The organism is Vibrio sp. THAF64 (assembly GCF_009363455.1).
In the GTDB taxonomy this organism is placed as follows: Bacteria; Pseudomonadota; Gammaproteobacteria; order Enterobacterales; family Vibrionaceae; genus Vibrio; species Vibrio coralliilyticus.
The window spans coordinates 1,786,940-1,844,610 of the sequence record NZ_CP045356.1 but is presented as its reverse complement, the minus strand read 5'-3'; the positions used below and the strand labels follow the sequence as shown (position 1 = coordinate 1,844,610).

General features: G+C 45.0%; 46 protein-coding genes (2 of these 46 running past the window's edge). 23 read left to right on the top strand and 23 right to left on the bottom strand.

The window, feature by feature from the left end; translation table 11 throughout:
• Together FIU99_RS24750 and FIU99_RS24745 are read right to left on the bottom strand one after the other, a co-directional pair.
• Positions 1 to 915, bottom strand: the 5' end (the start) of a protein-coding gene (locus tag FIU99_RS24750; RefSeq protein ID WP_006961161.1) for a methyl-accepting chemotaxis protein. 1,086 nt of this gene lie to the left of the window's left edge; the window shows 915 of its 2,001 coding nt (coding positions 1-915); the start codon lies at positions 913 to 915; its stop codon lies beyond the left edge, outside the window.
• A 152-nt stretch (positions 916 to 1,067) separates the two neighbouring features.
• Positions 1,068 to 1,607 carry a DUF3332 domain-containing protein gene (locus FIU99_RS24745; protein ID WP_006961162.1) on the bottom strand — a complete coding sequence of 180 codons (540 nt, stop codon included), beginning with the start codon at positions 1,605 to 1,607 and terminating at the stop codon, positions 1,068 to 1,070.
• Between the two features lie 422 nt (positions 1,608 to 2,029).
• Here FIU99_RS24745 and FIU99_RS24740 point away from each other — a divergent pair, with 422 nt between their 5' ends.
• From FIU99_RS24740 to FIU99_RS24715, 6 genes are all read left to right on the top strand, one after another.
• Positions 2,030 to 3,262, top strand: coding sequence for an OFA family MFS transporter (locus tag FIU99_RS24740; RefSeq protein WP_006961163.1), 1,233 nt, complete (start codon positions 2,030 to 2,032; stop codon positions 3,260 to 3,262).
• 63 nt (positions 3,263 to 3,325) lie between these two features.
• Positions 3,326 to 4,939 carry a VRR-NUC domain-containing protein gene (locus tag FIU99_RS24735; RefSeq protein WP_039952117.1) on the top strand — a complete coding sequence of 538 codons (1,614 nt, stop codon included), beginning with the start codon at positions 3,326 to 3,328 and terminating at the stop codon, positions 4,937 to 4,939.
• A gap of 112 nt (positions 4,940 to 5,051) precedes the next feature.
• Positions 5,052 to 5,804 carry a response regulator transcription factor gene (locus FIU99_RS24730; protein WP_006961165.1) on the top strand — a complete coding sequence of 251 codons (753 nt, stop codon included), beginning with the start codon at positions 5,052 to 5,054 and terminating at the stop codon, positions 5,802 to 5,804.
• On the top strand, positions 5,801 to 7,135 hold the full coding sequence (locus FIU99_RS24725; RefSeq protein ID WP_006961166.1) for a sensor histidine kinase: 1,335 nt from the start codon (positions 5,801 to 5,803) through the stop codon (positions 7,133 to 7,135). Before FIU99_RS24730 ends, FIU99_RS24725 begins: the two co-directional genes overlap by 4 nt.
• Before the next feature lie 157 nt (positions 7,136 to 7,292).
• Positions 7,293 to 9,209 (top strand): TonB-dependent receptor, encoded by a 1,917-nt coding sequence (locus tag FIU99_RS24720; RefSeq protein ID WP_006961167.1) that lies wholly within the window; start codon positions 7,293 to 7,295, stop codon positions 9,207 to 9,209.
• 13 nt (positions 9,210 to 9,222) lie between these two features.
• Entirely contained in the window at positions 9,223 to 10,122 is a 900-nt protein-coding gene (locus FIU99_RS24715; RefSeq protein WP_006961168.1) for a siderophore ABC transporter substrate-binding protein, read from the top strand.
• Between the two features lie 58 nt (positions 10,123 to 10,180).
• Here FIU99_RS24715 and amt read toward each other — a convergent pair whose 3' ends face one another.
• Positions 10,181 to 12,088: an ammonium transporter gene (gene amt / locus FIU99_RS24710; RefSeq protein WP_006961169.1), complete on the bottom strand. Its 1,908-nt coding sequence runs from the start codon at positions 12,086 to 12,088 to the stop codon at positions 10,181 to 10,183.
• 161 nt (positions 12,089 to 12,249) lie between these two features.
• Here amt and FIU99_RS24705 point away from each other — a divergent pair, with 161 nt between their 5' ends.
• From FIU99_RS24705 to FIU99_RS24695, 3 genes are all read left to right on the top strand, one after another.
• Complete coding sequence (locus FIU99_RS24705) at positions 12,250 to 14,607, top strand: fatty acid cis/trans isomerase (RefSeq protein ID WP_006961170.1); 2,358 nt, start codon at positions 12,250 to 12,252, stop codon at positions 14,605 to 14,607.
• 39 nt (positions 14,608 to 14,646) lie between these two features.
• Positions 14,647 to 14,835 (top strand): hypothetical protein, encoded by a 189-nt coding sequence (locus FIU99_RS24700; protein WP_006961171.1) that lies wholly within the window; start codon positions 14,647 to 14,649, stop codon positions 14,833 to 14,835.
• Between the two features lie 159 nt (positions 14,836 to 14,994).
• The gene (locus FIU99_RS24695) at positions 14,995 to 16,743 is read left to right on the top strand and encodes a formate--tetrahydrofolate ligase (protein WP_006961172.1); all 1,749 of its coding nucleotides are present in this window, start codon (positions 14,995 to 14,997) and stop codon (positions 16,741 to 16,743) included.
• A 52-nt stretch (positions 16,744 to 16,795) separates the two neighbouring features.
• Here FIU99_RS24695 and vctC read toward each other — a convergent pair whose 3' ends face one another.
• The 5 genes from vctC to FIU99_RS24670 all read right to left on the bottom strand — a co-directional run bounded on the left by vctC (position 16,796) and on the right by FIU99_RS24670 (position 21,006).
• Positions 16,796 to 17,551, bottom strand: a complete 756-nt coding sequence (gene vctC / locus FIU99_RS24690; RefSeq protein ID WP_006961173.1) for an iron chelate ABC transporter ATP-binding protein VctC — start codon at positions 17,549 to 17,551, stop codon at positions 16,796 to 16,798.
• Between the two features lie 7 nt (positions 17,552 to 17,558).
• A complete protein-coding gene (gene vctG / locus FIU99_RS24685; protein ID WP_039952118.1) occupies positions 17,559 to 18,509 on the bottom strand; it encodes an iron chelate uptake ABC transporter permease subunit VctG in 951 nt (316 codons plus the stop codon).
• Positions 18,499 to 19,437 carry an iron chelate uptake ABC transporter permease subunit VctD gene (vctD, locus tag FIU99_RS24680; protein WP_006961175.1) on the bottom strand — a complete coding sequence of 313 codons (939 nt, stop codon included), beginning with the start codon at positions 19,435 to 19,437 and terminating at the stop codon, positions 18,499 to 18,501. The genes vctG and vctD overlap by 11 nt, the downstream gene beginning before the upstream one ends.
• Positions 19,438 to 19,507: 70 nt before the next feature.
• Positions 19,508 to 20,419 (bottom strand): siderophore ABC transporter substrate-binding protein, encoded by a 912-nt coding sequence (locus FIU99_RS24675; RefSeq protein ID WP_006961176.1) that lies wholly within the window; start codon positions 20,417 to 20,419, stop codon positions 19,508 to 19,510.
• A gap of 170 nt (positions 20,420 to 20,589) precedes the next feature.
• Positions 20,590 to 21,006, bottom strand: a complete 417-nt coding sequence (locus tag FIU99_RS24670) for an RNA-binding S4 domain-containing protein (protein WP_039952234.1) — start codon at positions 21,004 to 21,006, stop codon at positions 20,590 to 20,592.
• Positions 21,007 to 21,084: 78 nt separating this feature from the next.
• On the opposite strand from FIU99_RS24670, the gene FIU99_RS24665 reads away from it, so the two are divergent.
• Complete coding sequence (locus FIU99_RS24665; RefSeq protein ID WP_006961178.1) at positions 21,085 to 21,906, top strand: ABC transporter substrate-binding protein; 822 nt, start codon at positions 21,085 to 21,087, stop codon at positions 21,904 to 21,906.
• A gap of 147 nt (positions 21,907 to 22,053) precedes the next feature.
• Entirely contained in the window at positions 22,054 to 22,668 is a 615-nt protein-coding gene (locus tag FIU99_RS24660; RefSeq protein ID WP_039952120.1) for a response regulator transcription factor, read from the top strand.
• On the opposite strand, the gene FIU99_RS24655 is transcribed toward FIU99_RS24660, so the two are convergent.
• Positions 22,646 to 23,536 (bottom strand): LysR family transcriptional regulator, encoded by an 891-nt coding sequence (locus FIU99_RS24655; protein ID WP_021456509.1) that lies wholly within the window; start codon positions 23,534 to 23,536, stop codon positions 22,646 to 22,648. The two genes, FIU99_RS24660 and FIU99_RS24655, sit on opposite strands and share 23 nt — an antisense overlap.
• Positions 23,537 to 23,545: 9 nt before the next feature.
• A complete protein-coding gene (locus tag FIU99_RS24650; protein WP_006961182.1) occupies positions 23,546 to 25,189 on the bottom strand; it encodes a response regulator in 1,644 nt (547 codons plus the stop codon).
• A gap of 501 nt (positions 25,190 to 25,690) precedes the next feature.
• On the opposite strand from FIU99_RS24650, the gene FIU99_RS24645 reads away from it, so the two are divergent.
• The 3 genes from FIU99_RS24645 (at position 25,691) to FIU99_RS24635 (ending at position 30,458) form a co-directional block, all read left to right on the top strand.
• Entirely contained in the window at positions 25,691 to 27,466 is a 1,776-nt protein-coding gene (locus tag FIU99_RS24645) for an EAL domain-containing protein (protein WP_006961183.1), read from the top strand.
• A gap of 118 nt (positions 27,467 to 27,584) precedes the next feature.
• A complete protein-coding gene (locus FIU99_RS24640; protein ID WP_039952122.1) occupies positions 27,585 to 28,901 on the top strand; it encodes a GGDEF domain-containing protein in 1,317 nt (438 codons plus the stop codon).
• Between the two features lie 264 nt (positions 28,902 to 29,165).
• Positions 29,166 to 30,458, top strand: a complete 1,293-nt coding sequence (locus tag FIU99_RS24635) for an insulinase family protein (protein WP_006961186.1) — start codon at positions 29,166 to 29,168, stop codon at positions 30,456 to 30,458.
• 42 nt (positions 30,459 to 30,500) lie between these two features.
• Here FIU99_RS24635 and FIU99_RS24630 read toward each other — a convergent pair whose 3' ends face one another.
• From FIU99_RS24630 to FIU99_RS24615, 4 genes are read right to left on the bottom strand one after another with little or no spacing between them, the layout of a single operon-like run.
• Positions 30,501 to 32,093 (bottom strand): ABC transporter ATP-binding protein, encoded by a 1,593-nt coding sequence (locus FIU99_RS24630; RefSeq protein ID WP_006961187.1) that lies wholly within the window; start codon positions 32,091 to 32,093, stop codon positions 30,501 to 30,503.
• 2 nt (positions 32,094 to 32,095) lie between these two features.
• The gene (locus tag FIU99_RS24625) at positions 32,096 to 33,133 is read right to left on the bottom strand and encodes an ABC transporter permease (RefSeq protein ID WP_039952125.1); all 1,038 of its coding nucleotides are present in this window, start codon (positions 33,131 to 33,133) and stop codon (positions 32,096 to 32,098) included.
• Positions 33,133 to 34,221 carry a microcin C ABC transporter permease YejB gene (locus tag FIU99_RS24620; RefSeq protein ID WP_095663725.1) on the bottom strand — a complete coding sequence of 363 codons (1,089 nt, stop codon included), beginning with the start codon at positions 34,219 to 34,221 and terminating at the stop codon, positions 33,133 to 33,135. Before FIU99_RS24620 ends, FIU99_RS24625 begins: the two co-directional genes overlap by 1 nt.
• A gap of 11 nt (positions 34,222 to 34,232) precedes the next feature.
• A complete protein-coding gene (locus FIU99_RS24615) occupies positions 34,233 to 36,050 on the bottom strand; it encodes an extracellular solute-binding protein (RefSeq protein WP_006961190.1) in 1,818 nt (605 codons plus the stop codon).
• A gap of 131 nt (positions 36,051 to 36,181) precedes the next feature.
• On the opposite strand from FIU99_RS24615, the gene FIU99_RS24610 reads away from it, so the two are divergent.
• On the top strand, positions 36,182 to 37,216 hold the full coding sequence (locus FIU99_RS24610) for a GGDEF domain-containing protein (RefSeq protein ID WP_006961191.1): 1,035 nt from the start codon (positions 36,182 to 36,184) through the stop codon (positions 37,214 to 37,216).
• A gap of 24 nt (positions 37,217 to 37,240) precedes the next feature.
• Here FIU99_RS24610 and FIU99_RS24605 read toward each other — a convergent pair whose 3' ends face one another.
• Positions 37,241 to 37,759 (bottom strand): NUDIX hydrolase, encoded by a 519-nt coding sequence (locus FIU99_RS24605; protein WP_006961192.1) that lies wholly within the window; start codon positions 37,757 to 37,759, stop codon positions 37,241 to 37,243.
• Positions 37,760 to 37,818: 59 nt separating this feature from the next.
• Entirely contained in the window at positions 37,819 to 39,456 is a 1,638-nt protein-coding gene (locus FIU99_RS24600) for a methyl-accepting chemotaxis protein (RefSeq protein ID WP_006961193.1), read from the bottom strand.
• Positions 39,457 to 39,765: 309 nt separating this feature from the next.
• Here FIU99_RS24600 and FIU99_RS24595 point away from each other — a divergent pair, with 309 nt between their 5' ends.
• Positions 39,766 to 40,764 (top strand): 2-hydroxyacid dehydrogenase, encoded by a 999-nt coding sequence (locus FIU99_RS24595; protein ID WP_006961194.1) that lies wholly within the window; start codon positions 39,766 to 39,768, stop codon positions 40,762 to 40,764.
• A gap of 36 nt (positions 40,765 to 40,800) precedes the next feature.
• Here FIU99_RS24595 and FIU99_RS24590 read toward each other — a convergent pair whose 3' ends face one another.
• Positions 40,801 to 43,161, bottom strand: a complete 2,361-nt coding sequence (locus FIU99_RS24590; RefSeq protein ID WP_006961195.1) for an ATP-binding protein — start codon at positions 43,159 to 43,161, stop codon at positions 40,801 to 40,803.
• Positions 43,162 to 43,375: 214 nt separating this feature from the next.
• Between FIU99_RS24590 and FIU99_RS24585 the strand changes: the two genes are divergently transcribed.
• A complete protein-coding gene (locus tag FIU99_RS24585) occupies positions 43,376 to 43,870 on the top strand; it encodes a hypothetical protein (RefSeq protein WP_006961196.1) in 495 nt (164 codons plus the stop codon).
• Positions 43,871 to 43,884: 14 nt separating this feature from the next.
• Positions 43,885 to 45,507, top strand: coding sequence for an ABC transporter ATP-binding protein (locus tag FIU99_RS24580; RefSeq protein ID WP_039952126.1), 1,623 nt, complete (start codon positions 43,885 to 43,887; stop codon positions 45,505 to 45,507).
• Between the two features lie 65 nt (positions 45,508 to 45,572).
• On the opposite strand, the gene FIU99_RS24575 is transcribed toward FIU99_RS24580, so the two are convergent.
• On the bottom strand, positions 45,573 to 46,472 hold the full coding sequence (locus FIU99_RS24575) for a LysR family transcriptional regulator (RefSeq protein WP_006961198.1): 900 nt from the start codon (positions 46,470 to 46,472) through the stop codon (positions 45,573 to 45,575).
• 167 nt (positions 46,473 to 46,639) lie between these two features.
• Here FIU99_RS24575 and FIU99_RS24570 point away from each other — a divergent pair, with 167 nt between their 5' ends.
• The 5 genes from FIU99_RS24570 (at position 46,640) to FIU99_RS24550 (ending at position 52,338) form a co-directional block, all read left to right on the top strand.
• Entirely contained in the window at positions 46,640 to 48,331 is a 1,692-nt protein-coding gene (locus FIU99_RS24570) for an L-lactate permease (protein WP_006961199.1), read from the top strand.
• A 141-nt stretch (positions 48,332 to 48,472) separates the two neighbouring features.
• Positions 48,473 to 49,612 (top strand): FMN-dependent L-lactate dehydrogenase LldD, encoded by a 1,140-nt coding sequence (gene lldD / locus FIU99_RS24565; RefSeq protein WP_006961200.1) that lies wholly within the window; start codon positions 48,473 to 48,475, stop codon positions 49,610 to 49,612.
• A gap of 207 nt (positions 49,613 to 49,819) precedes the next feature.
• A complete protein-coding gene (locus FIU99_RS24560) occupies positions 49,820 to 50,608 on the top strand; it encodes a PhzF family phenazine biosynthesis protein (RefSeq protein ID WP_006961202.1) in 789 nt (262 codons plus the stop codon).
• Positions 50,609 to 50,777: 169 nt separating this feature from the next.
• Positions 50,778 to 51,539, top strand: a complete 762-nt coding sequence (locus FIU99_RS24555) for a hypothetical protein (protein ID WP_006961204.1) — start codon at positions 50,778 to 50,780, stop codon at positions 51,537 to 51,539.
• Between the two features lie 181 nt (positions 51,540 to 51,720).
• Positions 51,721 to 52,338 carry a triacylglycerol lipase gene (locus tag FIU99_RS24550; protein ID WP_006961206.1) on the top strand — a complete coding sequence of 206 codons (618 nt, stop codon included), beginning with the start codon at positions 51,721 to 51,723 and terminating at the stop codon, positions 52,336 to 52,338.
• Positions 52,339 to 52,486: 148 nt separating this feature from the next.
• Here FIU99_RS24550 and choV read toward each other — a convergent pair whose 3' ends face one another.
• The 5 genes in view from choV to betB are tightly spaced (at most 48 nt apart) and all read right to left on the bottom strand, a layout consistent with a single transcriptional unit that may run on beyond the window.
• Positions 52,487 to 53,674 carry a choline ABC transporter ATP-binding protein gene (choV, locus tag FIU99_RS24545; protein WP_099607803.1) on the bottom strand — a complete coding sequence of 396 codons (1,188 nt, stop codon included), beginning with the start codon at positions 53,672 to 53,674 and terminating at the stop codon, positions 52,487 to 52,489.
• Between the two features lie 2 nt (positions 53,675 to 53,676).
• The gene (gene choW, locus FIU99_RS24540) at positions 53,677 to 54,519 is read right to left on the bottom strand and encodes a choline ABC transporter permease subunit (RefSeq protein WP_006961210.1); all 843 of its coding nucleotides are present in this window, start codon (positions 54,517 to 54,519) and stop codon (positions 53,677 to 53,679) included.
• 48 nt (positions 54,520 to 54,567) lie between these two features.
• A complete protein-coding gene (locus FIU99_RS24535) occupies positions 54,568 to 55,506 on the bottom strand; it encodes a choline ABC transporter substrate-binding protein (protein ID WP_006961211.1) in 939 nt (312 codons plus the stop codon).
• A gap of 28 nt (positions 55,507 to 55,534) precedes the next feature.
• The gene (gene betA / locus FIU99_RS24530; RefSeq protein ID WP_152472601.1) at positions 55,535 to 57,235 is read right to left on the bottom strand and encodes a choline dehydrogenase; all 1,701 of its coding nucleotides are present in this window, start codon (positions 57,233 to 57,235) and stop codon (positions 55,535 to 55,537) included.
• 19 nt (positions 57,236 to 57,254) lie between these two features.
• Positions 57,255 to 57,671, bottom strand: the end of a protein-coding gene (gene betB / locus FIU99_RS24525) for a betaine-aldehyde dehydrogenase (protein ID WP_006961213.1). It continues 1,044 nt past the right edge of the window; only the last 417 of its 1,461 coding nucleotides appear in the window; its start codon lies off the right edge, out of view; the stop codon is at positions 57,255 to 57,257.

Below are 57,671 nucleotides of genomic sequence, written 5' to 3'. Positions count from 1 at the left end.
AAAGATTCCCTGGCCACTGATGTCAGCTTGCTGCTGTTGCTTACGAATCAGGTTTTCTAAGCTTGTATTGAGAGTATCGACGGCAGGTACCAGCTCCTTAGCCATTTTCTCATTTACCAGATTCCAGCTACTCGCCGTTCTTAGCGCAACGACCTGATCGGCAAGTGGAAAATAAAGCTGCTGCATTTCTTTAAACAGATCCCATAAGCCTTGATCGCTATCGCTCATCAGGCTGACTTTGGAATCGATCTCAGCAACGTACTTACCGTGGGATTTCAGAAAGTCCTGATACTTACTGAGGTGCTCCTCTTTACCATATAGAAGAAAGTCACGCATTGAAGAGAGTGCATTAGCAAGAGATGTGTAACTGTCTGCATATAGACGGAATAAGCGCTTTCTCTCGCCCCCCTCTTTATTACCCGCTTCGTCATTGATGAGGCCTTGGAGCTGATCCAATGCCACCTCTGCAATTGGGGCGGCTTCATTGATAAATAAGGAGTGGGCCGGAAGGTTCTCATCTGAATGACTGGTTTCAGAGATCTCGTTAACCAACCCTTTGACGGATTCCCATTGGCCTAAGACTTGTTGGTAAGCCGATTCATCCAATAGGCTTTCTAACTTGGGTAACGCTTCATCGGTCGAAGTGATAACGCTATTAAGCTGCTCCAACTGCGCGGCACCAACAGCTTCATCACCACCTAAAAGCATATAAGCTCTGAGGGTAGAAACGGTCGCCTGAAGCGACTGTTGTAATGAACGGCCCGTATCTACAGTTGGCAGATCGGACTCTAATAGAGATTTTGTATGCTCTTCTACAGTATTGACACTGCGGAATATAAATAGAGCGGCAACGATAAAAAGTACTGCAAGCGACAGAAAACTCAGCTGTAACTTCCCTGATATCGTGAGTTTCATCCTAATAACTCCTGTTTAAATAACCTCCTAACTATAGCGTTTTGCTTATTATTGTTAAATATAAGTTAACTATTTTTATAAACTTTTGATTGATAGCTCAGTTAATCAGCCCCCGATAACTCAGGGGCAACGCTTACTTCTGCTAAGCTGTTTTAGATATTTGCAGACGCAATGTAATCCGTCAGCTCTTGATTCGATACCGTGGTGATGTATTGGTCATCCAAGTAGAAAGCCATATCATTTTGCTCTTTCTTACCACTTAAAACCTGTTTAGTGCCATCAAGATAGGTTATTTCCATTTGTAGCGTCGTTTCGTCAAGCTGTTCCATAGTTGCACTTTCAATCTCGGTGTTGTTGCTCAATGGTACATCTTTTAGAGAGCTGTCTAGCTTGTCGTTGACCTTGATGTAGTTCTTTGTTGGCGTATCAACAACAGCTGGAGACTTACCTGTAATTGGGTTTGTCCCCGTCCAAAACTCAACTGCATTGAAGATAAACAAGTCCGCAATACCAGCAATACCGTAGACAGGAGACAGTAAGACAAACATACCTTCGCGGGCATAACGGTTATCGACTGTCTCTAGGTTGAACTTCGTCACCATTCCTGTAGTCGCCATCTGCCCCATACAACCAGTTAAAGAGGTCAGGCCAAGGCCAGCAATTATTGCCAGTTTTAATGTATTTTTTCTCATTTTTTCCACCACTCAAATTAAGACGACGCGCATGCTACTCCCGCTATATACCCTTGCCTAGAGTCAAAATTTTGAATTGACGAAATACTGACTAAGTCATTTTTTAAGCAAAGCCTAATAATGCATTAAATTGAGCAGAATCCTCGGTTTACGGCATCAGTATTTTCCGGCTTTGCAGCGTGTCAATATCAGACTTTGCTTATTTTCTTAAACCCCAAAACAAGACACATAAAAACAACAATAAAAACATCAAATTAACAAACACAATTAATTTTAAAATACCCCTAAAAAGAGATTCCAATCACATATAGATTGGTTATAATTCGCGCCCATTACGTTTTGTGTTGATAAACGCAAACTTAATTTGAAGAAATAGACTGTTAACCAGACCTCTTTTATCAGAGGTGAACTTGAGAAGAAAAATGAGCAAGATTGATAAAGCTACACGTATCCTGCTGGCGGGATTCTGTATCAACCTTTGTCTTGGCATCCTGTATGCTTGGAGCGTGTTTAACAAAGCACTTGTGACTGAATCTGGCTGGAGTGCAGCAGAAGCTTCTTCACCATACGCAATAGCAACAATCACCTTCTCTGTTTGTCTTCTTGTTGCTGGTATCCTTCAGGATCGTATGGGCCCACGTAAAATTCTGATTCTGGGCACAATGCTGACTGGCTTAGGTATGATTGCCTCAGGTTTCGCAACCACTCCACTAATGCTGAACATTACATTTGGTGTGATTACAGGTGCCGGCATCGGTTTTGGATATGCTTGTCTTTCTCCTTCTGCAATGAAGTGGTTCCATTCTTCCAAGAAAGGCATGGTCAACGGTCTTATTGCAGCTGGTTTTGGTCTAGCCGCTATTTACCTTGCACCAGTGACTTCCGCTCTAATTGACAGCATGGGTATTCAAACCAGCTTTATGGTTCTTGGTGCTGGCGTATTGGCCATTGCCGTGCCTCTTGCAGCAACTATTAACAACCCACCAGCGGGTTACACTCCTGCTGAACCAGCAGTAAAAGCAGGTCAAGCACCGAAAGCCGCTAAGAAAACAGAAGATCTGACGTGGAAATCAATGCTTAAAACACCTCAGTTCTATTCACTATGGATCATGTACGCCTTTGCAGCGTCGGTTGGTCTTATGATCATTGGTAACATCACTACCATTGCTAGCGTTCAGGCTAATCTACCTAATGCGGTTTACCTAGCGTCTATCCTAGCGATATTCAACTCTGGTGGTCGTGTGGCTGCAGGCATGCTAGCTGATAAGATTGGCGGCGTACGTACACTGCTATTAGCCTTTGTCCTTCAAGGCATCAACATGGTTCTGTTCGCTACGTTTAAAACCGAATTTACACTGATAATCGGTACGGCTATCGCAGCTATCGGTTACGGTACTTTGCTTGCTGTATTCCCGACTCTAACCGCAGAGTTCTACGGCTTGAAGAACTACGGCACTAACTATGGCGTTCTCTATACGTCATGGGGTATTGGTGGCGCAATTGGTGCTGCAGTTGTTGGATTCTCAATGACAAACGGTGAAGGCTACAGTCTCGCTTACACTATTTCAGCCGTAATGATGGCGGTGTGTATCGTTCTTGCCTTCATTACCAAACCAATTAGCGAAGCAAAAGTGGCTCAGCTTAAAAACGCTTAACGCTTTGAAAACCTCTTCGAAAGGCTTAACCTTGTGGTTAGGCCTTTTTTGTATCTATTAACCATGTCTGAACCTGTCGTCTTACCCTCAGATTACTACCTGAGCAACTTCTTGAAACTGACACGTCATGCTCAAGAAATGTATCCAGATCTGTTGTCTGAATTGGAGCACAAGTGGCTGCAACATTTCTCTCAGTTATCTACTCCGGCAAAGTGCTTGTTAGTGAGATTGCTTTCTCGCAAAGGGGAATGGTTTCGAAGCGATAAGCTGAACTATGAAGAGATCCCTGAAAAAGATGTCGCATTAGATGAGCTCAATGCGCTGAGCTTCATCTCGCTCAACCCTGAAATCTCCAACCCAGATTTAGCCGCCAAGCTTCTGACAAAACCGGAAATGGTTAACCTCTTTAGAGTAACCAACAAACAGGCGAAAAAGGACACAATTGTAAGTCAGCTAGAAGAGAGCCCATTCTCACAATACGGCACTTTGCCCTTCACCATCGTTAAGCTTGAATCACCGCAAGTGTTAGATGTTCTACTCGCGCTCTTCTTTGCTAATACTCATCAGGATTTAAGCCAGTTTGTATTAGACGATCTTGGCTTGCATCAATTTGAGAACTATCAACTCAGCGAACAATGCCGTTTCTTTTCTTCACGTGATGAGCTAGATCAACTGCTTTCATTATCGTTATTGCAGCAAAGTTATCATGACGCTGATCGAAAATGCGTAAATACAATACTCCTCCACCTTGAGCAACTTACCCATCCTATTGACCACAACTACATAGAGCGTAAACGCCAACACCTGATCAATGACATGGCGCGTGACTTAGAAAGATTGCAAGAGTTCGAACTCTCGACTTTCTGGTTCGAAAAAACAGTATTACCACCTTCACGAGAACGCCGAGCTCGCATGTATGACAAACAAAGCGATATAAATGCCATGAGTGACATTGTCACTTCAATATTAAGTTCCCCATATGATACGTCAGAACAAGAAGTGGGTGTGAAATTGCAACAACGCTTGGAGCGTCTCAAAGGTATAAAACTCCCGAGAGTAAAAAAAACTAATATAGAGGAACACCACCTTGCACTTGATTTGTCACAGCAACGCGTCGAGTTGGTGGTCAAAGATTATTTTGAGCAACAAGGTTATGACGTCTATTACTCAGAAAATATTCTGTTAAATGGATTGTTTGGCTTAGCATTTTGGGAAGTCATTTTCAGCCCTGTAGAAGGCGCTTTTATCAACCGATATCAATATCGCCCTTTGGATCTCTATCATCACGACTTTGCTTCCAAACGTCAGTCAATGATAGATGATGTTTTCACTCGACTAGAAGAAGACGGTAGCCAGCATCTGAAGCAAATTTATCTGGAAAAAGTAGGGCTCAGTAATCCATTTGTTGTCTGGAATGCTTTCACTCCAGAACTGTTAGACCGTGCGCTACACAGCATCTCCCCCGAGTTACTGTGCCAGCTGTTTAAGGTCATGCTACAAGAGCTCAAATTATTCCGAAGTGGTATGCCTGATCTGATTCTCTTTAAAGACGACCGTTTCGAATGGGTTGAAGTTAAAGGCCCCGGAGATCGTTTGCAGGATAACCAGTGGCGCTGGTTCCATGAGTTCATCAAACTGAAAGTGCCGTTTTCGGTTTGCTATGTAGCCAACTCATAACTAAATACGATTGATAATGCCCAAACCAATAAGCTCACCCATTTATTGGCATTGAAAGTTCAACCTCTTTTATTGATAATAACAATTATTATCAATAAAAGAGGTGTGTTCCATGTTTGAAGGTGGAGGAAGATTATCATTTAACGATCATAAATCTTATGGCCAAATACTGTCAGGCAATGAGCCATCAATACTATTGGTTGAAGACGATAGACATCTGAATCAGCAACTCACCTCTCTTCTTCAAGACAGTCGATACCAGGTTACCAATCTGGATTGTGGTGCCGAAGCATTGAATTGCCTAAAGCAATCCAACTTTGACCTAATCATTCTTGACATTAACCTGCCAGAGGTCGACGGCTTTGGTTTGTTGAACTTTATCCGCTTTCATTCAAATACACCGGTCATCATGCTGACCGCATACGGCGCAGAAGAACACCGCATACGTGGGCTGCGTTATGGCGCGGATGACTACATCAGCAAACCATGTAACTTTACTGAGGTGAGTTTACGGATCGAAGCGATTTTGCGCCGAACTGGTCACAATCAAGCATCGAGCTCTAACCGTTATCAAGAATATAAAGAACTCAAGCTTGATAAGAACGAACTGACTGTAACCGTCAACGAGTCCGCTCCCATCACCCTCACACCAATTCAGTTTAAATTGCTCTGGACACTTGTAGCCAACCACGGCGCAGTACAAAGCAAACCGTTTTTGTACCAGGTTGTACTAGAACGCGACTTTAGCTCATACGACAGAAGCTTAGACATGCATTTAAGTCGAGTGAGAAAAAGCTTAGTCGCTTTGGGTATGAGCTCAGAACGAATTCAGACCGTTCACGGCAAAGGTTATTTATTACGATGAAAAAGTTACTTTTCTGGCGACTGTTTGTCGTACTCTCATTGGGAGGAGTGATCTTTTTCTCCCTACTCCATAGCGTCGCTCTACTCTCCAATGAAAAGATGAGTTACATCGATAAAAACCATCAGCAAGAAATTCTCGCTTGGGGTGAGCACGTTCAGTCGCAGCTCGGGCAAGGGAAATATGATGAAATGAATCAGTGGGTAAATCAGCTAGCGTTGCGAGAGGAAACGTGGGCAACGGTGGTACGTTCCAATGTCTCCGTTGTCAGCGGTAACCCTCTCAATAAGCGATTTTGGGATGGTTATGGCATAGGTAGAAACGTCGAGTGGAAGATTCACCTTTATTTTCCTGAGAACCCGATAATGGAAGTCGCTCTTACTCCTTCTGATTATCACTTCTTGGTTAAATTGCCTGCTCGTATGCGCCCCGGAACCTACATGTCGCACGCATTCTGGACTTTCCGAGTCGTCATTCCGTTCTTAGCTCTATTGGCGCTAACTATCTACCTTTATCGCTACGTCATGACACCATTACAGCACTTTCACCGTACAGCCAAAGAATTTAGCCAAGGTAACTATAGCGCTCGAGTCTCACATCACATGACACTGGGTAATGACGAGTTAAGCCAGATTGCTCGAACGTTTGACATGATGGCCGAGCGCACAGCTAGTGTGATTAACCATAATCGCAATCTGATAGCAGATATGTCTCATGAAATTAGAACACCGCTCGCTAGAGTTGAAATGGCGACGGATTGCGTCGAAAAGCAGATAGATACTGAAGAAATGGTCAGTCGAATTAGATCTGAAGTTCAGGCTATCCGGGTTATGGCAGAAGATACGCTGACACTCGCGTGGCTAGAGAACGAACGACCAGACTTAAGAGACGAAGCCTTTGATCTGACTGAGCTGGTGGAAGCCATCGTTGAAGATGCGCAATTTGAGTATCCCGATCGTCAGATTGCCATAGATCTCCCTTCGCAGCTTCCGCTCTCCCACTCTAATCAAAGGGCCCTATCTCAAGCAATAGAGAACATCGTCCGAAACGGGCTGAGATATACGCCGCAGGGAGAAACCCTCACCATTAAAGCTTCATTTGATGAAGACAATGTCACGCTGACCATATCCGATGCTGGTCCGGGTATAGACGCTTCTTTAACTAAACGTATATTCCAGCCCTTCTTTAAAGCTGATAACCAGGTTGGTTCACGTAAAGGTTTTGGCGTTGGCCTTGCGTTGGCCAAAAGACACATACAAGCCGTAAACGGTTCAATAAGTGCAAAAAATCGCAGAGAAAGAGGGCTTGATATGGTAATCAACCTACCTACTTAAATATCTCATACAGGAGGCGACGTGCATTCCGTTGCCTTTTGTTTTCTCTAGATATCACCTCAAGATGTAACAGTTGTAAAAGTCATTTACTCACCCTATACGAGACGACAAAATCCACTCGATAATAATTCTCATTAACAGTGGAGGTTACGGTCAAATGCATACCGTATTCAAGTTAAGCCCAATTGCCCTCGCCCTTGCTTCAGGGTTGGTTTTCGCTAATCAAGAAACCGCAGAAATCGTTGAAGTCATTGGTAACCCACTTCAAGGGATTGATACCATCATCACCGCTGAAGACTTATCCAAACAGCAGGCTCAAGATCTCAATGATGTATTTCGTAAAGATGCGGAAGTCTCCGTTGGCGGCTCGGCAGGCATCACTCAAAAGATCTATGTCCGTGGATTAGAAGATACTATGATGAACATTTCTATCGACGGAGCTGAGCAGTCAGGCAACCTTTTCCACCATCAAGGCAGACTTTCAGTTGAACCGGAGCTTCTTAAGCAAGTTGATGTTTCAGCGGGTGCGGGTCGAGCCACTAACGGTCCGGGCGCTTTAGGCGGTGCGATCCAGTTTAAAACCAAAGATGCGCATGACCTTTTGCAACATGAAGACCAGTTTGGTGCGCAGGTGAAAGCGGGTTACTACACCAACAACGACGGCTACAAGGTTTCAACCAGCTTGTATGGTGAAGTCACCGAGCGGCTAGGGTTGCTGGCTTCATTTGGCTACGTTGAAGGAGACAACATTGAAGATGGTCGCGGTACCGAGCAAGAGTACACAGCAATCGAACAGCAAGTTGCGCTTCTTAAACTTTCAGGCCAACTTAACGAGCAGCACTATCTGTCTCTGAGCTACGACTATCGTAACGATGATGATACTCGACTGAATCGACCTCACTTTCAACCAAGTGTAAAGAATGTTCCACTGGAGCAGGAAGCGGATCGCCATACCTTTACGGCCAATCACAATTTCCGATACAGCGACCTGCTCAACTTAGATACCACCCTTTACAGCACTGCTAATCGTATTGCTCAGAAAGATCACCCGCAATGGAACACCAGCGATGGTACTATCAACACCATAGGCGGGAAAGTGTTCAACACTGCTCGCCTAGCTCAGCATACTCTGATTACGGGTGCAGATTACAAACGGGACAAATCTGAGTTCGAAACTAACTATTCAGGCCAGCAAAACCACGAAGAGAAAGGCACAGTATACGGGCTATTCGTGCAGGATGACTGGAACATTAATGATGCGATTTTACTTTCTGCTGGTGCCCGTTACGACTGGTATGAACTAACCGACAATATTAATCAGGAATTCGACTCCAGCGGCTTCAGCCCCAACATTTCCTTAACTTACCAATTGCTTGATGGTCTTGAACTGTTTGCGGGCTATGCTGAAGCGTTTCGCGGCCAGCAGATCAAAGAACTGTTTGTCATCGACTATCGCAACAATGCCGCGGATCGTGCTCCAGAACGTGCAAAAAACAAGGAAATCGGTGCCAGCTATCGCAAAAACAATCTCATTGCGGGCTTCACCTTCTTCGATAGCAAAATCGAAGATGTTGTTACAACCAGCAATAACGTCTACACCAATGTCGGAGAGCTAACGACAACAGGTTTTAGCGCCTACGTTGGCTATACATTGGAGCAAGTATCAGCCCGATTGAGCTACAACCAGTCTAATCCTGAGCTTAATGGCGTACCACTCAGTGATGGTGACTCTACACTAGGAACGTCAATTGGCGACACTTGGGTCTTAGATGTTAACTATGCAGCCAATGACGAGCTTGAGTTTGGCTGGAATGCGCGCTTTGTGGAACGTTTGACGGACGTAGCGGATTCAAGCGCATACCCAGAAAAGCCGGGGTATGGTGTCCATGATGTCTATGCTCAATGGTTGCCACTAGCTGAGCAAGACCTGACGCTCACGCTTTCTGTGAAAAACGTGTTCGATAAATACTATTTTGACCATGGTTCATACATGGCTTACATCGGCAGTAGCGTCGCTCAAGGCTACGCTAGCGCGGGTCGCGATATTCGAATGAACGTTAGCTACGCATTTTAACTAAGGAAAGACAATGCTGATTAAATCATGGGTTGCGCTCTGCCTTATGTTAGCAGCGAGCTTGGTTCATGCCAGGATGATAACAGTGACGCATCCGCTGGGTGAGACCACGCTAGAATCCAAACCTGCGCGAGTTATTGTTCTTGGGATGGATACGCTAGACGTACTCGACAATTTAGGCATTGAGCCCGTGGCCGTCGTAAAATCACCGATGCCACACTATCTGAGCAAATATCAGGATGATAGCTATGTTTCGGCAGGTTCACTCTTCGAGCCTGATTTTGAAACGATATTTGCTCTCAAACCTGACTTAATCATAGCCAGTAATCGCAGCTCTGAGTCCTATCCTGAACTGAGCAAAATTGCCCCTACTATCGTTTTTATGGCAGATGCCCGACGTTATTGGCAAACCACTCAGGCGGCTTGGAGAATGATGGGGAAAGTTTTTGAACGTGAGGAGGACATTGAACGCAAGATCAATCAGGCTCAGGCACGAATCGATCAGATAAGGCAACAGACGAAAATCACTAAGCCAAAAGCCCTAGTGGTGATGACAAACGGCGGCAAGCTCACGACGTTTGGACAAGATTCTCGCTACGGAGCCATATTTACTCTGTTCGGCTTCGAACCTGCTGATTCAAATAATGCGAATAAGGTTCATGGCGACCTAATCAGTTATGAGTATATTGCCCAGTCAGACCCTGAGCACTTGCTGATACTGGACAGAGACCAAGCCATCGGAAGGGATTCTGGTGAAGCGTTTAAGAAACTCGATAATCCTTTAATGTCGCAAACTCAGGCGGCGAAAAACAACCGGATTCATTTTTTGAACCCTCATGCTTGGTATATTTCTGCCAGTGGCATTCAAGCAACTCAAATGATGATTGATGATATGAGTCAAGCGGTTAAGTAGCTTTGCTTCTTTCATTAGAAATGATAAGAGGTGCAGTAATGCGCCTCTTCTTTGCCCCTTACCAGTCTGAATGATCAGAAAAGAACACCACTTGATTCCTACCCAGCTCTTTGGCTTTGAACAATGCCGCATCTGCTTCATCAAACAACACCGTATGTGGCAAGTTTATTCGCATATCCCACACAGCTCCTCCAATGCTAACCGTGACAAAATCACATTCCGAATGAACATGGGGGATCTCAAGCATCTCGACTTCTTTTCGTAATAACTCCGCGATTCGTCTAGCGTCATGCAGATTAGTATCGCGTAATATAAACGCAAACTCCTCTCCACCTATTCTTGCCAATATATCGTGCTGGCGCCGCGTCACACTGCTCAGTGCCTGACACACATTTTGCAGGCAATAATCACCCAGTTGATGACCATAGTGGTCATTGTATTGCTTGAAGTAATCGAGATCCAAAATAAGCAAAGCAAAGTCTTTATTCTCTTCATGACTTTTCTTGACTGTATTCTCTATCGCCTGTTCATACACCCTGCGGTTAGGAACTCCTGTAAGAGGATCCAAGCTCGCCATCTTCAATAATTCCCTTTCCTTTTCCCTAAAATGACGATTAGTGCTGTCCAGCAGATAATTGTATGTCATTGAAAGATTGGAATAATCAGAACCGTGATCAACCTTTAGATGGGATTCCATATCATGCGCTTTGACTATCCGGTCGAACTGGTCCATCAAGTCAACTAACTCATCTTTCATACCATGTTCGCCGAAATTAAGGCCGATGGTCTCCGTTTGTGCTGAAACTCTTAGCGGATGGAAATGATTAACAATCTTCAACAAAGGGTATCCGAGGCCAACGACCCAAGCTGCGGTTGCAACAACTCCACTCATTTGAATATAGAGTTGCTCTAGACGACTACCAGAAGCCAAAAAATCCGTTGGGGCTAACAAAGCAACAGCCAATGTTCCCCATATTCCCCCGCCAAGATGAACTGGAACCGCAGATACGACATCATCAAGCTTTGATTTTTCTAGCACCGACACCAAAACTACGCTGATACAACCACTAGTGGCACCAATAATCACAGCGCCACTTAAATCGACGACGTTAGCACTGGCTGAAATAGCCACCAGACCAGCAAGTAATCCATTCAGAAGGTAGCGGATCCCACGCATAGAGTGGATGTTCCACGACAACATTAATGCACTAAAGCCGCCAGCACAGGCCGACATGGCAGTATTAGAAAAGATTTTCGCCAAGTCGGCAGTAGGATCAATAATGCTACCGCCATTGAAGCCAAACCATCCAATGAACAACAGAAACGTCCCTAGCGCCGAAAGCGGTAAGTTTTGGCTGTACATTTCTCGCGTTTTTCCATCATCCGAAAATCTGCCTAGCCGCGGTCCAACAATCATAATGGCAATCAAGGCAACCCAGCCACCAACGGAATGCACGACCGTTGCCCCAGCGAAATCTATGAAACCCATCTTGGCTAGCCAGCCTGTATCACCAACGGACAAATGTGTTCCGTTCCATACCCAGTGGCCAATGATCGGAAAAAGCAGTGTTGCGGTAATAAATGAGCAGATTAGATAGCCTGAGAAGCGCATACGTTCTGCAACTGCGCCTGACATTATTGTTGCGGCGGTTCCGCAAAACATCATCTGAAAAAGAAAGAAAGCTAACACTATAGGCGGATGCTGGTGGCCAATAGCAAACAGGTCTAAGCCAATTAACCCTTTCCAACTGTCACCATACATAAACGCAAAGCCGATCAACCAAAAGCAGACACCACTAACACAAAAATCAGCCACGTTTTTGAGCGCGACATTAATATTATTCTTATTCCTGACCAACCCACTTTCAAAACAAGTAAAGCCCGGCTGCATCAGCAGAACTAGCGCAGTACAGAGTAAAATCCACGTAATAGCGATGGTGTCGTTATCCGTAACTATAATATCCAAAGTCGCCACTTTTTATGCAATCGGTTTATCTGGAGCATAGTTAAGTAGCCGTGTTTTCTCCACTTTTCATCAATTTCTCATATTTTGAATAGTGTTTTATTTGCCAATTCATTATCCTTCTGCTGCAATTATCAAACCTCGGCAATACAGTTATTATCCAAATGAATTTACGTACCTTTTTCACTCTATTTTTGGTCACAACCTTTGCTGGCTGTGCAACCTTTGCTGGCCTTAATTATGACCAGCTATTTGGTGAAGCTCAGGTAAGAGACAGGCAGGTATCTCTCACCACAGAGCACAGCGACTTCTTTCTTAGCGAAGTAAAACCCATTATTGATAATCGCTGCGTCGTCTGCCATGCCTGCTACGACGCCCCTTGCCAATTGAAAATGTCTTCCGTTGCTGGGATTGACCGAGGAGCGAGTAAGGAACTGGTTTACCAAGGCACACGCTTAACCGCAGCTACCCCTAGCCGATTATTTGAAGATGCTCAGACCACGGAACAATGGCGCTCAATGGGCTTTCATCCGGTGCTGAATGAGCGTGACCAAACGCGCACAGCGAACATCGAAGCTGGCCTTGTCGCAAAAATGTTGATCCAAAAAAAGGCACACCCTTTACCGAATCAGACTCAACTTGAGGGGTTCGATTTCTCTATTGATCGCTCGCAGGTGTGTCCAACCATTGAAGAATACGACAGCTACGCCCAAGATTACCCCACTTGGGGCATGCCTTATGGAATGCCAAATCTCTCATCTAACGAATATTCGACTCTAATGAGTTGGCTACAGAACGGCGCCATAATGAATGCGCCGATCCCACTAACACTTGAACAACAAGCGCTGGTAGAGGAATACGAGCAGTTTCTCAATAACGGCTCTCGCAAAGCGCAGCTCACCGCTCGCTACATCTACGAGCACTTATTCTTGTCGCACCTGTATTTCTCGGAGCTAAACGAAACCACGCCACGATTTTTCACCTTAGTTCGTTCTGAAACACCACCGGGTCAACCCGTTAAACGCATTGCGACTCGCAGGCCCTACGATGACCCAAACGTAGACCGTGTTTATTATCGCTTTGTTCCTGAGCAAGCAACTATCGTGGACAAAACCCACATGCCGTTCGCTCTGAACTCGCAGCGTATAAACAACTGGAAAGCGTGGTTCATCGACACCACTTATGACGTCGCCCAGTTACCAGGATACGAGCCTGAAGTCGCCGCCAATCCAATGACGGCGTTCATTGAGTTACCAGTCAAATCTCGCTTCAACTTCATGTTGGACAACGCACAAAACACCATCAACGCCTTTATCAAAGGCCCTGTATGCCGTGGGCAGTTAGCGTTAAATGTTATCAATGATCGCTTTTGGGTTTTCTTTCTCGACCCCGATAAATCGGACATACCAGAAGTTAACGAGTTTTATCACTCACAAGCTGACAACTTAAAACTCCCAGGCGAGTTGGAGAGCAACACCTTACCTGTCGCAAACTGGGTATCTTACTCCCGCCAGCAAGCACGATACCTGACAGCAAAGTCCGATTTCATCAACAGCTGGTTCAAAGATGGAAAGCATTTAACTACGGATGTCATCTGGACGGGCAATGGCACCAATTCAAATGCAGCTTTGACCGTATTTCGCCATTTTGACAGCGCTTCTGTTGTCCAAGGTTTAGTAGGTAAACCACCGAAGACTGCTTGGGTTCTCGATTATGCTCTGATTGAACGAATCCACTACTTACTCGTCGCTGGGTTTGATGTCTACGGAAACTTTGGCCACCAACTGATGACTAGAATGTTTATGGACTTTTTGAGACTCGAAGGTGAGAGTAATTTTGTCGCACTTCTTCCAAGAGATATTCGACATGTTGAACAATCCAGTTGGTACCAAAATCAAAGTACACAGCTGAGTGATTTCTTACAGCGCAACGTTAAGCCGTTCGATCAACCGACTCAGGTACCCTATCAGACCGATAACCCCAAGCAAGAGCTGTATGACATCTTGAAAACCCAACTTAGCCCCGTTCTGAACAACCGTTACGCGATAGAACAGACCGGGTTTAGCACCTCCAACGAGGCTCGCTTGAGAACATTGGACGACATTAAAGGAAAAGGGCTTTTATTCATCCCTCAGATAGTCATGCTATTGATAGAGTCCGAGTCAGGCCAAGAGCAGCTGTTCACCCTACTGCACAACAATGCCCACACGAATATATCAAGCCTGTTCGATGAAGAAGGAAATCGCGACTACGAAAACGACGATTTAACGTTAGTTAGAGGGGTGATCGGAAGTTACCCAGCAACGTATCTGTCATTACATGAAAATGAGATTTCTCAACTCATCGACATGCTAAAAAATATCCGTTCAGAAGAGGATTACGTTAAGTTATTGGATCGATTCGCAATCCGCAGAAGCTCAGATAGATTCTGGCCTTTCAGTGACAAAGTACACGCTTGGTACAAGGAAAATCAGCCTGTCGAATTCGGTCTGCTTGACTATAATCGTTTTGAGAATAGGTAGAACTGTTCAACCGAGCGTTTATTAACGCGGGAGGTGGGCATGAGTATTAGAGATAGTATTCGCGCTATCGAGCAACAAATCTACGTTGCTTGCTCAGAGGGTGATTACGACACTGTCCAAATGCTTGAGCATCAGCTCGAAAGCCTGCGCGGTAAGACCGAGCACCCTTTCGATGATGATCCCTATGCACCAGAGGGCAAAATAATCCCCGAAGACGATTGGTATTAACGATGAACGCCCCGCTTTGCGGGGCTTTCTTTTGCGTTCCAACCACAGTAACGCGTATAATCCTTTCCACTCTTTAGCAGCCAACACCTATTGTTTGCATGCACTTCTAGCGCCTAAAGGCGTTTACCTCTCTTCAAACTCTTATCAATGGAGGGTTTTATGCTGTCGGACATTGAAATCTGCCGTTCTCAAACTTTGCACCCTATTGACCGTATCGCCGAAAACGCGGGGTTACTCCCAACGGAATACCAGAGTCAGGGAAAACACAAAGCCAAAGTATCCCTTAATGCATTAAATAGGCTCGGAAACAATAACACCGGAAAACTGGTCCTCGTTACCGCAATCACTCCAACGCCTCTGGGTGAAGGCAAAACCGTGACAACAATTGGATTGGCGCAAGGCTTAGCCAAAATCAATCAATCGGTTATGGCCTGTATTCGTCAACCTTCCATGGGGCCCGTTTTCGGTGTTAAAGGCGGAGCTGCTGGAGGTGGGTATTCTCAAGTTGCGCCAATGGAAGAACTCAATTTGCATCTGACTGGTGATATTCACGCCGTGACCGCAGCACATAACCTTGCTGCTGCCGCTATCGACGCGAGAATCTATCACGAGCAGCGAAACGGCTACCAAGACTTTGAACAACGTTCCGATTTAAAAGCGCTACGCATCGACCCAGAACGCGTAGTCTGGAAACGTGTGATGGACCACAATGATCGTGCCCTGCGTATGGTCGCCATCGGACGAAATGAAGACGGGAAACAGATCAACGGTATTGAGCGAGAAGATGGCTTTGATATTTCCGCGGCGTCTGAGCTTATGGCAGTGCTGGCCTTATCAAGTGATTTAAAAGATTTGCGTCAACGGATTGGACGCATTGTGCTGGCTTACAATATTGAAGGCCAACCTGTCACAACAGAAGACCTCGAAGTCGCCGGGGCCATGGCCGTGAGCATGAAAGATGCTATTGAGCCAACATTGATGCAAACACTTGAGGGTGTTCCTACTCTTGTTCACGCTGGGCCTTTTGCAAACATTGCACACGGAAACTCTTCCATCATTGCCGATAACATCGCAACTAAACTGTGTGACTACACGGTGACAGAAGGTGGGTTCGGTTCAGATATGGGGTTTGAAAAAGCCTGTAATATTAAAGCGCAAGTGTCAGGCAAAGCGCCTGACTGCGCAGTAGTTGTGGCAACCTTACGTGGTTTAAAAGCCAACTCGGGGCTTTACAACTTTAAACCGGGTCAAGCTCTGCCTGAATCATTGTTTAAGCAAGATGATTCCGCCCTAGCTGCTGGGTTCGAAAACCTTAGATGGCACATTAACAATGTGAATAAATACGGTATCCCTGCTGTGGTTGCCATCAACCGATTCCCACAAGATAGTGAACAAGAGCTCCAGCAACTGGCTGAGATGATCCGAAATCTACCCAACAACGTTGAAGTTGCCATCAGCGAAGGTTTCGCACAAGGTGGTGAAGGTGCCGTTGAACTCGCACAAAAAGTAGTCAAGCAATGTCAGCAAGGTTCTCGGTTTAGTCCTCTCTATCGCTTTGAACAGACAATAGAAGAGAAGATGATGGCAGTAGCTGAATCGGGTTATGGTGCAGCGAGTATCACTTTGAGTGAGAAAGCTAAGCAGCAGTTAGCAGAATTCAAACAGCAGGGTTTCGACCATCTTGCCGTCTGTCTGGCAAAAACGCCTCTTTCAATCTCCACAGACAGTTCTGTCAAAGGTGCGCCTACGCATTTTGATGTTCCTGTCCGAGAACTGAAGCTTTGTGCTGGGGCAGGGTTCATCTACGCCCTTTGCGGCAATGTCATGACAATGCCTGGCTTGCCAGAAAAGCCAGCGTTTATGAACCTCGATTTGGATGATAATGGAAACATCATTGGTCTGAGTTAACACAATTCATTGCGCGCTATCGCCTAGTTTACATGCGATAGCGCCAAATCACTTAATAATATGTACACATCCGCTTGCCATTCACTTCAATAATGTTGAATGGCGTTTCGTAAATACTCTCTAGTATGTCTGATTGAATCACTTCACTCACTGGACCCTGAGCGACTACCCTACCTTTTTTGAGCGCAATAATTCGGTCTGAATAACAGGCCGCAAAGTTGATATCGTGAATTACCACGACCACGGCTTTATTCATTTCATGCGCCAACCGACCCACGTTACGCATAATTTGCAATGAATGTTTGATATCCAGATTATTCAAAGGCTCGTCTAAGAACACGTAATCCGTATCTTGCGCCATCACCATTGCAATGAATGCCAGCTGGCGTTGACCTCCACTCAACTCGTCGAGGTACTTGTTCTGGATATCGGATAAATCCAGATAGGATATGGACTTATCGATTACTTGCTGGTCTTCATCGGTCAATTTGCCTTGTGAGTATGGAAAACGCCCAAAAGACACCATTTCCCTTACCGTAAAACGCATAGTGATGTTGTTCGCTTGGCGAAGCACTGCCAATCTCTTTGCCAACTCTTTTGTGTCCCATTCAGACAAAGAGCGGCAATCAATGAACACTTGCCCGCCGTCTTTATCAATCAATCGGCTAGCCATGGATAGCAAAGTACTCTTACCTGCGCCGTTGGGGCCAATGATAGAGGTTACTTTGCCCTTTTCGAATTCCGCACTCGCGTCATCAACCACTTTGGATTGACCAAACAACTTGGTTAGATTCTGTAATGTAATCATAAAGCCTCTAGACGACTCGGTTACGCAGTAACATAGTCAAAAAATAAATTCCGCCAACAAAGTTGATGACAACACTTAGCGTGGTAGAAAATCCAAACACCTTTTCTACCAGCCACTGACCACTTAGTAAGGCCGCCACTGAAAGCAGTGATACTCCGACCAGCAATACACGGTGCTGGTAACTCTTAAAAAACTCACGAGTTAAGTTGGTCACCAAAAGCCCGAAAAACATAATTGGCCCAATCAGTGCCGTTGAAATGGCAATAAGAGCCGCTGACAGCACCAACACCCAAAGCGTGACGCGTTTTACGTCAACCCCTAAGCTGGTGGCGTTGTCTTTGTCCAACCAAAACACATCCAGCAAACGATTCAGGCGATACAGCAACGCGCTGATCAATAGCAATAGTGGCGTACATAAGTAAACAAGCTCGACGCTGACATTATTGAAGCTGGCAAACATATTCGCTTGGACAGAAGCAAAATCACTCGGGTCCATCAACATAATGAAAAACGAGGAGATACTGCCAAACAACTGACCAAGTATTACGCCCAGCAGCAATAACACCATCAAGTTTTGTCGCTCGCCTCTGAAGTAAAAGCTGAATAGCAGCAGTGAGAACGCCAGCATAACGACAACAGAGACACTGAAGTTAAAGTAGGCGTTCATCGCGATACTGCTCAACCCGCCAAACATCACAACCACCAGCACTTGAGTAAACATGTACAGAGAATCAAAGCCCATGATACTCGGTGTCAGAATGCGGTTGTGAGTAATGGTCTGAAAAGCCAGTGACGACTGACCTATCGCGATGCCTGCCACGATCATGGCAAGCACTTTGGGAACTCGCCGTGAAAGGAAGTACTGGTAATTATCAGCATTTAAGCCAATGCCAATAAACAGAAAACCAAACAACAACACGATGACGGCCAGTCCAATGATCTTCACCCTATCCTGCATTTTTCTGCCCCTTTAAGATGAAGAAAATAAATACGCTACCACCTAAAATGCTGATAATGGTCGAGATTGGAATCTCGTATGGGAAGATGATCAATCGACTTGCCAAATCACAGCAAAGGACAATCAGGGCACCCAGTATCGCGGTAAGTGGAATATTGCGGCGAAGATTATCTCCATAGAACCAACTGACCAGATTAGGGACAATCAGCCCAAGGAACGGCAACATCCCTACGATCATCACAACGGAAGCAGACATCACAGAGACTAACAGCACACCAATGATCAGCACTTGCTGGTAGTTCAGCCCCAAGTTGACGGCAAAATCCTTACCTAAACCGACAGCGGAAATTCTCGCTGCATACAAGTAACTGAAGATGGCAAAGGGAATGGCGATATAAAGCAGCTCATAATCGCCCTGCAACAAATTCGCAAAATTAGCGACTGTCCAACTAGACAGGTTTTGTAGCGCATCGTACTTATACGCAACAAACGTCGCGAGCGAATCGACAACGTTGCCGAAAATAATCCCAATCAGTGGCACAAATACTGCGTTCTTAAACTGAATACGATTGATGAACTGCACAAACAGCAACGTCCCTAGCATGGACACCGAGAATATAAGCCACAGCTGCTGACCATTACCAAATAATACTAAGCTCAGTACGTAACCGAGCATGGCACACTCAATCGTTCCTGACGTGGAAGGTGAAGCAAATCGATTTTGACTGATCTGCTGCATAATCAAACCAGCGATACTCAGCCCAGCCCCCGCCAGCAGTACCGCCACCAAACGTGGAATTCGACTAGCAAACAGCAAATGCCAACTGGCTGTATCTCCGGCGATCAGAGAAGCAACATTTAGTTTTCCAACGCCTACAAAAATCGACGCTGCACTCAGTACCAACAGAACAAATAACAACTTTTTCAATGTAAAACCCTTACAACGCAAAAAACCTCAAGCCAATTCAGCTTGAGGTTGCGTAATCATGTTCAGACTATCAGTTTAAACTAGACGCCGTCTTCACATCTTCAATCATCTGTTCCGTTGCACGCATCCCTGAAATCGACAGGTACCAAGCATTAATGTCTAGATAAGCCATTTTTTTGTTCTGGTAAGCTTGGGTCGCTTTGACCAGATCATTTTCGAAATCACGTTTTACAGTGCTGCCTTTGCCTTTATTGATCAAGATGTCTTTATCTATCACAAGTAATGCAGATGGGTTTGTTTCACGAATGAATTCATAGGAAACCAAGTCGCCGTGACGGCTTTCTTTGATTCCTTCCACTGACTCCTTAAAACCAAAATCTTTGTAGATAGCGGAGAATCGAGACTGAGCGCCGAACGTGGTAATGTTTCCGCCCGCACTCATCACAGTCAGTGCATCCAGTTCGTTTTGCTGATTCGATTCCTGAATCGCTTTAAACTCACTGTCTAGTTGTTCAATCTTACTCTCTACGAAATCTTGTTTTTCAAATACTTGAGCGAGATTGCGCCATTGCTCCTTGGTGCTTTCCCAATAGCCTTTATTCGCGTCTGAAGCATAGACAATGGTCGGCGCAATTTCGGACAGCTCTTTGTATTTCGCCGCTGCACGGGTGCCAATGATGATCAGATCTGGCTTTTGCATGTAGATGGTTTCAAAGTCAGGTTCGTGAAGGCTTCCAGCGGAGACAAAATCGTAGCTACGGTATTCCGATAAGTAGTCCGGGAACATACTGACTGTAGAAACGGCGACAGGTTTGACATCAAAAGCTTTAACAGTATCTAACGCGCCCAAGCCAATAACGACAACTCGTTCTGGGTTTGTTTCTAACTTGGTCACACCTTGCGCGTGCTCAATCTCTACCATCTCAGCATTGACGTTAAATGCCAATAAACCTGCGGTTAACGCGGCTGCAGACAATCTCATTATTCGGACTCCATATTTACAAATGAAATCCATTATCATTTACATGTATAGAGATGTCATCAATGCTTTACGTTTTTTACATTTGTTATAGAAAGGAAAAAGTAATTGATTTCTGATACTTAAAATAATGAAGCGCACCCTAGATGCAGGTGCGCGGTGAGGTTTTACTGTTATAGAAAGTCTATGTTAGAGCGGCCAATCTCGTTTTTCTTGCTTTCCTTTTTCTTCTGCCCAGCGTCTTTCTTTGCCTTGTTTTGTTTCTTTGGTTTGTTTTTCTTTTCTGGCTTTGATTCAGGCTTCATGACTGAGGGTTCTTCAGGCTCAGTGACTGGCGCATCGCAAATCACGACGTAATATTCCTGATTGAATTCAAAAAAATCGCCATCGTACATCTTACGACGCTTACGCGTCTCCAGCTCACCATTAACAGCAACGTAGCCTTCCGCAATTAGGTGTTTCGCTTCGCCACCACCACCGACTAGGTTGGCAATTTTGAATACCTTGTAAAGCTCAATTGGTTGTGTTGAAACTTCTATTCCGATTGCTTCAATTTCAATCTCTTGCTCGTTTTCGTAGTCGTCTGTCATGTTTTGCTTCAATTGCATGTGTAAAAAAACTGAGTCTAATCCCTATCCTTTAATAAATAAACTAAAGTTAATCATAGAATGGGCACTTTAAAGGTACTGATTTTGCTCAAATGGACACTAATCCTGCTTCTTATCTCGTCGCAGGCAATGGCATACCATCCTCCAGTCAAAGTACTGGTATATGGTGACGACTCTTACCCTCCCTACAGTTATGGTGAAGAAGGTGTTGCAAAAGGAATCTACAGCGACATTCTTCGTCGAGTTTTTGAAGAAATGCCTGGCTATGAAGTTAAACTTGTCCCTATCCCATGGAAGCGTGGTTTAAAAATGCTCAAAGTCGGTCAGGGACTAGCTTTATATCCACCGTATTATTATCCAGATAAGCGCCTGTATATTTCCCCTTATTCAAAACCTATATTAGATGAAGAGGTTGTTGTCTTCTGCCACCCTGATAGCGTCAAAAATCGCTCACTGCAACGATGGCCAGAGGACTACCTAGGCTTAACCGTTGGTGTCAATGAGGCCTTTGCTCTTGGAGGCACTCAGTTCTGGGATGCCGTAAAAGTCGGCAAAATCACGTTATTGGAGGCCAAAGGCAACCGTCCTAATCTAATTAACCTTCATGACAAGAAAATAGATTGTTACATGAACGACCGGTTATCTATTCTTTGGGAAATGAAAAGAATGGCCAAAGAAGGGCTGTTGCCTGAAGATTGGAAGCTAACCCTTGGTGCGGTAGTAAGCGCCGAAAAAGGCTACTTAGGATTCACCAACCGTGAGCCAGATAAATATCCCTTCAAAGAGGATTTCGTTAAGAACTTTAATGATACGCTGATGAAACTTCAGCAACGAGGCGAAATCGACAACATAATCAAAGCTTACTTCGATAACGGTATGTAACCCGCCAACGTACTCAACATGTGACTTTCCATTTTGGAAAGTCCGGTTTTCCACTCTTTCCTTCAATTTTGACTTACATTGTTCCTATTCGAAACAGTGATAAGTGCATCCCAATAATGATGCGACGTTACCAAGAAGTTTATCATCATGCCATCCTATAAAATTCTCGTTCTCGACAACCAACCTTTAATGCGAGATTCCATTGAACGTCTCGTCGTCAACGTCATCAGTAACGCTCAAGTCTTTCAGTCGGACTCCACAACTTCCGCTCTGACAATACTTCGCGATAACGAGATTAATTTGATCATCCTAGAAATAAACTTGGAGGTTTCAGACGGATTCGAGTTTATCAGACGCGTGAAAGCTCATGGCTATAGCGGCAAGGTTTTATTTTTCTCTGGAAGTAAACACACTATGTTTTCGCAAGCCGCTTTTAAATTAGGAGCAGATGGGTATTTGTCCAAACTAGAGTCATCAAAGATCATCAAAGAAGCCATACTGGCGATAATCCAAGACGGCTCGGCGTTCAGATACAATGCTCAGAGTAAACCAATAGTCTGCCTTTCAAGCCGTGAAACAACTGTGCTCAACTATTTACTTCAAGGCTATAGCAACAAGAGAATTTCAGAATTACTGTCTCTTAGCGCAAAAACGATCAGTACGTACAAATCACGCATATTGAGCAAATATGAAGTTGATACCATGTTTGATCTAATACAGATGAAAGAGCATCAACTTCTCAGTCAAAAAGGTAGTATTTGAGCTTTCTGATGAGTAGCTCGTGAAGCGGGTTACCTTGGTTAGAAAGTTTATGGTAGGCGACTATGGCAGGTGGCTGAGTCATTTGAAGCTCATCAGGTAATACACACATCGTATAGCCTGGGCGATTGAGGTGCTTAATTGCAGGCAATAAGGTCGCGCAATTGAGCTCTTTCATGAGTTCGAATAAGCATAGGACGTTGTCTACTGTGGCGATCTTGTTGACATAAACTCCACTCTCTTCGAGCGCCATTTTGATCACCGTCTTCTTCTCCTGCCACCCTTTCATCTGCATAAACACGAAAGGTAGAGCTAATTTGTCTTCTAACGAAAGAGAAGCATGCTTTTCGGTTGTGACAATCCCTCCCCTGTATCGGCCTAATTGATGTTGATATATCGCCTTGCTCATCTCCGGATTGAAATACTGAACACCAATATCTAACTGATTATCCATAATTTGTTCAACGGACGTATCAGACCAGCTGGTCAGCGTGATTTTAGCGTTAGGAAAGGTTTTAATCAGATCGACCAGAAGTGATTTGCCAACCAGATATTGCGCCAAATTTGGGATAGCCACGGAGATTTCTTTATCGTAGGTTAGCGGGTCAAATGTGTCACCGACAATGGCATCTTCAATAACTCTTAGCCCAGCTGTCACTTTTGGAAGCAAAGCAACCGTGTACTCTGTTGGTTCAAATTCATGAACACCACGCACAAACAATGGGTCATCTAACTGTTCTCGCAGCTTAGCTAGATGCTTGCTGACTGCGCTCTCCGTTTTGCCCAATTCTTTGGCAACTGGTTTAAGGTGGCGGTGCTTATGGATCAGTACAAGAACTTTCAATAAGTTAAGATCAAGTGGAGGTCTCATTCATCCACCCTATACCGCTGCTAATGCACGATTGAAGTTGAGTTTGACCAAGTTTAGTTTTTTCTGCGCTTCTATTCGTTCGGTTTTTCTGAGACTGGATGTACAAGTAATCGCCGCCTCACAATCGAATATAACCTTTCTAATTTCAGCTGGATTGATGGCGCGGGGAATTTCACGATTCAGAAGCGATAGCATTTTATTCGCCACCAACACGCACTGCTTACGGGATTTGAATATTTCCAAGCCAAGCGCGACAGCTTTTTCCACCGATTGAAGCGAGTACTCATCCACTTGCGCTAGCAATCTGACTAACGCAGATTTTCGTCTCATTCCATGCTCTATCTGATGTTCTAATTGCATCTGCATAGAACACGCCGACAATGATACTTTGCTGTAGTCAGTATGGGAGCGAGCAAAACCAGCGACTTGATCGAACCAGTGATAGTTGTCCGTTACAAAAAGAAGGTACAAAAGGTAGTGCAATTGGGGCAATTGCAACTGCTGATAGTTTTTCAGCAAATTGGCCAATTTGATACGCGCAACTTTATAATTTTCGTCGTGCAGTTCGATATGAACATCCACAAGCGTCAGTGCCAATATTTCACTTTCTGCTAAATCGGATTTCATCAGATTGTGTAGCTCTTTATGCGCTACCATGGAAATCGACTTGCCTTGAGCAGACGCCGCAACTAGTTTTAGTCGCATCAAGTGAATAGCGTTCGCGACGGTATTGCGGTGAGTATTGGCAATTTGATGGCGATAAATAGCCAACCCACTTAAAGCGCCATCATAATTCTCTTCTATCTCACAGAGTCGAATATAGGCAAGTAAACGAGGTGCACTACCTTTCGAAAATTTAATAGCGTCAGTCAATGCGTTCTTAGCGCTCGTGCTATTCCTTTGCACTAGGCTGGTTAATGCTAACATGTCAGAGACACTTGACGGGACTCTACCCGACTCCTCAATCCAGTGCTCTAACAATGAATGAGCTTGCTTCACCTCACCCATTTCGAGTAAAGCCGATGCCTTACCCACAATAGCCCAATGGCTTTTACGCAGAGTCGTACATGAATCGTAATGCTCAATCGCTTGAGTATGAAATTGCCGTTCTAAATACGTGACTCCCTGAAGACGCTGTATATGAGCGGTATATTCCGGGTATGCCTTTAGTGCCGCTTTAAATGATTCCGCGATATCTTGATAGCTTGCACTCTTTGGTTGTTTTAGCAGCGCGGACAGAGTTTGCTTGCGTCTGTACACGCGTAAAACCCGCTTTTTGAACTCATACAACGAATACGGCTTAAGAACGTACTCATCTGGTTCTGCTTCCAATATTGAACGTACAACTTCACCAGTCGTTTCACTGGTTAACATAATAACAGCGCATTGTGGGCGAATAAGGCCGTAATGACGGCACTCTTCTAAGATCTGCTTTCCATTCAGTTCCTTACCAAACCTATAATCACAAATGAACAGATCAATCGAAATTTCTCGCAGATTTTTGTATACCGAACGAATATCTTTGGCCGTAAATATTAGACGATCACTGAAGCCAGACTCTCTTAGTAAAATTTTTAGGTTAGCAACCACCAAAGGAGAATCGTCTGCGATCAGCACACCCGCCTGACTGACATTTTGAATTTGGCCGAGCATTATTCCAACTGCGCTATTTTGGATAAATTGGTCGCTAGAGTATAGAAAGAGAAAGCGGATGAAAACGCCTGATATATCAGAGTTTTGTCAAAATTAACCGCTATTAAAACATTGATAAATATATAAGAAAGTGACATTTAACACTCAAATAGGTTGTGCGGTACTCTGCACAAGGAATATGCCACCTATTGAGCATAATTAAGACGAGCTACCAGCCCCCTAAACAATTCAAAAATTAAATAACTCAGTGGATTTTTATTCACTTCATTAAAGAGGAAGATCTCATTTCTCTCATCTAGTGAGAGTAAAAAGGATATTTCAGTTCAAAATATGAACACACGTCAATAAAAGCTCACATTTACTGTCTCATACTTGGCTCACTGCTGGAGCTTAATAAATATTTCATGTTACAAATATAGGTTACACGGAAGATATTTATAAATTCAAAAAATAAAGCTCATGGAAGGCTTACCGCGTGTTGGATTAGGTACGTCGAATCAAATGTCACAGATAATCAAGAATATACCGCCGCAATCGAACGCTTCGTCGGTCTCGAAATGTCGCTATGCAGGTGAAGAATCACAGGGAAATAGCTCCATCGCACTAAGTGGCGCGGAGCTAGATGAGCTTATGGATAACCATTTTAAGCACATGTTTGATGTGTTTAACGATGGTATTTTCTATATGACAGACGATGATCGCATCTTCTTTTATAACCCTACGTTTTACGAGAACTACGATATTGCCTCTGGCCAATGTCATTTGGATGCATGGCTATCTTTGGTCCACCCTCTGGATAAAGCGATGCTCAAAGGTGAAGTAGATGCACACATTCAGAAAGACGAACAAAAGATCTCTACTCAGTACCGAGTAAGAAACAAGACCGGCCAATATGTCTGGATTGAAGGGACTGCAGTGACGAAAACTATCAATGGTACCCGCTTTATGATTGGGTGCCATCGCGATATATCCGATCGCAAGTTGATGGAAACCTATGTCCAGCAAGCCGCATTTAGAGATAACGCTTCTGGCTTATCGAATGGCCAGAAACTGATTATCGATATCGATGCTTTAGTCGACCAACTCCCCGGCCAGCATTCTCTGATCTACATTCAGATTGGCGATATTCGCTCCTACCTAAGCGCATACGGACCCCATATCTTACGTGACGTGATGTCACACCTTATCACAGCGTTAAACTCCTTTACCGATGACTTTATTGATATATACCGTGTGCGCTCTGATGACTTTGCTATTCTCGTCAGAGGCCATTATACAGCCGAAGAGTTAATGACGCTTGGCGAGCGTATATCTCAAACTTATCAAGAATCGGTTCAGGCAAATGGCTACATGTATGGAACAGATATCAGTATTGGTATATTCCCTAGTTTCGATATTGGTCTTGCCGCTGAAGAAGTAATTAAAGTCGCAGCACGCACCTGTCAGTTCGCTGGTGAAAAACGGCACAATAGAGTCGGCGTTTACAGCAAAGAAACCAAAAGCAAAGTTGATCGGCATTTTTACATCGAACGCGAATTAGCTAACGCGATCCACAACGAGACCTTGACCGTTAAGTTTCAGCCAATCATCTGTGCCAAGAAAAATCGAGTCGCTAGTTTCGAAGCTCTGGTACGCTGGCGCAGTGAAGAAATCGGCGAGATCTATCCTGACGAATTCATTGAGGTGGCCGAGAAAAAGGGATTGATCGTTGAACTCGGCTATTTAGTGTTCTCAAAGGCTTGTCAGTTCATAAAACGATACCTAGAGACTCATGGCACGAATATCAGGGTAAACGTTAATGTTTCCGTACTTCAGTTGTTAAACCACCAGTTTCCAGACCGACTAAAACGGTTAGCTGACCATCTGGGCATTGATACTAAAAACATTGTATTGGAATTAACCGAAACCATTATTCTCGATGGTAACAAAAGTGCCATTTCCCAGTTAAGTCGACTAAGCGACTACGGTTTTCTACTTTCATTGGATGATTTTGGTTCTGGTTATAGTTCATTAAACAGCTTTTTTGATTTGCCTCTTAACCAAATTAAGGTGGACAAATCGATGGCGTGGCGATGTTTGGACAACCCTGCAACCTTGGAATACCTTTCTTTCATCACTCGCCTTTGCCAAGCTCACAATGTGGATGTTGTTGTAGAAGGTATTGAAAGTGCTGAAATGCAAAAGCGTTTCACAGACATGGGGGCCTCCTTCCTTCAAGGCTACTGGTTCTCTAAACCGCTCTCTATAGCCAGCGCCAGCCAGTACACTCTCGTTTGATTCAGCTCGCTTAGTGGTGTGTTGTCACAAAAGTTTCATCCGTCTTAATAGACTTTTGTGACAATGCTCCATAACATTTGAGTCCTTGATGAATATATAAACAAGATAAACATAGGAAATGTTTTTACATTACAGCAGGCCTCTCAGCTCGTCTGCCAACATAGAACTGCGTTGTCTGGCACTCATGCTTTTCGCTGTTTTCATTGTAAACACGCCTCTAAGCTTCATCAAAGACGCTAAGAAGAAAGACATTTCGTTCCAGCTAAAAGCGATTGACGAAACCCTGAATTTGCGTAAACAGCAAATCAGCAGCTATGCCGCTCTCAGCAAAACCCAGATTGCCCATCAGTACTTCACACACCCCGATTTGTTTTATGATCTCACTCAGCATTTACTGGAGAATCAGAACTTAATTACCAGTATTGAGATAGTCAGCAGAACCCCTTCTCGTCACTATCGATACAAGCATCTGATTGATTCTTATAACTCTTTTTACGCTAGTAGCCTTAACCAAGAAGCGCACCAAATACTCTATCAACCTGACTTAGGTTTATTTACTGAGATTGCACCTGTGTATCAAGGGCTCCAACATCTTGGTTACCTTGTTCTAGATGTTGATATGAGCGAATTTAATAACACGAGCCGTGATAACATTCTACTACTGGATGACGATGGCTTTATTTACTCAAGCTCACACCCAGCAATCAACAGTTATCAGTATTTACCCGATGCTTACTCAAAAGTCTGGAATGATTTAAATCGCAGTCAGCGCTCGGAAGGTATACTCGAACAAGGCGAAAATTATTTTGTTTATAGAGATATTGGCTTTTTTAGTGGTAAACCTTATTTCCTTCTAAAAGTGGTTCCTAAAGACGAGTTTATTCCAAAATATCTGTATCTTATCTTGGCACTTTTGTGCATCAGTGTTGGAGCGTCCTACTATCTTTATAAACTCAGGCAAGAGCGCCGTGAGTTAAATAAGATCACCTACACAGACCAACTTTCTGGTTTACATAACCGCCATTATTTGCAGAAAGTAGAGCAACAGAGCTTAGCCAGTAAAGGCTACTTTATCGGAATATTCGACATTGACCATTTCAAAGCTGTGAATGACAAATACGGTCACGATGTCGGCGACCAAGTCATCAAACGTGTTGCAGCTATCATTAAATCTCGCATTCGCGTTGCTGATTACGCGTTTCGTATAGGTGGAGAGGAATTTGTCGTCCTAATCAATACAACTTCAGTTCAAGATGCCAAGCAGGTGATGAATAGAATTCGTATCGATGTATCACAATTCACTCAGGCTCCGAACGTAACAATATCGGGCGGTATACATCCGGTCGTCGGTACTATACCTCAATCCTTAAAGAAGGCTGATGCTCTTCTGTACAAAGCCAAAGAGAGCGGACGCAACGTTATCTATTGCCAGTAGTCCGACTGCTGGGCTGTTTCAATAACGAGACAAAAACTACTCAAAATCCAATACAGTTTGACTAATAGCGTGAATTTGTACAAAATCCCGCCACATTTTATAAATGAATATGTTCTACTCTGGTTGTAACAAACCAGCAATGCGAAGAAAGGCCATCCTTTCTCAATCACGGATACGATTTTCGCTCAATACCGCCTCTAAATAGCTATATGCAGGTCGATTGATGAACAGGGAAACACTTAAGGTCTTCTTCAGGAGTTTGCTGTGTCTATCTATAACCGCGCTTTAACAATAACGTTGACAGCTCTTTTTACTGCTATCGCTGCGTTACCTGTAACCGCAAAACCAACCTCTCCTCTTTGGTTCGAACATACCGATATTACGATGCCTCGTAATATTCAGACATCGGTTCTTGAAAATGGTATCCGCTTGGTTTTAGTTGCTACGCCTAACAAACAACAAGCATTAGAGTTACGCCTTCGAGTTGGAGCAGGTGTTGCTCAGGAGCCTTCGTACCTTCCAGTCTCTCGTGTTCTCGCGAATCAAATAATTGGTGATTCAAAGTGGTCAGCAACGACGGATTACCAGCAAACTGTCTACAGCCTGAGCACAATAAACGACAGCCAACACTCATTAGAAGGTGCTTTGGACTTCATCGAGACAAGCTTCTCACAGCAGAGTTTTGTGCAAAAAGCTTGGAAACAGTCAGCAAATTTGACCGATTACCCAACTGTCGTCAGTCAGAACCAACTTGACTCTCTTGAGCTTGGGAAAAGTACTTCACCAGTAACCGAAACATCAGCCAGTCGAGTGCAGTTGGAAGATCTAGAACACTACTTTTCTCAGTACTATGTACCAACAAACATGACTTTGGTTATCGCAGGGGATTTCAAAGCTCGTACGCTGCAAAACAAGGTGCAAAAGGCATTCTCTCAATGGCATAACCCAACACCTCTGACAAAAACTCAGCAGCCTGCTCTAAGAATGGGTAACAACGGAATTTCAGGTACTCAAGGAAAGCATAGTGTTTCACTCAGTGCACTAGCTCATGTGTCGGACGACGTCGATAGCAAACTGATGCGAAAAGACCTATTGCTCGCCACTATTGCCAATCAGATCCTAGAGCACCGAATTGAATCTGCGCTGGCTGATGTCCATTCTTCGGCGACCGTTTCCGTTAAGAATGAAATCTTGTTTAACCAGAAACTGTTATCTCAAGTACTGGTTTCAAAGATTCCTGATGGTGAGCAGCAAGCCACAAAACAGATCGTTGAGCAAGAAATCAAAACAGCATTAGCGGTAGGCTTTACACATTCTGAATATGAGGCGGCAGTCAGTGAGATTCGCTTGAATAAACAAGCAGAATTAGTTGCATTTAGACAAGCTGGACCAGCCGCTATGGCGGATCGCATGGTCGACGCGATTGATAATGGTTCGGTCTACACCACACCATCCTTTGAGCTAGAACTTATCGACTTTCACGTGGCACATTTAAGTGAAATCGACATTAGCAAAGAGTTTGAAAAGATCTGGGCTCACAAACTAAAAAGCATATAAAAATCAAAGGCTGCTGTTTGCAGCCTTTGTCTTTGTCAGCGTCTAAAAACTCGAAAGCTCAACCAACTCTTTGGTATACGACTGTTCTGGTTGCTCAAATAACAACGCTGTCTCGCCCTGCTCAACAATCTCGCCTTGCTTCATGACAATAGTGTAGTGACATAACGACTTAACGACATTCAAGTCATGGCTGATAAACAGATATGTAAGCTGATACTTTTCTTGTAGCGATTTCAGCAAGTCCAAGACCTGAGCCTGAACCGTTCTATCTAATGACGATGTTGGCTCATCAAGTAGAATAAACTCAGGCTTAAGGATTAACGCTCTAGCTATCGCAATACGTTGACGCTGCCCACCGGAGAATTCATTTGGATAACGATGACGAGTTTCAGGGTCGAGGTCCACTTCCTTCATAACCTCACAGATCATCTTATCTACAGTTGAATCGTCATATTCATGATGAACACGCAGCCCCTCCCCAATCACCTGTGCGACAGACATCCTCGGGTTAAGTGCAGAAAATGGGTCTTGAAACACCACCTGCATCTTACTTCGATACGGCAGCATGCGTTTTCGATCCAAACCTTGCAGTTCCTGCTGTTGGTAAAAGATTGAACCCTCGGAATGCACAAGACGTAATATGGCCATCCCCGTCGTTGATTTACCCGAACCGCTTTCGCCGACCAGCCCTATCGAATGCCCTCGCTTTAGGTCAAATTTCATATCCGTAACGGCTTTAATATGAGAAACGACACGCTTAAACAGCCCCCCAGTAATCGGGAACCAGATTCTAAGGTTATCGACCGACAAGAGGTTACTAGAATCAACCGGAGTTTCGACAGGCAAGCCTCTAGGATCAGAGTTAATGAGTTTCTGCGTGTATGGGTGCTTAGGCTCCGAGAAAAGAGATCGACAATCCGCTTCTTCGACTAACTCTCCATTCTGCATCACTGCGACTCGGTCAGCGATACGGCGTACAATACTAAGGTCATGGGTAATAAACAGCATTGCCATACCCAATTCTTGTTGAAGGTCCTTCAAGAGATCCAAAATTTGCGCCTGTACAGACACATCCAATGCTGTTGTTGGCTCATCAGCAATCAGAAGCTCAGGCTCATTAATCAAAGCCATGGCTATCATCACTCGCTGCCTTTCACCGCCCGACAACTCATGAGGGTACGAATTAATCTTCACATCCGGGTTACGGATCCCAACTTTACCTAGCCATTCAATCGCTAGGGTCTCCGCTTTTTTCTGTCGCACACCACGATGAATGGACAGCGTTTCAACCAACTGCTTTCCAACTTTGTGCAAAGGGTTAAGAGAAACCATCGGCTCTTGAAAGATCATTCCGATCCGGCCACCGCGAATACCCCGTAGTTGCCTCTCCGAGCAGCTCAGCATGTCGATGCCATCAAAATTGATGCTACCCTCCAAATAATGGGACGAGCCCTTAGGAAGCAACTTCAACACGGAATTAGCGGTGACAGACTTGCCCGAGCCGCTTTCTCCAACCAGTGCAAGCGTTTCGCCTTTGTTGATAGACAGCGAAACTTGATGAGTCACTTGTTCGACATCTTTTCCGCGGCCAAACCCTACTGATAAACCGTCAATTGTTAATACTGGTTTGGTCATAATTATCTCCCCTGATGGTGAGGGTCAAAGGCGTCACGAACGGCTTCGCCAACAAACACGAGCAGAGTCAACATTACAGACAATACAAAGAAGGCAGAAAAACCTAGCCATGGTGCTTGTAAATTAGCTTTCCCCTGGGCCAATAATTCACCTAATGAAGGCGAACCAGCCGGTAAACCAAAGCCCAGAAAATCAAGAGAAGTCAATGTGGTTACGGAGCCAGAAAGAATGAAAGGCATCATAGTTAAAGAGGCGACCATCGCATTTGGTAGCATGTGGCGTCTCATAATACGGCTATCATTTACGCCCATTGCCTGCGCTGCTCTAACATAATCGAAGTTGCGGCAACGCAGAAACTCTGCCCTGACCACCCCAACTAAGCTCATCCAGCTAAACAAAACCATAATACCGAGTAGCCACCAGAAATTGGGTTCGACGAAACTGGACAGAATAATCAACAAGAAAAGCGTCGGCATTCCTGACCAGACTTCGATAAAGCGCTGGCCTAACAAATCAAGCCAGCCACCGTAGTAGCCTTGTGAAGCCCCAACAATCACTCCAATCACGCTGGAAATAATTGTCAGTACAAAACCAAACAGAACAGAGATCCTGAAACCATAGATGATTCGTGCCAGCACATCCCGTCCTTTGTCATCGGTACCAAGTAGGTTAACGTTGTCGGGCGCAGAGGGCACCGAACCAGAGATGTTGTAATTGATCGTGTCGTAGCTAAAACGAATCAGAGGCCAGATGATGTATCCTTTCTCTTCAATCAGCTCAATGACATACGGATCGGTGTAATCCGCTTCGGTCTCAAATTCCCCACCAAACTCAGTTTCCGCATATTGAGTCGTGATCGGGTAATACCACGCACCTTCGTACTCCACTAGCAATGGCTTATCGTTGGCTATCAGTTCTGCAAACAAGCTAAACACGAACAGCGTCATGAAAATCCACAGTGACCAGTAGCCACGTTTGTTTGCTCGAAACCTAAGCCAGCGCGCTTCATTTAACGGATTACGTCTTCTTTTCGTCAGCATTAACGCGCCTCAAAATCAATTCTTGGGTCAACCCAGGTGTATGTTAAATCAGAAATTATGCTCAGAATTAGGCCAAGCAAGGTCATAATGTAAAGGGAACTAAATACGACTGGATAGTCTCGCTGTATGGTTGACTCAAACCCGAGTAAGCCAATCCCTTCGAGTGAGAACATTACTTCAATCAGCATGGAGCCGGTGAAAAAGATGCTGATGAACGCCGCAGGGAAACCAGCAATGATGATCAACATCGCATTGCGAAACACGTGTTTGTAAAGAATACTTCTTTCATCCAGACCTTTCGCTCGTGCCGTTACAACGTATTGTTTATTGATCTCATCGAGAAAAGAGTTCTTCGTCAGCATACTCAGTGTTGCAAACCCACCAATCACCATTGCCAGTATCGGTAATGTCAGATGCCAGAAATAATCGATGATTTGCTCATACCAAACGAGCTGCTCAAAGTTGCTGGATACCAGCCCCCGAAGCGGAAACCAACTAAAGTAATTGCCACTCGCAAATAAGATAATCAAGATGATGGCGAACAGGAAACCGGGGATCGCATACCCAACAATCACTACAGCGCTTGACCAAACATCAAATCGGGAGCCATGGTGGATAGCCTTCATGATGCCCAAAGGAATGGAAATCAAGTAAATGATCAGCGTGCTCCACAAACCCAATGAAATAGAGACAGGTAAGCGCTCGATAATCAAATCAATCACATTACCGCCTTTGAACAGGCTCTCACCAAAGTTGAATGTGGCGTAGTTTTTGAGCATCTCGAAGTAACGCACATGCAGAGGCTTATCAAAACCAAACTGCTTTTTAATCTCTTCAACTACTTCCGGGTCTAGACCCCGTGAACCTTTATAGCCAGTCGAGTTAGCATCACTTCCTACATCGAGGTCAACTTCACTGCCGCCCCCAGCAAAACGTTCCATAATGCCAGAACTATGCCCTTCTAGCTGCGCAATAGCCTGCTCAACCGGCCCTCCCGGTGCTATCTGAATAATGAAGAAGTTGATGGTGATGATCGCCCACAGCGTGGGGATCACCAAGAGTAAGCGACGAAATATATAGGCTGCCATCTATCCCTCTGTTAACGTCGTTTTTCAGGTAATTTGGCGGCTTTATCCTTTGATATCCACCAAGTATCAATACCTAAGTCATATCTAGGCATTTTTTCCGGACGCTCAAATTTGTCCCACATCGCCACACGATATTCGCTCACGTGCCATTGTGGAATGATGTAAAAGTTCCACTGCAACACGCGGTCGAGAGCACGTCCTAAAGAAAGTAATGCATCTGGGTCTTGCTGTTTCTTGGAGATTTCCATCGTCAGGCTATCAACGACTGGATCAATAACACCCGCCGTGTTGTAGGTCGAGTCAATGTAGTTGGAGTTCCAGACAATCATTAAGTTCGGGCTTGGATATGGGTTCGCAGAGTAGGCGGAAGAGACCATGTCAAAGTCGCGATCACGAAGTCGCTTAATGTACTGTGTGGTATCAACTGAGCGGATCTTCATATCGATGCCCATACGCTTCATATTTTTCTGTACTGGAATCGCTATACGCTCCGCAGTCGGGCTATAGATCAATAGCTCAAAGCTAAACGGTTCACCTGTTTTGGTATTGGTTAGTACTTTGTTTTTCAGCTCCCAACCTGCTTCTTTTAGCAGCTTAAACGCTGTACGCATCTGGGCACGAATACGCCCCGAACCATCGGTAACCGGAGGCTGAAACTCTTCTGTAAACACACGAGGTGGAATCTCGTCTTTAAACGGCTCTAAAACCTTCAACTCCTGAGCGCTCGGTACGCCCTTCGCTTCATAGTCGGTATTCTGGAAGTAACTACGTGTTCGAGTGTACTGACCGTAGAACATATTCTTGTTCATCCACTCAAAGTCCATCGCATAGGTCAACGCCTCACGAACTCTGGCATCTTTAAATACATCACTTTGCGTATTGAATACAAAAGCTTGTGTGTTTTCTGGTTTTTGATGAGGGATTTCCTGTTTGGTGATGTAACCTTTATCAAAGTTCACACCCGTGTACGAATTTGCCCAGAACTTCGCCGAGGTTTCCAAACGAAAATCAAATTCACCTGCTTTGAAAGCTTCCAACATTACAGTGTCATCCCGATAGTAGTCGTATTGCACTTCCTTGAAATTATTACGACCGACGTTTACCGGCAGATCTTTCGCCCAGTAGTCGTCTACTAGCGAATAAGTGACACTCTGGCCAGATTTATAATCGGCAATTTTGTACGCTGAGCTGCCAATAGGAGGAGTTGAAAGAGGCTCTGAAAATTTCTTGTCTTTCCAAAAATGTTCCGGCAACACTCGGGTAGATTGAGCAAAGCTGAACATCTTTTCACGATTAGGCGTTGCCATTTCAATACGGACCGTCAGATCGTCCTTGGCCGTTACCGACTTAATGTCTTTATAGTAAACGCGATACTGCGGTACACCTTCAGTCATGAATTTATCGAACGTGAAAGCCACGTCGTGCGCAGTAATTGGCTCTCCATCGTGAAAACGTGCCTTAGGATTGATGTCCATTTCAAGCCAGGTGTAGTCATCCGAATATCTCACTCTCTCTGCGATCAGAGGGTAATAGGCATCGATTTCATCACTAGGGGAAAACATGAGCGTGTCATACAACTCCCCTGTTGCGGCAGCGGCGACACCTCTGGAGGCAAATCGGTTAAAGTTATCGTACGTCCCGACTCGGCCATAAGTAATTTTGCCAAATTTGGGGGCGTCAGGGTTTACGTAATCAAAGTGAGTAAAGTTGTTTGGGTATTTAGCCTCACCAAAACCGACTAAACTGGTCGTTTCGATAACTTTGGCGTAACCGATCGAGCTAATGCTCGCGATCATGGCACCTAATAGAACGTTGCGCATTTTGGTCATTCCCTGTGTCCTCAGCTGAATTCGCTATTCTTTTATTACTATACTATTAATTAACATTAATAATTCAAATACTTGAATAAGTATAGGTGTTCGCTAAAAACCTATCGAAGAGTTCACGTCAAGGATGCGCTATGCCACAGATTAGTGACCTGTTTAAGTTTGGACCGTTTGAACTACACCAGCGCTTGGACGCGCTTTCCTTGTCATATGGCGATAGTCAGGCATGGCAAAGTTCACTCACCACAGAAAGCCGAGAAGAGATTAAAACGGCGGTCTACACTCAGCTCCTTCAGCATTTTGAACACTCTGACGTGGTTAGCCAAATACTTGGCCACTTCCATATTCACCAGTCCTTAGATGCTTATCTCGATACGCTGCTGACTCAAGAATTAGAAGAGGGGTATATTGAAGAGCTCGCTCAACACATTCTTGGCATTGCCAAATATGAAGAGGTGCATGAGTACTACTCCATTGTGAGCCACGTATTACATCGATGTATCATCGATAATCTGGCTAGCCGCTGCCGTTCCTTAGAGAACTTTCGTTCACTTGAACTTCGCTTGCAGTTGGATTTATCTATCTTACTCCAATTTTTGCACACCAAATCGATGGAAGACTCTCGTCGCTACGCCGCATTAATGGAAGTAAAAGATCCGCTAACCGATCTGTACAATCACAACACCTTTCCTAATGAACTGGAAAAAATGCTGGCTCGTTGTAAGCGACACAAAACCAGCGTGCTGGTGTTAGACATACATTTAGAAGGATTGGGGGCGATAAACCGTCGTTTGGGCTATGAAGCTGGCGATACCTTACTACAAAACTTCGCATTCATTGCACAAGAGCTCATTCGTCAGTCTGATTTGATTGCCAGAGGAACACGTGGAAACTTTTATTTCGTCTTGGAAGACACCACGAACAGGGATGGGAAAGCAATCTGTGAACGCCTCATTTCCGCCGTAGACGGCTCATCAGAATTACCGATTACGTTACAAATTGGCGGAGCGAGTTATTCATCAGATAGTGACATTGACGGTGATGAGTTGTTAGGTCTAGTTCATGAGCACATGGAACTGGCGAGAGCACGTTCACTCATCAACCATCGCCATGAATACAGCGTCCATTTTGATAGCAAAGATAATTTGATCCAATTGATAAAAGGATAAAGCCCGCAAGGTACGGGCTTTATTTTAGAGCATTTCTTTAGCGATCATATGTAGCAAAAACGTCTCGCGCTCAATACTCATGCCTTTCTTCGGGCTCTCTGCAATAGTCTTTTCATTGTGGGCAATCGCTTGATGGATGTTCATCCATACGGCCTTCATGCCATTTTTGATTTCATAATCTTCGTACGCAGTTTCACCTAACTCACGATCGACTTTACAGGTGTAGCAATAAGAGTGCATGTGCATGACATCAGCGTCGTCTTTGTACCAAGGGCGAAACTCTTCGTAGATACCATATGGCTTGATATTGTGAATGTTTTGCGCACCTGTTTCTTCCTGAAGCTCCCGTACCATACCTGCGATAATGTCCTCGCCATCATCAATACCACCACCGGGGATGGTGTAATCATGATAACGCTCGGTGTATAACAAAAGGATGTCTTCGCCATCTATAACAATGGCTCTTGCAGCATTACGTTGGAAGACCGTTTTGTCATCAAGATGGCTGATATCAGGGTGAATAGCAGTTTTTAGGTGTCGCATTCAATGTTCACGATTAAAAAATTTGCCGCGATTCTACCATATCACCCCGAGGCCTCAAGCTAAGCCAGTTTGAAACGATTAATCATGGCCATTAGGTCATCTGAAACTCGGCCAAGCTCCTTGCTAGAACTCGCCATCTGGGTAGACTCTCCAGACACCGTAGATGCCATATCACTCAGGCTCACCACATTGCGGTTAATATCATTCACCGTCACGGTTTGCTCTTCTGCAGCAGTAGCGATGTGCTGGTTCATTTCCTCAATGGTGTGAACCTCTTTGTTAATCTTGTTCAGAGCCTCACCGGCCTGACTTGAGAGCTCTGATGCATTAGTCGCTTTGGCTGTGCCCTGGTCCATAACTTTCACCACGTTTTCAGCGCCGACCTGAAGTTTCTCAACAATGTTCTGAATCTCTAAAGTAGACTCGTGAGTACGAAGAGAGAGGCTTCTTACTTCATCCGCAACCACTGCAAAGCCGCGTCCTTGTTCACCTGCCCTTGCCGCTTCAATTGCTGCATTTAGAGCGAGTAGATTGGTCTGTTCAGCAACGCCGCGAATAACTTCAAGAACCGTGTCAACGTTACGAGCATCTGATGCGAGCTTCTGAACAACCTGACTAGCAGACTGTATTTGCTCCGCAAGTTCATTGGCTTCTTGAACGTTTTTGTCAATGATCTTATGGCTGTGGTTGGCTTCCTGAGCAGCTAAACGACTAGCGTCATTCGCTTCGACAGTGCGAGCGGCTACTTCTTCAACCGTTGCTAGCATTTCGGTCATAGCCGTCGCGAGCATATCCACATCGCTTTGCTGTTGGTTAAGGCTGTCGTCGATATGATGAACAGAATTAGAAAGCTGATTAGCAGCACTAGAGACTTGGCTACCCGCATCGCTGATGCTGAGCATGATTCCTTGCACGGAAGCAACAAATTGGTTGAAGTAACGAGAGAGAAGTACGAGTTCTTTACTGCCCTCTTCTGGAAGCCTTTGGGTCAGATCACCTTCACCTTTAGATAAGGTTTGCATAGCTCGAACGGTACGCTTAATAGGAGATGTGATTGTTTTGATGAAAAAACCGATTGTGATAGAAAGAACAGCAAGAATACTAATGGCGTAACCCGCAGATGCAACCTCAGAGCGGTGCATGTCAGCCTGAAGCGCGACCATATTCATGCCAGAGCCAATCATCCAACCCCAAGGCTGAAACATTAACGCATAACTGGTTTTAGGATCCAATTTCTCACTATCTGGGTTCTTCCAGCTGTAGTCGACAAAGCCACCACCATTTCTGGCCACCTGATAAAGTTCCTGAACAAAAAACTTACCTTCGCTGTCTTTCAAACCAAGGATATTTTTTCCAAGTAAAGACAACACACCACTGGCTAACTGCACACCATCAGAATCACCGACAAATATATAGTTGTCACCATCAAATCGCATTGCGGAAATGGTTTGTAGCGCTCTACCTTGAGCTTCGCTTTCTGAGATTTGACCCGATTGATAGAGCTGGTAGTAGTGTTTAGCAACACCTGATGCAGATTCGACCAGAGTTGACACACCTCGCTCATAGTTTTCACGCATGTGCTCGCGGGACTGGGCAATGTTGAGGAGAGTATTCGCAAATAAACCAATAGCAAACAAGCCTAATATAGACCACGCTCGTGCTGCTATGGACACTTCAGAAAGCTTTTGTTTAATCATATCCATATTTCCTAGCCAGAGAACAAAATTCCATCTGCCCTTAGCCTCACCTCCACTTAAGTCGATGATTAATAAGCTAAGAGCTATTTAATTTATAAATACCACTTTAGCAGTAAAAAAGTGATCTTGAGATGAAAATTGAGCTAATTTTGCGAGGCACTTTATTAATAATAAAAACATCACTGTAAATAATTGAGGAATATAAGTGTTTAATTTTCCACAGCAAATTTGTGGTTTAATTTTTTCTTGAATCACGGTTCAATAGAGCCCGTTCTATTTCCTCCCGTAATATTTTGAGAGAGGCCTACCATGTTAGATGTCGCTGTGTTTAGTGCTAAGTCTTATGACGAAGCGTCCTTCGCGAAAGTAAATAAAGAGTATGGATTTGAACTGCATTTCCATGAATTCCAGTTAACCAAAAAGACCGCCAAAATGGCCCATGACTGCCAGGTGGTTTGTGCGTTTGTTAATGACGACTTATCTGCACCCGTGCTAGAAGCACTTGCAGAACAAGGCGTGAGACTGATTGCAATGCGTTGTGCTGGTTTTGATCGCGTAGATTTAGACGCGGCTAAGCGCCTTGGTCTTCAGGTGGTTCGTGTCCCCGCTTACTCACCAGAATCCGTCGCAGAGCACACTGTTGGCTTAATGATGAGCCTAAACCGCCGTTTTCATAAAGCTTATCAGCGTACCAGAGATGCAAACTTCTCGTTAGACGGTTTAGTTGGCTTTAACTTTCACGGTAAAACAGTGGGTGTAATCGGCACAGGTAAAATTGGTATCGCTACTATGCGTATCCTCAAAGGCCTAGGCATGAACATCCTTTGCTTTGATCCATTTGAGAACCCTCTAGCCATCGAGCTGGGAGCAATCTACTGCTCAAAAGAGGAGTTGTTTGAGAAAAGTGACATCATCACGCTGCACTGTCCGATGTCTGAAGAAAACTACCACCTCCTAGATGAAAAAGCCTTCAGTAAGATGAAAGATGGCGTAATGCTCATCAACACAAGCCGTGGCGGATTGTTGGATGCTGCCGCTGCCATTGAAGCCTTAAAAACTGGGCGAATCGGTGCCCTTGGGCTAGATGTCTATGAAAATGAGAAAGAACTCTTTTTCCGTGATAAGTCTAATGACGTCATTGTCGATGATGTATTCCGTCGCTTGTCCGCTTGTCACAATGTTCTCTTCACTGGTCACCAAGCTTTCTTAACCGATGAAGCACTTGGCAACATAGCTGACACTACCCTAGGCAATATTGACGCTTTTGGGAAAAGCCAAACATCTGGTAATGAACTGGTAGAACTATAAAATTAAAAAGGGCTTTCATCTGAAAGCCCTTTTTGGTTATTTTCTTAATGCATTGAGCTTGGCTTGAGCAATACCAAATACCGTATCAATTGGGTAACTGCCCTCATCACTTGGCTCACCCGCAGGTTTACCCATGAATAACTCAATGGCTTCAGTCACATGGTCAATAGCCCAGATTTGAAACTCGCCTCGTTCAACCGCCTTTACAACATCAGGGCGTAGCATGAGGTTGTGCATGTTGGCTCTTGGTATGATCACGCCTTGATTTTCACTTCGACCTTTAATCGTACACACATCGAAGAAGCCTTCAATTTTCTCGTTAACACCACCGATAGGCTGTGCTTCACCAAACTGGTTCATTGAGCCTGTAATTGCAATATCTTGACGGTTAGCTTGTTTAGAAAAGGCCGATACCACCGCACAGAACTCCGCCATACTTGCGCTATCACCATCAACACCACCGTAGGACTGCTCAAACGTGATGGTGGTTGTTAACGGCACTTTGGCCGTTTTACCAAATACTGAAGAGAGGTAAGCGGTTAAGATCATGACACCTTTTGAGTGAATGCTGCCACCTAAGTCAACACTACGCTCAATGTCGATCACTTCACCGCCACCATAACAAGTCGTCGCTGTAATACGGTTTGGGGCACCAAACATGTACTCACTGGTGCTCAAAACAGATAACGCGTTAACCTGGCCAATGGCTTCCCCTTCGGTTTGGATCAGGGTGGTTCCGTTGATGAAACCTTCCATCACACTATCTTTAAGGCGACTGACTCGCATCTCCTGATTAGCTAATGCCTCTTCAACATGGCTAGAGCGAATCATGTTCGAGTTTGCCTGACGAGCAACGTAATTTGACTCGCGGATCAGGTTAGCGATGTTGGCTGAGTGCAATGAGAGCTTGGTCTGATCGCCGGACAATCGAGAACTATGCTCGATAATCCGAGCGATGGCCTTCTTATCACAATGGAGCATATTGTTGTCGTTGACGACACTGGAAATAAAACGCGCATATTGCAGTTCAGACTGCGGACTACGTGTCATTTCATCTTCGAAGTCAGCCGTTACGCGGAACAGTTCGCTAAACTCCGGATCGTAATGTTGAAGTAGTTGATAGGTGCGGTAATCACCAAATAGGATAATCTTAACATCCAGTGGGATGGCTTCAGGGTCCAGCGAAACCGCACCTGTTAACGTGACTTCTTTCTCAAGCGAGGTAAAGCTTAGTTTGCGAGCTCGCAGTGCACGCTTCAATCCATCCCAGACATAAGGCTGTTCCAACACTTTTTGAGCGTCCATCAATAGCACGCCGCCATTAGCTTTATGCAGACTACCTGGGCGAATCAATGAGAAGTCCGTAAACACGGTACCTTTGAAAGTGGCTGTTTCAATGTAACCAAACAAACTGTGATAGTTCGGGTTCTCTTCAACCACAATAGGAAACTCATCATCTTTGCGGCTTACAAGAACGTTAACTTTGTACCGACGTGGCAGTTTCTTATCTAAAGATGCTGTAGCAACCTCTCCTTGCTCTGCACTTTGCTCTAAAAAGATGTCAGCGTTTTCAACAATATCTTGCTGAAGTTCTGTCAGATAAGCTTTGATTTCTGCGTAACCGGAGTAGTCCTTTTTCAGCTGTTTGATGAAGTGGGTGATGACATCCAATGTAACGTCGTCGTTCAGTTTCTTAATTTTTTCACTGTACGCTTCTTCCCACTCCGTCAACTGACGAACCATATCTCTCAACTTGATTTCAAGTTCATCAATGGTAGAGCCAAAATACTCTTGCTCTTTCTTTGTCAGCTCCTCAAAAGACTCTTCAGTGTGCATCTCCTCACCATTCATCGCGACAAACTGGTAGTCACCCTGAGTAGTAATCGTAAGACTGATGCCTTTGGTTTTTGCTTCTTTGGTGATGACGGCTAACTCTGCTTCCTGCTTTTGCGCCAGTTGGTTTTTAAGCTTATCGGCTCGGCTGTAGTAGAGCTCATTGTCGAATGCCAGAGGAATCGCATTGACCAGTTTTGACATCAATTTCTCGATGTCTTGTTTAAGTTGACTGCCGATACCGCATGGGAGTGCCAGTACTTTGGGCGTCCTGATATCTTCAAAATTTGCGACATAACACCAGTCGTAAAGTGCTTTCGCATCGTGCTGGTGGCGATTGAGGTAACGCAAAATCATTGTTCGCTTACCAAGGCCATTTTGGCCAATAGCATAGATGTTGTAGCCCTTCTCCTTAATGGACATAGCGAACTCTACTGCCTTTTGAGCACGTTCTTGACCGACGATTTCGTCAATGGGTGCCAGCTCTTTTGTAGACTTACTCGGTAGCATTTCCAGCTCCGCAGCATGATACAGCTGGCTCATTTCTAGCCGTTGAATTGCCATCTTTCTTTCCTTATTGTTATTTTCCATCAACTCTATAACGACCTAGTGTAGGCCAGTTTTGTTTATATTTTAGTGACTTAGGCATTATTCGGGTTCAACTGCCTAAATATTCACCAATTATGCTGTCAAATATCATTTAAATGATAATTATTTGCAATGGTTAATGAATTGCATTTAAATATGCATTGTTACGATTTTGGTGGAGTAATTGAACATGGATCTACAACAGTGCTGGACACATTACCTAAAAGCTGAGCAGTTATTAGAACAAGGTCATTGGCCAGAGGCACACTACTTGTACGATCAAGTTCTGCATCATTTACCGACGCATATCCAAAGCGCGCTAAGTGATGACCAAACCAAACCTTGCCAATTCAGCTGCTTATTAACTGGCTTACGTGATGCTGCTGTCTCTCAATCAGAGATCCTCAACAAGATGGGTCAGCATCAAAGTGCCTTCGACTTGCTCAACCAAAGCTATGCTTTGCTTCAGTTTATGTCGATTGAATCGGCAGAATTGGTTCAGGCTACTCACCACATTCTTGATAAAAACTGTGAGGATCTTTTGCGCCATATGGGCGCGTTTTGTAGTGCTCAACGTAATGCTCAGTGGATGCTAGAGTTTGAACAAGTTCAAAAAGCTCATCACCACTTCTCAGCATTGAAGAGCTATGGCAATGCAACGGAAAGCTCGCATCAAATAAATTAAAACAAGGAATGCAAATGTCACAGATGCCAATTTTAGAGGTTAAAAACCTTTCGGTCAGCTTTACAACAAACGACGGTATTGTAGACGCGGTAAAGGATGTTAACTTCGAACTCTTTCAGGGTGAAACGCTCGCTATCGTAGGTGAATCTGGTAGTGGTAAGTCCGTTTCGACCAACGCTCTGATGCAGTTACTACCAAATAATGCCATTGTTCACTCCCAGTCCAGCATCATCTTTGAAGGTGAGCAGCTGGTCGATAAACCTGAAAAAGATATGCAGTCCATTCGCGGCGACCGCATTGGTATGATTTTTCAGGAACCAATGACTTCTCTCAACCCATTTATGCGAGTGGGCATTCAGGTGGCAGAAGCCATCATGTGTCATCGCCCAGTATCGCGTTCTCAAGCGAAACAAAAAGTGCTTGAGCTGTTTAATCTGGTTCATCTTCCAAACCCGGAGCAAGCATACACTAAGTACCCACACGAATTCTCAGGCGGTCAGTTGCAACGTATTATGATTGCGATGGCGCTTATCAACGAACCTGACATTCTTATTGCTGACGAACCGACTACTGCACTTGATGTAACAGTACAAGCAGAAGTACTGAATCTGATCAAAGAGATTCAGGCTAAAATGGGCATGGCCATTCTGTTCATTACGCACGACTTAGGGGTCGTAAAACACCTTGCTGATCGCGTTATTGTTATGTGTAAAGGCGATGTGGTTGAGGAAGGCCAGTGTCAGGCATTGTTTAGAAACCCTCAGCATGATTACACAAAAATGCTGATCAACTCGATTCCGAAAGGCAGTAAAGATCCGGTAGAGGATGGCGCTCCGCCATTACTTAAAGCTGATAATATTCGAGTCAAGTTCCTGATAAAGTCTCATTTTATTCAGAGTAAAAATGAGTACTTTGAAGCGGTTAAAGGCATTTCACTTGAGCTTAAACAAGGCGAGACCTTAGGTATTGTCGGTGAGTCTGGCTCAGGAAAATCGACGCTCGGCCGTGCGCTTATCGGCCTACTGCCTTGTTCGGGTGGCATTGAGTTTAAAGGTCAGGATGTTAAAGCACTGAGCGAGAAAGAACGCTTTGAGCTTAAGAAAGACATTCAGATGGTTTTCCAAGACCCTTATGGTTCTCTCTCCCCACGTATGACTGTCGGCGACATCATCACTGAAGGTCTAACAGTGCATCAGCCTCAGATGGGTCGTGCTGAGCGTATGCAGCGTGCTCGTAAAGCATTGGAAGAGGTGAGACTCGACCCTCACTCAATTAACCGCTACCCACATGAGTTCTCTGGTGGTCAGCGTCAGCGTATCGCAATTGCTCGCGCTTTGATTCTAGAACCTTCATTTATTCTTCTGGATGAACCTACGTCTGCACTCGACCGCTCTGTACAGCTGACCGTTATCGACCTGCTTAAAGATATTCAGAAAAAGCACAACATCGGCTTCCTGTTCATCAGTCATGACTTGAGCGTAGTGAAAGCACTTTCTGATCGCGTATTAGTGATGCAGAAAGGCGAAGTGATGGAAGAAGGCACAGCCGATGAAATCTTCCACTCTCCGAAGAACGATTATACTAAGATGCTTATTGATGCGTCTTTCGATTTAGACGAAGAGATCGTCGCAGCGTAGTAAATAGAAATACATTGGTTTGGCCGCCAATCAAAGCCGATGCATGGATGCATCGGCTTTTCTATTTAAAAGTAGTGTGAAATAGCCAGATAACGCGCCCGAATGTGCTCAATCAGTAGCTTAACCTTATTGGGTGGCTGACGAGTAAACGGGTACACCGCGTAAATTCCCAGTCGCTTACCGACCAACTCAGGAAACAGATCCACCAGCTGACCATTGCGAATATCATGATAAACCAAGCATCGCGGTACATACGCAATCCCGTGCCCACCCAACGCTGCTTTCCTTAATGCCGTCGCATTGTCGGTCGAGAACGAGCCAGAGACCTTTACAATATAGTTGCCCGATTTTGACTTAAACTCCCACTCAGAGGCACCTGTTGTTTGATATGCGTATTGCAGGCAGTTGTGAGTGACAAGGTCTTCAGGTTTAATCGGTTTTCCGTTGCGTGCGATGTAAGAAGGTGATGCACAGACCACCCATTGAGAATCAAGAATATGACGAGCAATCAGGCTTGAATCTTCAAGATACCCCGTGCGAATCACTAAGTCATAACCGCCCTCGACTAAGTCGACAAAGCGATTATCGAGTGACATATCAACCGTTAAGCCTGGATGTAAGTTGCAAAACTCCGCCACTGCATCAGCCAAAATTAGGTCACCAGAGATTGAAGGAACCGACATTTTGATGTGGCCGCTGATACTCTCACCAAATCCTGACACCGCATCCATTGCTTCCTGAGCGGCTTGCTTCACATTTTTCGCGCCGTGGGTCAGCGCCTTGCCAGCCTCAGTTAACGTTAATTTACGCGTAGTTCGATATAATAGTTGAACGCCAATTTCTTCTTCTAATCGAGCAATTCTTTTGCTAACTACCGAATTTGTAAGGTTATTTATCTCTGCCACCTTACTAAAACTACCCAGTTCTACGACCTGAGAAAACAAGATTATATCGTCCGCACGCATACCATTATGTCATTTTTGGAATTAATTATTTTCATTATTTCCCTATATCAATAAAAAAGAAAGGGGTAAATTCACCTCGAATTAACACAAATATCACAATTATAAAATCCAAGAGATTCTAGAGAATCCTGATTTGTAAAAGTAAAAGCCTGTACGAGGATGTACCAATGAGTGAAACCTTACTGGCCTTAGTGGCCTTTTCGCCGATAGTTGTTGCGGCTATATTATTAGTCGGTCTCAACTGGCCAGCTAAACGCGCAATGCCTGTCGCTTTCGGATTGACGGTTATTATTGCCCTATTCTTCTGGGATATGTCTACTACCCGAGTTCTTGCGTCTATTTTCCAAGGATTAGGCATCACTGTCTCTGTTCTATGGATTGTTTTCGGCGCCATTTTCCTGCTCAACACGCTGAAGCATACTGGAGCGATATCAACCATCCGCAATGGATTTACCAATATTTCGCCAGACCGTCGAGTTCAGGCGATCATCATCGCTTGGTGTTTTGGCTCATTCATTGAAGGCGCCTCTGGCTTCGGTACCCCAGCTGCCATTGCTGCTCCGCTTCTGGTCGCGATTGGCTTCCCTGCTCTTGCTGCCGTTCTAATGGGCATGATGATTCAGTCTACACCCGTGTCTTTCGGTGCTGTAGGAACCCCGATCATTGTCGGCGTGAACAAAGGCCTAGACACACATAACATTACTGAAGCGCTTGTGGCTAACGGTTCAAACTGGGACGCATACCTCCAGCAGATAACGTCCAGCGTTGCGCTAATCCACGCTTCTGTGGGTACTCTGATTCCTGTACTGATGGCGATGATGCTAACGCGCTTCTTTGGCAAGAACAGAAGCTGGACAGAAGGCCTAGACATTCTTCCATTTGCCATTTTTGCAGGCCTTGCTTTTACTATTCCGTACGCATTAACGGGTGTGTTCTTGGGCGCAGAATTCCCATCACTTATCGGTGGTCTGGTTGGCTTAGCGATCGTGGTTTCAGCTGCTAAGCGTGGCTTCCTTGTTCCTAAATCAACGTGGGATTTTGAAGACGAGAAGAAATGGCCTGCAGAATGGCTAGGCTCTCTTAAGATTGATCTGGCGGATTCCAAAGACAAGCCAATGAGCATGGTTATGGCTTGGCTGCCATACGTGCTTCTAGCTGTAGTCCTGGTAGCGAGTCGTGTCAGCGCTGAATTCAAAGCCATGCTGCGTAGTGTGAGTTTGTCGTTTGGCAACATTCTTGGTGAAGCTGGTATCAGTACTGCTATCCAACCTTTATATCTGCCTGGTGGCATCTTAGTGTTTGTCGCTTTGATTGCAGTACTTCTTCAAGCACGCAGTGCTACCCCATTGACGAAAGCGTTTGGTGAATCGAGTAAGACACTAATTGGTGCAGGCTTCGTACTTGTGTTTACCATCCCAATGGTACGTATCTTTATCAACTCTGGAATCAACGGTGCTGATTTAGCAAGTATGCCTGTTACTACCGCAAACTTCGCTGCAGGTTTGGTGGGTGAAGCCTTCCCGGCACTCAGTGCAACAGTTGGCGCTTTGGGTGCATTCATCGCAGGCTCAAATACCGTCTCTAACATGATGTTTAGTCAGTTCCAGTTTGAAGTTGCTCAGACGTTGTCTATTTCAAGTGCAGTCGTCGTCGCTCTTCAAGCAGTCGGTGCGGCAGCAGGTAACATGATTGCGATTCACAACGTTGTAGCCGCTTCGGCAACTGTCGGCCTTCTGGGTCGTGAAGGTGCGACGCTACGCAAGACCGTTATCCCAACGTTCTACTATCTTGTAGTGACTGGCGTTATTGGTCTGGTTGCCATTTATGGTATCCAAATTACCGATGCTCTATTGAAGTAAACCTTTTCGCGTTAATACCTGTCCCTGACAAGACTGGACACTAGTGTCGAATAATTGCGGGTATTAACGCCTTTTTAATCTAAAAAAGATGTCGTTCCAGCCTTATCTAGGCCCCCAATATGTAAATGTAGGACTGAATTTATGATCATCTCAGCTTCAACAGACTACCGCAAAGCGGCTAAATCTAAACTTCCGCCGTTCTTATTCCACTATATTGATGGTGGTTCTTATGGAGAGCACACGTTGAGACGCAATACCGAAGATCTCGCGGATATTGCCCTCAAACAACGTGTTCTCAAAAACATGTCTGATCTGAATCTGGAAACCGAAATCTTTGGTGAAAAATTCGCTCTACCTATTGCTCTATCCCCAGTTGGTCTAACTGGTATGTACGCGAGACGTGGTGAAGTACAGGCCGCTATTGCAGCGGAAAACAAAGGCATCCCATTTACGATGTCGACCGTGTCCGTCTGCCCTATTGAAGAAGTCACACCAGAGCTCGCAAGACCTATGTGGTTTCAGCTCTACGTTTTGAAAGACCGCGGGTTCATGAAAAACGTACTTGAACGCGCGAAAGCAGCCGGAGTCACAACACTCGTTTTTACGGTTGATATGCCAGTGCCGGGGGCTCGCTATCGTGATATGCATTCTGGTATGAGCGGACCAAATGCCGCAATGCGACGAGTCTTTCAAGCAATGCGTCATCCTTCTTGGGCATTTGATGTCGGCCTGTTTGGTAAACCGCACGATCTAGGCAACATTTCAACCTACCGCGGTGAGCCAACGAAGCTCGAAGACTACATTGGCTGGTTAGGTGAAAACTTTGACCCTTCCATCTCATGGGAAGACCTAGAGTGGATTCGTGACTTCTGGGATGGCCCCATGGTCATCAAAGGAATTCTAGATGAGCAGGACGCAAAAGATGCCGTTAAATTTGGCGCTGATGGCATTGTGGTTTCCAACCACGGAGGTCGCCAGTTAGATGGTGTTATGTCATCAGCTAAAGCATTACCAAGCATTGCTGATGCCGTAAAAGGGGATCTGAAGATCTTTGTTGATTCTGGTATTCGCACTGGTCTGGATGTAGTCCGAATGCTCGCCTTGGGTGCAGATTGTGCCATGCTAGGCCGTTCTTACATCTATGCACTTGCAGCACAGGGACAGGCAGGCGTAGAAAACCTTCTCGATCTGTACGAAAAAGAAATGCGCGTTGCCATGACACTTACTGGCGCGAAAAACATTCAAGAACTGACTAGGGAATCTCTGGTTAACTTCAAATAACAACTTGGGCAGTACATTCATCATGCTGTGCTGCCTAACTTCCCCCCTCTCTAATTCTTGCGCCCGTCCCAGTTCCTATTAACAGCATGTAACAAAAGTATTATCCTTTGCGAAGGCACTCCCACTCACAGTGTGTAAACCGTTACAAAAGATCGACCATGAGAATATAGTTTCAAAACACATTCGCAAAAATGATTGGAGAGAAGTATGGAACTGGAGATGTTCACCTGCGATGCATTTACAACTCAACGCTTTAAAGGGAATTCCGCTGCAGTAGTTCCTTTAGCTGATTGGCTCAGCGATGAAATAATGCAAAACATTGCAGCCGAAAATAATCTTTCTGAAACTGCTTTTGTTAAACCCACAGGTGCTAACCGATATGAGATTCGCTGGTTTTCTCCCGTCGCAGAGGTCGACTTTTGTGGCCACGCGACACTCGCCACCTCGTATGTGCTTTATCAATTTTTCGCTCTGAATGGAAAAATCGAGTTTGAAACAAGACATGTAGGCTCACTAGAAGTTGAAAAAGACCTGTCTGGGCGAATATTAATGACATTCCCAAATCGGAAGCCAATCGAATCTGAAGTACCACCGGAAGTGATGGAAGCACTTTCTATTCAACCAAGCCAAGTACTAAAAAGCCCACAGGCCTATTTCGCTTTCTATGAGAGTGAACAAGATATCATTGAGGTTCAGGTTCGTCGTGAATATTTAGAAAAGCTGGCACCTTATGACTTAGTGGTTTCAGCCAAAAGCCAACAATATGATTTTGTCTCTCGCTACTTTTGGCCCGATGTTGGTGATTGTGAAGACCCTGTCACGGGTTCCATTCATGCCGGACTGACTCCCTACTGGGCTGAGCAACTTGGCAAACCCAATCTCGTGGCCTACCAAGCTTCAAAACGAGGTGGAACACTCTATTGCCATGTGCAAGACGAGTCTGTAATTGTGTCTGGCGACGCTGTCCTATACTCAAAAAGCAAAATCTATATTTAATACAAATACTTTTAGGGTAGGCACCTATTGTCTACCCTACTAAAGCCTACTTCCTGCCTATAAAAGAAACATCTCGACACACAATGGAACACTGTTCATAACCGTTTTCTGACATTTCATAGATAGTCTGTCCTAGTCATTTTGAACGATGTTTTTTAGGGCAGGTATTATGAATACATTTTTAAAGACCTCACTAGCTGCGGCAATCTCTCTACCTCTTTTAGCTGGTTGTGTCACCCCGGGCGAAGATGATCCAAACGCGCTCACAAAACAAGGGGCTGCTGGCGGTGCGCTTCTTGGTTTAACACTTGGGGCCTTAACGGGTGACGCTGAACTCGCAATGAAAGGCGCGGTGGCCGGAGGGGTCGCCGGTGGCGTTACTGGTGCATCAGCTGACATTCAAAACAACCGCGAAGGGATTCGTTCAGAAAGCAGGGATCAAGCCATCGCTAATATAGCCAACGGGAATAACGACAGCAGCCAAACACAAAATTGGGAGCAGTTGGATAACTTTGTTGGAAACTGGAATGTAAACATCCAAAACCATCATCAGGAACTTTCTGGTGTAGAGCCAATTAATGCAGAGGGCAAACTCGCAAGAACCACTCAAGCCGATGTGACCTTAGTTAATGAACAAGGCATCAACTTTACCGCGGAGTTCTCTTTCACTCCGGAAGCAGGCTACCAGTTAAACCTAGTTAATAACGCAAAATCCGTCGCAGTCAATTTTGCGGGAGAGTTTCAACCACAAGCAAACCGTTACAACTTCTATCCGACCAATGTAAATGACGTTATTTACGAGGGGATGAATTCAGCAGACATTCATGTTGAGCTTGGCTTCGCCGGAAACAATATCTGGACTATCGACAGCTACGCATTCATCGATGGTCAGCAAACCAAATTACAGACTTTCCGTTTCACTCGCACTTAATCAGGCGATCTAATCATTTGCCGCTAAACACCACGTTGTCGATTTAGCGGCTTATCACTGAGTACTCTCTCTAACTCACTGCGCGATTATTGTCAGATGAGCATCAAATATCCAATCTGTCGCTGGCTTACATTAAGCAGAGTTGGCAAAATAAAACATAGATTTTGTAGTGAGGAATCCGATGAAAATAATCATTCTTCATGGTCTGTACATGCACGGAATCGCGATGCAGCCACTTAGCCAAAAGTTGCGCTCTTATGGCTATAACACTCAAACCATTAGCTACAACAGTGTGTCTATTGATGAGCATAAAGTATTCAGCACAATAGATTCAGCACTCTCTCACACCGAGCCTAACGTTTTGGTCGGCCATAGCCTTGGTGGCCTAATAATCAAACATTACCTCGCGTCTCGACGACCAGACGAAAAACAGATTTCACACGTTGTGGCCGTCGGCTCCCCCTTACGGGGCGCATCAATTGTTAGCCGTATTCAAGATTTAGGGATGGGGGCTGTCTTGGGTAACGCAGCAGACTTTGGACTGCAAGAACACGAGGACGTCTGGCGCTTCCCACAAAAGCTGGGCAGCATTGCTGGTACTATGGCCGTAGGAGCCAGAGCCTTGTTAATGATGGGGAATCAGACATTATCGGATGGAACGGTGACAGTTGAAGAAACCACGATAGACGGCATGACCGATCATATTGAAGTTCATAGTGCTCACACGAGCATGATCTACACCTCTTTCGTGCCAAAACAAATTGATCTGTTTATTCGCACCGATAATTTCAGCCACTGAGGTTTAGCTCTAATGGCTAAGCTCAGATAACTTAGCCATTATTCATTCGTTTGAGTGTTCGCTGAACGGCACAGTTAACGAAGAGAAGAGCGGTAAGTTCATCACCGTGATTTGTGCGTTGTTCACCTACTCTTCTCTGCCCCCACCGTTACGCTGCTTGTGGCTTATGGTGCTTTCCCAACAAACCTGCGTAAAAATCGCTGTCGTCTAACACGCCAATTAGCTCACCGTTCTCAACTAGCAGGATTGGCTGACCACTTCGCTGTTTTAATTTGATCGCCTCGCGCATACCAATATCTGGGCTAGCGATCACCACAGATTCTTTATCGATATCGCTCAGTTTTATCTCATCATCACGCCAATCGACCAATTTAAGGTCGGCTTTGTTGTCTAGATGCAGTTGGTTGTTACGTTCTTCAACCCAGACTTTCTTCATTGGACAGATCTGCCATCTCGCGTCTTCCTGTTCCAACTCACTCGCGGGTTGCATCAGAGAGCGACCTTTTAGCACGTTAAGCGGGTTCGTGTGAGAAACAAAATCTTTAACGTAGTCGTTTTCTGGAGCTAGCACGATTTGCTCGGGCTTACCGTGCTGAATCAGTTTTCCCGATTCCATAATGGCAATGTTGTTGCCAATTTTAAGCGCTTCGTCGAGATCATGGCTGACAAACAGAATCGTCTTATTGAGCTTTTTCTGCAATTGGATTAGCTCATCTTGCAATTGTGCACGAATCAATGGGTCTAGCGCTGAAAACGGCTCGTCCATTAAGAGAATATCGGTGTCCATGGCGAACGCTCTTGCTAAGCCAACACGCTGCTGCATACCACCAGATAACTCATGCGGATACTTGTGCTCCCAGTCTGAAAGCTCGACCATTTCCAGCTGCTCACGTGCTTTCGCTCGTCGTTCAGCTTTCGGCATACCTCGCATTTCAAGACCAAACGCAACGTTGTCGAGCACGGTCAGCCATGGCATTAAGGCAAACTTCTGGAAGACCATAGATACTCTATGAGTGCGCAGGTGTCTTAACGTTTCTTCATTGCAAGAAGAGAGCTCGACCTGATTATCGCCATCCTTGATTTGCAACGAGCCGCGGCTGATTGAGTTCAAGCCATTCACCGCCCTAAGTAGGCTTGATTTACCTGAACCAGATAAGCCCATTAACACGCAGATTTCGCCTTCTTTTACACTCATAGTGACATTATCGACGCCCACGACTTGCCCTGTTTGATCGATAATTTCCTGACGTGCTTTTCCTTCATCCAGCAGAGATAAAGCCTTCTGCGGCTGATCACCAAATACAACATCAAGGTTCTGAATCTTAATCGCATCCATGATTACACTTCCTTCTGATTTGGAGATTTACACAAGCGATCTAGGATGATCGCAACCAGCACAATAGCGAGACCGGCTTCAAAGCCCTGAGAAATATTCACTGTATTCAAAGCACGAACAACTGGTTTACCCAGACCATCTGCCCCGACTAGAGCAGCAATCACCACCATAGAAAGCGACAACATAATACATTGGGTGATACCCGCCATAATACTTGGTAGCGCCGCAGGTAGTTCCACCTTGAATAACAGTTTCATTTTGCTGGCACCAAATGCCTGCCCTGCTTCGATCAACTCTTCCGGCACTTTGGTAATCCCCAGATAAGTCAGGCGGATAGGCGCAGCGATCGCAAAAATGATGGTCGAAATTAGCCCAGGAACGATGCCCAAACCAAACAACACCAAAGTAGGTATCAGGTACACAAAAGTAGGAACGGTTTGCATCAAGTCCAATATTGGCCTCAATAAGGTATATAACCACGGACGATGTGCTGCCATTACGCCAACTGGAACGCCAATTAATACGGAAATCGTTGTCGCAGCAAATACTAAGACAAAGGTTTCCAGCATTTCTTGCCAGTAGCCAAGGTTCAGAATCGTTAAAAGTGCACCGATAATAAACAGCACTAAAGGAATGCTGCGATGTAGATACCAAGCAATAGCCGCGGTAAGAAGAATAGGCAACGCCGGTGGCATCCATTTAAAAATATCGACAACAAAAAGAATGATGGTTTCAAGAAAATAAGAAACAGAGTCGAAAAAGCCTGCTGCATTCATTGTCAGCCAGTCGACGCCCGTTTCCATCCATTCACCCACAGGGATTTTGTTGTTGGTAATAAAATTCACAATAAAACCTTACATTGTTAGGTGGGCGAAAACGCCCACCTAGTCACTTTATGCATTTGATTTGACGTAGTTGTTTACAGCTTCAACTGCATCACTACCAGAAAGAGTCTTCACACCCTTAAGCCAAGATTTCACTTGCTCTGGGTTCGCTTGCAGCCACTTTAGAGCCGCTTTTGATGGTTTGATGTTTTGGTTAAGGATCGCTTCCATCAACTCGTTCTCCATCTCTAGGCTAAATTCTAGATTCTGAAGCAGCTGACCCACGTTTTGACATTCATTTAGATAGTTAGAACGTACGTTGGTGTATACATTCGCGCCACCGTAGTTCGGGCCGAAGAAGTCATCGCCACCGTCTAGGTATTCCATATCAACATTGCTGTTCATTGGGTGTGGAGCCCAACCGAGATACACAATCCACTGGTTGCGACGAGCCGCTCGTGATACCTGCGAAACCATACCCGCCTCACTTGACTCGACGAGGCTGAAACCTTTAAGGCCAAACGCATCACTATCAATCATTGACTGAATCAGGCGGTTGCCATCATTACCAGGCTCAATGCCGTAAATACGATCTTTAAATTTGTCGGCATTTTTTGCTATGTCAGCAAAGCTTTTAACGCCCGCGTCATAAACATATTTAGGTACGGCTAACGTGTATTTCGCACCTTCAAGGTTTGCTCGAACTGTCTCTACTGTTCCGGCTTCACGGTATTTAGCGATATCTCCCTCCATGGTTGGCATCCAGTTGCCAAGGAAGATATCGATATCACCGTTTGCCATTGATGAGTAAGTGACCGGTACAGATAGTAAATCTGTTTTCGTTTTGTAACCCATGCCTTTAAGTAGTTCGCTGGTGACTGCTGTTGTAGCGGTAATATCAGTCCAGCCTACGTCCGCAAATCGAACGGTTTCACACTGGTTGGCATATGCCGCTGTTGCCATCGTACTAAGAGCGATAGTCGACAGCGTTTTTGTCATCATAGACATAATAATTTCCTTGTAATATTTACTGACTTTACGAGATAGACGACACGTCTCTTTTCGGTGTCTTGGTTCTCTGTTTTTTTTCCCAGTCCGGAGCAATCCATACTGGTAATTCTTTCCCTTCAATCAGAGGCTTACCCAATATCAAATCAGCAGCACGTTCCGCGACCATGATGGTCGGTGCGTTGAGGTTGCCATTTGGAATCGTTGGGAAGATCGAAGAGTCCACAACTCGCAGTCCTTCGATACCACGGACTCGACATTGCTCATCTAATACTGACATCGGGTCATCTTCTGCCCCCATCTTGCAACTGCATGATGGGTGGTAGGCACTCTCCACGTTTTGTTTCACCCACTCATCTATCGCCTCATCAGAAACTATGGTTTCACCCGGCTGAATTTCGTTACCGCGATAGGCGTCCATGGCAGGTTGAGAAAGGATTTCACGGGTCAGACGAATACAGTCACGCCAGTCCTGACGATCTTGCTCCGTTGAAATGTAGTTAAACTCGATTTTTGGTTTGTCACTTGGATTAGCAGAGGTGATAGCTACACTTCCGCGGCTCTGTGGTTTGTTCGGACCGACATGAACCTGAAAGCCATGACCATCAAACGCCGCCTGACCATCGTAGCGCATCGCCGCTGGTAGGAAGTGATATTGAATGTTCGGCCACTTCAGTCCTTTGCGAGAACGGATAAATGCACATGACTCAAAGTGGTTGGTTGCACCTAAACCTTTACGGGTCAGGATCCACTCTGCACCGATCATCCCTTTGCTTACGAGACCTAGTTTACTGTTGAGCGTAATCGGTTTTTCACAGTGGTACTGGAAATACACCTCAAGGTGATCTTGAAGGTTCTCACCTACTCCCGGCAAATCATGTTTTACTTCAACACCAGCATTTTTCAGTACTGATTCTGGTCCAATGCCAGACAATTGCAACAGTTGAACCGAGCCGATTGAGCCTGCACTCGATACCACTTCCTTATTGGCATAACTCTTGACGACTTTTCCAGAGCGTTCGAACTCTACACCAATCGCTTTTTTGCCATCCAGTAACACCTTGTGGGCAACAACACCTTTAATCAGTGTCAGGTTAGAACGTTTCAGTGCACGCCTTAAGTAGGCATTAGAGGTGGAAGCACGGACACCTTTATCCACCGTCATGTGCATAGCGCCAAAACCTTCCTGCTGATAACCATTGTAATCCGAAGTTTCCGGATAACCCGCTTCTTTACCCGCTTCAATAAAGGCTTGGTACAGTGGATTAAGCTTCATGTCGTTACCATTACAGGTTCCGACCGGACCGTTTCCTCCACGATACTCATCTTCACCACCGTTCCATGATTCAGCGCGTCGGAAATAAGGTAAACAAGACTGGTAGTTCCAACCTTTTGCTCCTTGTTCTTCCCACTCGTCAAAATCACAGGCATGTCCACGGACATAAACCATTCCGTTGATTGAAGAGCTGCCACCCAACACTTTACCTCGAGGGCAATGTAGCTTGCGCCCATCCAAGCCCTCTTCAGCGATGGTCTCAAATTGCCACGCGTACTTTTCTGTATTCATCGGGTAAGACAGTGCGGTCGGCATTTGGATGAAAATACTTTTGTCCGTGCCACCAGCTTCAAGCAGAAGCACTTGATACTCGCCACTTTCAGACAACCGGTCAGCCAGTACACAACCAGCCGAACCCGCACCAACGATGATATAATCGTAGCGTTGCTCCATTTTCTATCTCCGTTGCTGCTTAAGCGTAAGGGCTGGCGTAATCGCCAAGTTCAATTAAGACACTCTTTGTCTGAGTGTAATGGCGAAGCGTTTCCGGTCCATTTTCACGGCCGATACCGGAATGCTTATAGCCACCTACCGGCATTTCAGCTGGAGAGTCACCCCAAGTGTTAACCCAGCAAATACCTGCTTGCAATTGGTGAATCACTCGGTGCGCGCGAGACAGGTCTTGTGTAAATACACCGGCAGCTAAGCCATAAGAGGTATCGTTAGCTCGCTCAATCACATCCGATTCCTCTGAGAATTTCAGAACAGACATAACGGGGCCAAAAATTTCATTTTGAACGTGTGGCATGTCATCGGTGCAATCGGTGAATACCGTCGGAATAACAAAGTTGCCATTCTCCAACCCATTGTCTTTGACTTGATAACCGCC

Excerpts from the sequence above, each read along its gene's own strand:
- FIU99_RS24745 (WP_006961162.1), bottom strand. The coding sequence starts at position 1,607 with ATGAGAAAAAATACATTAAAACTGGCAATAATTGCTGGCCTTGGCCTG.
- FIU99_RS24740 (WP_006961163.1), top strand. The coding sequence starts at position 2,030 with ATGAGCAAGATTGATAAAGCTACACGTATCCTGCTGGCGGGATTCTGT.
- FIU99_RS24735 (WP_039952117.1), top strand. The coding sequence starts at position 3,326 with ATGTCTGAACCTGTCGTCTTACCCTCAGATTACTACCTGAGCAACTTC.
- FIU99_RS24730 (WP_006961165.1), top strand. The coding sequence starts at position 5,052 with ATGTTTGAAGGTGGAGGAAGATTATCATTTAACGATCATAAATCTTAT.
- FIU99_RS24725 (WP_006961166.1), top strand. The coding sequence starts at position 5,801 with ATGAAAAAGTTACTTTTCTGGCGACTGTTTGTCGTACTCTCATTGGGA.
- FIU99_RS24720 (WP_006961167.1), top strand. The coding sequence starts at position 7,293 with ATGCATACCGTATTCAAGTTAAGCCCAATTGCCCTCGCCCTTGCTTCA.
- FIU99_RS24715 (WP_006961168.1), top strand. The coding sequence starts at position 9,223 with ATGCTGATTAAATCATGGGTTGCGCTCTGCCTTATGTTAGCAGCGAGC.
- FIU99_RS24705 (WP_006961170.1), top strand. The coding sequence starts at position 12,250 with ATGAATTTACGTACCTTTTTCACTCTATTTTTGGTCACAACCTTTGCT.
- FIU99_RS24700 (WP_006961171.1), top strand. The coding sequence starts at position 14,647 with ATGAGTATTAGAGATAGTATTCGCGCTATCGAGCAACAAATCTACGTT.
- FIU99_RS24695 (WP_006961172.1), top strand. The coding sequence starts at position 14,995 with ATGCTGTCGGACATTGAAATCTGCCGTTCTCAAACTTTGCACCCTATT.
- vctC (WP_006961173.1), bottom strand. The coding sequence starts at position 17,551 with ATGATTACATTACAGAATCTAACCAAGTTGTTTGGTCAATCCAAAGTG.
- vctG (WP_039952118.1), bottom strand. The coding sequence starts at position 18,509 with ATGCAGGATAGGGTGAAGATCATTGGACTGGCCGTCATCGTGTTGTTG.
- FIU99_RS24675 (WP_006961176.1), bottom strand. The coding sequence starts at position 20,419 with ATGAGATTGTCTGCAGCCGCGTTAACCGCAGGTTTATTGGCATTTAAC.
- FIU99_RS24670 (WP_039952234.1), bottom strand. The coding sequence starts at position 21,006 with ATGACAGACGACTACGAAAACGAGCAAGAGATTGAAATTGAAGCAATC.
- FIU99_RS24665 (WP_006961178.1), top strand. The coding sequence starts at position 21,085 with ATGGGCACTTTAAAGGTACTGATTTTGCTCAAATGGACACTAATCCTG.
- FIU99_RS24660 (WP_039952120.1), top strand. The coding sequence starts at position 22,054 with ATGCCATCCTATAAAATTCTCGTTCTCGACAACCAACCTTTAATGCGA.
- FIU99_RS24655 (WP_021456509.1), bottom strand. The coding sequence starts at position 23,536 with ATGAGACCTCCACTTGATCTTAACTTATTGAAAGTTCTTGTACTGATC.
- FIU99_RS24650 (WP_006961182.1), bottom strand. The coding sequence starts at position 25,189 with ATGCTCGGCCAAATTCAAAATGTCAGTCAGGCGGGTGTGCTGATCGCA.
- FIU99_RS24645 (WP_006961183.1), top strand. The coding sequence starts at position 25,691 with ATGTCACAGATAATCAAGAATATACCGCCGCAATCGAACGCTTCGTCG.
- FIU99_RS24640 (WP_039952122.1), top strand. The coding sequence starts at position 27,585 with ATGTTTTTACATTACAGCAGGCCTCTCAGCTCGTCTGCCAACATAGAA.
- FIU99_RS24630 (WP_006961187.1), bottom strand. The coding sequence starts at position 32,093 with ATGACCAAACCAGTATTAACAATTGACGGTTTATCAGTAGGGTTTGGC.
- FIU99_RS24625 (WP_039952125.1), bottom strand. The coding sequence starts at position 33,133 with ATGCTGACGAAAAGAAGACGTAATCCGTTAAATGAAGCGCGCTGGCTT.
- FIU99_RS24620 (WP_095663725.1), bottom strand. The coding sequence starts at position 34,221 with ATGGCAGCCTATATATTTCGTCGCTTACTCTTGGTGATCCCCACGCTG.
- FIU99_RS24615 (WP_006961190.1), bottom strand. The coding sequence starts at position 36,050 with ATGACCAAAATGCGCAACGTTCTATTAGGTGCCATGATCGCGAGCATT.
- FIU99_RS24610 (WP_006961191.1), top strand. The coding sequence starts at position 36,182 with ATGCCACAGATTAGTGACCTGTTTAAGTTTGGACCGTTTGAACTACAC.
- FIU99_RS24605 (WP_006961192.1), bottom strand. The coding sequence starts at position 37,759 with ATGCGACACCTAAAAACTGCTATTCACCCTGATATCAGCCATCTTGAT.
- FIU99_RS24600 (WP_006961193.1), bottom strand. The coding sequence starts at position 39,456 with ATGATTAAACAAAAGCTTTCTGAAGTGTCCATAGCAGCACGAGCGTGG.
- FIU99_RS24595 (WP_006961194.1), top strand. The coding sequence starts at position 39,766 with ATGTTAGATGTCGCTGTGTTTAGTGCTAAGTCTTATGACGAAGCGTCC.
- FIU99_RS24590 (WP_006961195.1), bottom strand. The coding sequence starts at position 43,161 with ATGGCAATTCAACGGCTAGAAATGAGCCAGCTGTATCATGCTGCGGAG.
- FIU99_RS24585 (WP_006961196.1), top strand. The coding sequence starts at position 43,376 with ATGGATCTACAACAGTGCTGGACACATTACCTAAAAGCTGAGCAGTTA.
- FIU99_RS24580 (WP_039952126.1), top strand. The coding sequence starts at position 43,885 with ATGTCACAGATGCCAATTTTAGAGGTTAAAAACCTTTCGGTCAGCTTT.
- FIU99_RS24575 (WP_006961198.1), bottom strand. The coding sequence starts at position 46,472 with ATGCGTGCGGACGATATAATCTTGTTTTCTCAGGTCGTAGAACTGGGT.
- FIU99_RS24570 (WP_006961199.1), top strand. The coding sequence starts at position 46,640 with ATGAGTGAAACCTTACTGGCCTTAGTGGCCTTTTCGCCGATAGTTGTT.
- lldD (WP_006961200.1), top strand. The coding sequence starts at position 48,473 with ATGATCATCTCAGCTTCAACAGACTACCGCAAAGCGGCTAAATCTAAA.
- FIU99_RS24560 (WP_006961202.1), top strand. The coding sequence starts at position 49,820 with ATGGAACTGGAGATGTTCACCTGCGATGCATTTACAACTCAACGCTTT.
- FIU99_RS24555 (WP_006961204.1), top strand. The coding sequence starts at position 50,778 with ATGAATACATTTTTAAAGACCTCACTAGCTGCGGCAATCTCTCTACCT.
- FIU99_RS24550 (WP_006961206.1), top strand. The coding sequence starts at position 51,721 with ATGAAAATAATCATTCTTCATGGTCTGTACATGCACGGAATCGCGATG.
- choV (WP_099607803.1), bottom strand. The coding sequence starts at position 53,674 with ATGGATGCGATTAAGATTCAGAACCTTGATGTTGTATTTGGTGATCAG.
- FIU99_RS24535 (WP_006961211.1), bottom strand. The coding sequence starts at position 55,506 with ATGTCTATGATGACAAAAACGCTGTCGACTATCGCTCTTAGTACGATG.
- betA (WP_152472601.1), bottom strand. The coding sequence starts at position 57,235 with ATGGAGCAACGCTACGATTATATCATCGTTGGTGCGGGTTCGGCTGGT.